We start from the raw sequence: 45,331 nt of genomic DNA, 5'->3' as shown, positions 1-45,331 counted from the left end.
CGCCGATGGTACTGCACGGGCGACTGTGTGGGAGAGTAGGACGCCGCCGGACATTTTCTTAGATGAAAGGCCTCCGCCTTGATGGCGGGGGCCTTTCCTTTTTCAGGGTTCCTTATGCGGGGCTGGTTGGGGTGGTCTGTTCGGCGGCGCCTGGTCCTGGCTCAGGACGCGGCTCGGCTTGACCTACTGGTATTGGGGCAGAGTGCGCTGTCTGGTGGCGTCCGCAGAGCTGGACCGGTGGTTGCCGGGCGCGGTCGCGGCCGGGCCTGCGTTGCTGGCGTCTCCTTCGGCTTTCCGGGGTCGCGGTCTGGCGCGAAGGTGGTGTCAAGGTCCGTCCGCGATGTTTCAGGGGTTGTCGTGTGCTGGGAGGTGGCTTGCCCTCCGCGGCCCGTACGTGGCCGGGACGGGGTTTAGTGACCTGCTGGTGTCGGGCGGAAGGTGTGCTGTTTGGTGGCGTCCGCGAGGCCGGCCTTTTGGGCTCGGTGATGGGGGCGGCTGGGCTGTGTTATCGGTGTCGTTTGCGGGATCTCGGACTGGCGGGGTCCTTGTGAAGGGGCGGTGGCTTTCTCGTAGCGGGGCGCCTGCTGCCGTTTTCGCTGGAGGTGCGGACGCCGGAGCGTGAGGGAAGGGACGTCCGGCGGCGTCGTCTTGGAGGGCGTGTCGTCGCGGTAGGGGGCTCAGATCTCTTCGCCCGCGAGGACGGCGTCCGCGTCGACGATGCGGTATGCGTAGCCCTGTTCGGCGAGGAAGCGTTGCCGGTGCGCGGCGTACTCCTGGTCCAGGGTGTCGCGGGCGACGACCGCGTAGAAGCGGGCCGTCTGGCCGCCGGCCTTGGGGCGCAGCAGGCGGCCGAGGCGCTGGGCCTCCTCCTGGCGCGACCCGAAGGCGCCCGACACCTGGACGGCGACGGAGGCTTCGGGGAGGTCGATGGAGAAGTTGGCGACCTTGGAGACCACCAGGACGCCGATCTCCCCGGAGCGGAAGGCGTCGAAGAGGCGTTCGCGTTCCCGGACCCGCGTCTGGCCCTTGATGACGGGGGCGCCGAGGAGGGCGCCGATCTCGTCGAGCTGGTCGATGTACTGGCCGATGACCAGGGTCTGCTCGCCGCGGTGGCGCTCCACCAGAGCCTCGACGAGCCTGGTCTTGGTCTCGGTGGTGGCGCAGAACCGGTAGCGCTCGTCCGGGTCGGCCGTGGCGTAGGCGAGCCGCTCGGAGTCGGACAGCGTCACCCGCACCTCGACGCAGTCGGCGGGGGCGATCCAACCCTGGTTCTCCATCTCCTTCCAGGGCGCGTCGTACCGCTTGGGGCCGATCAGGGAGAACACGTCGCCCTCGCGGCCGTCCTCGCGCACGAGCGTGGCGGTCAGGCCGAGGCGGCGGCGCGCCTGGAGGTCGGCGGTCATCCGGAAGATCGGCGCGGGGAGCAGGTGGACCTCGTCGTAGACGATCAGGCCCCAGTCGCGGGCGTCGAACAGCTCCAGGTGGGTGTAGGCGCCCTTCCGGCGCGTCGTCATGATCTGGTAGGTGGCGATGGTGACCGGCCGGATCTCCTTCTTGGCGCCGGTGTACTCGCCGATCTCGTCCTCGGTCAGCGAGGTGCGGCGCAGCAGCTCCTGCTTCCACTGGTGCGCCGAGACGGTGTTGGTGACGAGGATCAGCGTGGTCGCCCGGGCGCGGGCCATGGCGGCCGCGCCGACGAGGGTCTTCCCGGCGCCGCAGGGCAGCACGACGACGCCCGACCCGCCGTGCCAGAACGCGTCGGCGGCCTCGCGCTGGTAGGAGCGCAGCGTCCAGCCGTCCTCGACCAGGTCGATGGGGTGGGCCTCGCCGTCGACGTAGCCGGCCAGGTCCTCGGCGGGCCAGCCGAGCTTCAGCAGCGCCTGCTTGAGCGATCCGCGTTCGGACGGGTGGACCACCACGGTGTCGTCGGCGACGCGCTCGCCGAGCATGCCGCGGACCTTCTTGGCGCGCAGCACCTCCTCCAGCACCGCCTGGTCGGAGGTGACGAGCACCAGGCCGTAGGTGGGGTGCTTCTCCAGGCGCAGCCGTCCGTACCGGGCCATCGTGTCGGCCACGTCCACCAGCAGCGCGTGCGGCACCGGGTAGCGGGAGTAGCGCAGGAGGGTGTCGACGACCTGTTCGGCGTCGTGGCCGGCGGCGCGGGCGTTCCAGAGGGCCAGGGGTGTGACCCGGTAGGTGTGGATGTGCTCGGGCGCCCGTTCCAGTTCGGCGAACGGGGCGATGTCGGTGCGGCAGGCGTCGGCGAGGTCGTGGTCGACCTCCAGCAGCAGGGTCTTGTCGGACTGCACGATCAGCGGACCGTCGGACACGGAAAGCAGCCCCCGTCAGGCGTCGGATGTGGGTGGCTCGTTCACAGCCGTCACTGGAGAAGCACGTTACTCCAGGCCCGTGGTGCGGGCAGGGGTCTCCGGGGCGGCCGGGCGTACCTGTGTGCAACGCGCCGGGCCGTCGGCGTCTTCCCGGGCGGGGCGCGCGTTCAGCGGCGTGGTTCAGGGATTGCCGCGCCGAGGCGGTCGTGTGACGACGCGGACGTCAGATGTTGCCGCCGCTGTCGTAGGTCGTCGACGAGGAGTCGCTGTCGAGGATGATCGCGATGACGAGCACCGCGACCGCGATGACCACCGACAGCGTGAAGATCACCCAGCTCCACACCGTCAGCGTGCGGGACGACTCGGGGTCGGTGGAGGAGCGGCTGATGGCCAGCGAGGACGTGATGATGCCGGGGACGGCCAGCACGTTGCAGCAGGACACGACGAGCAGGATGTTGCAGACCAGCGCGGCGATGGCCCCGCCGTTGACGGGGGAGGCGTTGCCGGGCACGCCGGGCGGGCCGTAGCCGTAGGAGGGCTGCTGCGGGGCGCTGTACTGGCCGTACGGGTCCCAGCCGGGCTGTGCGGTACCCGGGTGGGGCGTGTTCTGCCAGCCGCCGTCCTGTTGCCCGTAGGGGTCGCTCCACCCGGACGGCTGCCCTCCGTACCCGCTCACTCGGGGCCCCTTCCGTAGCGATCGGACCGGCCGGTCGCCCTCACCGGCGAGCCGCGGTCCGTCCGGTTTTATTGATTGGTTGGACTGTGCAGGCTATCTGTTGGTTCATCCGTATTCGTAGCCGATGGCGAATATAGGCCGGGGTGCGGGCGGGTGTGCGTGCGGGGTGTGCGCACGGCATGCCCCGCGTGCACTCAGAACGGTTCCGGCGCGGGATCATCGCGAACGCCGCGTCCCGGTGCCCGACGGGCCGCGGCCGTGACGGTAACCGGCGAGGTTCGTGTAGACGGGCATCTGCCGCGGCACCGCGCCGGTGGCTCCTCGCCTCGGACGCCCGGCCATGCCTGCTCGTCGGTGACGATCAACAGAACATCGACCTGGAGCGGTCGACGAGCACCGGCGTCCGGCCGGGCAGCGCCGGGAGGTTCGCCGGCGACGCGTCCAGCGCCCGCTGCAGGGGGCCCGCCCAGCGCGGCGGCGCCGCCCGGCGGGCCGCCAGGAACCGCATCGGCAGCACCCGCGACCGCGCGACCTGCCTGCGATCGCCCAGCCGCTCGGCCACCTGTGCGGCGGCCTCGGAGGATATGCGCCCGATCGAGGTCGCGCAGGTTGCGCAGGAGCGCGAAGTGGCCAGCGACGGGATGATCAGCTCCCAAAACGCCTCCGACAGCGGCCCCTGGATCCACGACGCCGCGGTTGACCGGCTGCGCAGCGCCCGCCCGTACCGGCCGCGCCAGTACGCCGGCCCTTCCTTGAGCCCGTCGGCGCGGCGCAGCGCCACGGCGATCACCGGGCGGTCGCCGCGCGCCCTCGGCGGCCGCGACCACGGCCGCCGAACGCATCCCGGTGTCCCCGCGCAGCCATCCGATCATGCGGGCCGGCCAGTCCAGGCCGCCCAGCGCGCGGAACCGCTCGTCGGCGCCCTCATAGGGGCGGGCGGTGGGCGCGGACCGGGACCGCACGGCGCTCAGCGTGTCGGTACGGGCCTCCTAGCGGCCGCCTGAGAGCGGGGGCGCGCAGGACGCGCACGGGGCGGCGGAAGTAGGCCCCTCCCGAGTTCAAGAACGGCCGGACGGCGTCAGACGCACCTGCGGTGGCGTCCCCAAGGAATCGAACCCCGATCGACCCGAAGTAGGTCCGGCCTGCGCACCGGGAGGGGACAAGCGAAAGAGCGTGCCCGAGAACCCCGGCGGCGGTAGGTAAGCGCTCCATCCGGCTGAGCCACCGCCCGCGGAGTCGGCCGGGCAGGACTCGAACCCGCGACCTCTCCAATATCAGTAAGTAACCGCTGCCTGTGTATCGGGCGCGCACGTCGTCGTGGCGTCGAATCGTCGGCGCCGGCACCGCGGAAACGGCGGCCGCGGCGCCATACGGAGGACGGCTGCGGAATTCGACCGTCGCAGACGGAATTTGCATCGCGCGGTTCGCACCGGTCCTCCTTTCACCGCCGTCGTGACGACGACAACCGTGCCTTATCCGCCGCGCGGACGGCAACCGATTTCGCCGGTGTGCGTTTTCAGGAGTCGATTTCGGAGACGCCGGTGATGCGGTGCAGGGCGAACCGCTGGACGGCGGCGCGGGTGGCGTCGTAGCCGGTCAGATAGCCGCCCTCGACGCGCACCGGCTCCACGATGCGGCTGGACGCCCGGCCCTGCGGGTCCAGGTAGCCGATCCACACCCGGGCGCCGCGCTCGACCGCGTCGCGCAGCATCTCGACGGTCGCGGCGGCGGGGGAGCGGGGCGGCTCGCCGGACGGGGCGGACGCGGCGTGCTCGGCGCCCAGCCGGGCGGCCTCGTCACCGGCCCGCAGCGCGCGCACCGCCGCGGCGATCACGGCCTCGTCGGCGGTCGTGTCGGCGCGCCACCGCGCGGGCTCGGCGGTCGGCGGCGGTTCGGCGCGGTGGGCGTCCGGACGGGTGATGACCACGCCGCCCTCGGGGGTCTCGGCGACCGGCGCCAGCCCCAGCGACCGCAGCCCGTCCAGCAGCTCGCCGCGCGGCAGCCCCGACGCCAGCACGGTCGGCGCCAGGCGCTGCAGCCGCAGCGGGGCGGCGCGCCGGTCGGCGAGGATCTCGTCCAGGACGGCGGGCGAGTCGGTGCGCACGTACGAGGCCATCGCGCCCACCCGCAGCGCGCCGTGCCGCCGCGCCACGTCCTCGATCAGGTACGTCAGCGGTTGCGGCAGCGGGGTCGCCGAGTGCCGGGTGAGCAGGGCGGTCAGGTCGTCGGCGGTGCGGCCCGCGTCCAGCGCCCGGCGGATCGAGTCGGGCGTGAAGCGGTAGACGGTGGCGCCGCCGGTGGACTCCACGTCGGCGGCCAGCGCCAGCTCCCGGGCCAGCTCGGTGACCAGCGGGCCCGGCGCGACGGCCGTCAGGTCGCCCTGGATGAGGATCTCCTCGACCGGGCGCGGCAGGTGCTTGTCCAGGCCAGGCGCGGGGTCGGCGCCGTCGAGCAGGTCGCGGGCGTGCGGGGCGAGCCTGCCGAACCCGGTCAGGCCGAGCACGGCGGCCTCCCGCAGCGTCCAGTCGACCAGCCGGTCGCGCAGCGGGCCCGAGCGGCGCGGCCGCCGCCAGGCCAGGCGGGCCCGGATCGCGTCGGCGTCCGCGGCCAGGTCCGCTCCGGCCTCGGCCAGCTCGCGCAGCACCGCCGTCCGGACGGCCGGGGCGACCGGCCGCACGGCGGCGTCGCCCAGCGCGTTGATCGGCCGGTCGCGGTCGTCGCGTTCGCCGACGAGCCCGGCGACGCGGTCGGACCTCAGCCAGCCGTGCGCCAGGTCCGTCCAGCGTCCGGCGGTGTCCCGCAGCAGCCACACGTCGTAGGCGGGGGTGGGCATCCACTCGCCGCCCACCTCGCCGGTGCGGGTGAGCAGGCCCGCCGCGTACGCCGTCTCGATCAGCAGCGCGGCGTGCCACTCCTCGACGTCCAGCCGCGCCGCGGCGGCCCGCAGGTCGCGCACCGCCAGGCCGCCGCTGCGCAGCGTGGGCGGCGGGTCCAGGCCCCAGCGCTCCAGCAGGTCCTCGACCATGCGGACGGCGGTGAACGCGGCACCGGCGGCGGCGCGCGCCACCGCGTCCTCCGGGCGTTCGCCGGACCGGGCGGGCAGGCCGCCGGTCCGGCCGGTCAGCGGGGGCGGCTGGGCGGTGACGTCCCGGAACAGCCGTCCGCCGCGCAGGTGCAGGGCCACCTCGCGGGGCAGGGTGACGGTGCGGTCGTCCTCGGCGGCCAGCAGGCCGCGCGCCAGCAGGCGCTCGATCGGGGTGGTGGCGGTGCCGACCCGCACCGGGCGGCGGGCGTCGGCGACGCGGCCCACCGGCGGACCCCAGACGAGCTGGGCGAGGGCGGCGCGCGCGTCGGCCCCGGCGTCGGCGATCAGCGGTTCGGGGTCGGCGAGCAGCTCGGCCAGGCGGCGCAGCAGCCGGTCGGCGTCGGGGAACCCGCGCGGCTTGGCGTCCAGGTCGGTGATCAGCCCGACGAGCCGTTCGACGGGGTAGCCGGCGAACACCTCCCGCGCGGGCGGCCCCAGCCCGGCGGGGTGCGGCAGGGCCTGCCGGACGCCCGGTGCGGCGGCCGTCCGCTCCGAGCCCCACACCAGGCCGCGGCCGCGCAGCCGGTCGAGGGCCGCCGCGGCCTCCGCCTCGGTGCCGCCGACCGCGTCCGCCAGCGCCCGCGGCGCCGGATCGGGCAGGACGAGCACGGCCTCCAGCACGGCCAGGGTGAACCGGTCGAGCCGGTCGAGCGCACGGGAGATCGCGGCCGGGGCGATGGCGCGGGCCGCGAGGGCGTCCAGGTCGGCCGGCACCGGAGCGACCAGCTCGGGCCGCGCGGACAGCAGGGCGCGCAGCTCGGCGTCGTCGCGGGCGCGCAGCCAGTCGGCGTAACTCTCCATGCCGTTCCCAACCTAGTCGGCGTGAAGGCGCATGCGGAGAGCGCCGGGCGGGGCGCCGGCGGGCGGGACGGCAGGCGGGGTCAGGACGAGGCGGCGGGGGCCCGCTTCACCAGGCCCATGCCCAGCCGGGCCCAGCTCGCCACGAAGCGCTTCTCGTCGATGCGGGTCGGCGGCTCGTACATCGACTCGTTGGCCAGCCAGTAGTTGACGACCGCGCCGCCCAGCACGGAGGCGATCGCGGGCCAGTCCTCGTCGGCGTCGGCCAGCTCCGGCTGCTCCGACAGCCACTGCGCGATGCCGTCGTAGAGGGGGTTGACGATGCCCTCGCGCATCTCGGCCACCAGGTGCGGGAACTGGTCCAGGTCGCGGAACAGCACCCGGATGAGGTCCTGCTCCTCGCGCATCTTGGCCAGCCCGGCCTGGCAGGTCATCCGCAGCCGGACCTCCAGCGGGCGGTCCTCGTACTGCTTGGCGTGCTCGAGCACCTCGGTGACCTGCTTGCCGGTGCGCTCGATGTGCTCGCGGATGGCGGAGGCCAGCACCTCCTCCTTGGAGCGGAAGTGGCGGTACAGTCCGCCCGCGCCCGGCGACAGCCCGGCCGCCGCCTCGATCTCGGCGACCGAGGTGGCCGCGTATCCGCGGTCGGCGAACAGGCGCAGCGATTCGGCTACGATCCGCTCGCGCGTTGAAGTCGGCTTGGTCACGTGTTCCTCCGCAAGAACAGTACGGCATGTTCGCGCCGATCGCCGCCGTCCCCGGCCCGGCACACCCGGATCGTGACGCGACTCGCACCGCCGCCGGCGGCTAGAGTTCTTGCTACGCCCCTTATCCGGAAAGGGGCGTACGGGAGGGACCAAGCGAATGGCCGTACTGCCGCGGAGGAGGATCCGCGGATCACCGCGCACGCTCATCGGCGGAGCCCTGCGCATCAGCCGGGAGGCTCCGCATCCGCAGCCCCGCGAGGCTGCCCGCACCGAACCCAAGGAGCTCGCCGAGCTCACCGCCTCCCCCGCGCCCCACGAGCCTCCCGAGGCGCCGGGCGCGGGCGTCCAGGGTATGGCACGAACGGTGGCGCGCCGCACGTTTCTGCCCGACGATTTCGTGGTGCCCACGCTGGTCGCCGGTCCGCGCTTCCGCATCCGCCCGATCACCGTGCACGACGTGGTCAAGGACTACGCGGCGGTGCGGGGCAGCCTGGAGCGGCTGCGCGAGCGGTTCGGGCCGGACTGGGGCTGGCCCGCCGAGGAGTTCACCTTCGACCAGGCGCTGATCGACATCGCCTGGCTGCAGAAGGAGGGCCAGCTGCGCCGCTCGTTCAGCTATGCGGTCACCACGCCGGACGAGGAGCGCCAGCTCGGCCGCATCCACATCGCGCCGTCCGACACCCCCGACGCCGACGCCGTCGTGGTGTTCTGGGTGCGCGACGACCAGGACGACCCGTCCCTGGAGCGGGAACTGGAGGAGTTCGTCCGCGAGTGGGTCGTCACCACGTGGCCGTTCAAGACCGTTCGCTTCCCCGGCCGCGACTGACCCGGCCGCAGCGGGCCCGAACACGGGGCCCGGGCGGCGGGCACTGACGACGGGCACTGACCGGGGGCACCGACCGCGGGCCTGACCACCGGCACCGACCACACCCCGTGGACCGCGGCCGGGCCGCGACCGGCCCGGCCGGGATGCACCGCCGGGCGGGCCCGCACCGCGTCAGTCGAGCCGGCGGACCAGCCCGACGACGAACCGTCCGACCAGCAGGTACACCAGGGCCGCCAGGCCGTGGTCGACCGCCACCGCGATCTTGGGGTTCGCGGGCTGGAACACGTCCTTGAACTGCCAGGCCAGGTCGTGCGCCCACCCGGCCACCCGCCGCACCAGCTCGTTGCCGGTGTTGGCCTCGAACGCCACGAACACGATGTGCACGGCCAGCACCAGCACCACCGCCGTGGTGGCGAGGGAGACCGCCCCGGCCAGCACCGAGACGGCCCGCTTGCGGGCGGCCCGGACGGCGTCGCGCGACAGCCGTGCGCGCCGGCCGGGGGTCGCGCCCGCCGGGCCGCCGCCGTGACCGGTCATCGTGGAGCGGGTGTCGTCCGCCATGGCGCCCTCTTTCTCGGGTTGGGGCGGATTGCCGTCCGACGGGGGATCGTTTGGGGGGCGCGCGCTCTTTCGAGACGCGCGTTTTTCCTGCTCAGATGGTTCGTGCCGGGGTCGCCGGGTATATCCGCCGCACAACGCAGCCGGGCCGGGCGACCGGACGGCGGCCGTACACAGGACTCCCGCGCTCCCCTACTCGGATCCCGTCGCATCGCCACTACCAGGGGAGCGCGGGGCTGTGCGGGGCGCGATGCCCGGCCGCGCCGGGACGTCGGCCCGGCGCACGGCCGTCGCTTCAACCCCATGCCATTCCCTTTACCCTGTGTTGCGTGCTGGAGCCAGCTTCGCCGCGATTCGCCGTCGGGTTCGACCTCGACCTGACCCTCGCCGACACCCGGGCCGCGATCGGCGCGGTCTACGCCGAGCTCGCCGCCGAGACCGGTGTGCCGATCGACGTCGAGGCGGTCGTCGCGCGGATCGGCCCGCCGCTGGAGGTGGAGCTGGCGTACTGGTTCCCGCCGTCGGAGGTGCCCGCGATGGCCGACCGCTACCGCGCGCTCTACCCCGACGTGGCGATCCCCGCCACCAGGCTCATGCCCGGCGCGGTCGAGGCGGTCGACGCGGTGCGGGCGCGGGGCGGCCGGGTCGTCGTGGTGTCCGGCAAGAACCAGGCCGACACCGAGCGGACCGTGCGCTTCCTGGGGCTGGAGGTGGACGAGGTGGTCGGCGGCCTGTTCGGCGCGGACAAGGGCGCGGCGCTGCGCCGCCACGGGGCGGGCGCCTACGTCGGCGACCACACCGGCGACGTGGACGCCGCCCGCGCCGCCTCCGCGACGGCGGTGGGCGTGGCCACGGGCGCGTTCGACGCCGCGGCCCTCGCCGCGTACGGCGCCGACGTGGTGCTGCCGGACCTGCTGGCGTTCCCCGGCTGGCTCGACGGCTTCGGCGACGGAGCGGGCACCGGTGCGGGCGACGGGGCGGGCCGGGCCTCCGGGGCGCTCTCCGGCGACGGGGCGGGCGCCTGACTCGTCCCTCTCCCGGCCCTTTCCGGCATGGTTCGGCCGCCGGAAATCCGGATGCCCGGAAGGCGCCGCCGCAGGTAGCTTCAATCCGCGGCCTCGTAAGGGATCCGGGCCCCTCGCACGCGTGTTCACCGGCCCCCGGCGAGGCACTAATCTTGAGGCCAATTCAGGACGAGAGTTGAACGAGGTCTCCCGTGCCCACTGGCAAGGTCAAGTGGTACGACGCCGATAAGGGATTCGGCTTCCTCACCCGCGACGACGGCGGTGAGGTCTTCGTGCACTCCTCCGCGCTCACCGGCGGCATCGCGTCGCTGAAGTCCGGCCAGCGCGTCGAGTTCGGCGTGGTCGAGGGACGGCGGGGGCAGCAGGCGCTGTCGGTGCGCACCCTGGAGACCCTGCCGTCGGTGGAGAAGTCGCTCGCCAAGGCCCGCCGCAAGAAGCCCGATGAGATGGTGGTGATCACCGAGGACCTCATCAAGCTGCTGGACGGCATCTCCAACACCTACCGCCGCGGCAAGCACCCGTCCTCCGCCGAGGCCAAGAAGATCGCCACCGTCCTGCGCGCCGTGGCGGACGACCTGGCGCCCTGACGCCGGGCGGCCGCGGCCCGGCTCCGCAGACCCCAAAGCGCCTGACCGGGGTGCGGGGGCACCTCCCCCGCACCCCGGTCACGTCGCTTCGGGGCGGGCGCCGGGAACGCGTGCGCGGCCGTCCGAACGGGTGCGGCGCCGTCCCGGGCGGCGCAGCAGCAGCGCGGCCAGCGCCGCGGCCAGGGCGCCCGCCACGGCGGCCAGCGCCACGCGGCCATCGGCGACGATCGACATGCCGAGGCCGAGCAGCCCGCCGAGCACCCACACCAGCTGGTGCAGGGTCTCGGTGACCGCGAACGTGGACGAGCGGACGTCCTCGCCGATCTCCTGCTGCACCGTCGCGTCCATCGACAGCTTGCCGAGGGACTGGCCGAGGGCGCCCGCGAACGCCGCCGCCAGCGCCGCCCACAGGCCGAACAGCGCCGCGCACACCGCCGCCACCGCCGTGGCGAACGCCGGCGTGCCCAGCACCAGCAGCCGGGGCGCGCGTGCCTTCGCCCAGGCGCCCAGGGCGGTGCCGGCCAGGCCCCCGGCGCCCGCGCACGCCGCGAGCATGCCGAGCGCGATGTCGCCGGACACCGGGGCGAACCGCTCCTGCCGCAGCAGGAACGCCAGGTAGAGGATGAGGAACCCGGAGAACGCCCGCAGCGCGGCGTTGGCCATGACCGCCTCGGCGACGGCGGGGGGGCAGGCGCGGCGGCGTCCGCCACCGTCTCCGTGGTGCTTCGGCGCCTTCGGGGGCCGCGCCGGGCCGCTGCGGCGCGTCGGCGTCCGGTGCGGCACCGGCGGGGGAGGGCGCCGCGTCCACATGCCCGGGCAGGCGCATCGCGACCAGAACGCCCAGCAGGAACACCGCCGTGGCGACGCGCAGCAGCCAGCCGGCGCCGACCAGCACCGTCAGCCCCGCCGCGATCGGCGCGGCGACCGCCGCGCCCACCAGCCCGGCGAACGACACCCGCGCGTTGGCCGTCACCAGGGCGACGCGCTCGGGCAGCACCTGCGGGGTCGCCGCCGCCCGCAGCACCCCGAACGCCTTGGACAGCACCAGCACGCCGAACGCGGCGGGCAGATAGGTCAGCTCGTCGCCGCTGGTCACCGCCCCGGCCATGCCCCAGCACAGCAGGCCGCGCCCGGCCAGCGTGGCGGCGAGGGCGTAGCGGCGGGCGTGCCGCACCCGGTCCAGCGCCGGGCCCACCAGCGGCGCCACCAGCGCGAACGGCGCCATGGTGACCAGCAGGCACAGCGCCACCCGGCCGCGGGCCTGGTGCACGTCCAGGCCGAAGAACACCGTCCCGGCCAGCGCGACCGCCACCATGGCGTCCCCGGCGGCGTTGACCGCGCCCGCCTCGGTCAGCGCGCCGAGGCCGCTGCGGCCGGCGCCCTGGGCGTGCGTGAGGCGCCGCGTCAGACGGCCCGCGCCGCGGACGCCCCCGCGCGCCGCGCGACCGGCCGCGCCCGCGCGTGCCCGGATGCCCATGCGTCCTGCTCTTTCCCGTGCGGCGTGCTCGCGGAGCCGACCCGATCGACAGTACGTTTCCCTGGTGAGCGCCGTGCTCACCCGCGCGCGTCCGGAACTGCCCGGGCGCCGCCGGTGGTCTCGGTCACGCCAATTCATGCGCGAGAATTGGGGACGTGAGCCCACTCCGTCAGTCGAGTCCCGCGCGTTCCACCGGCGCGCGCTCCACCCGGACGGCACGTTCCAGCGGAACGGCGCGTTCCGGCAGGACGGCGCGCCGTCGCACGCCCGTCGTCGACCCGGCCTGCGCCGAGGCCGTCGACCTCGCCCGGGAGGCCGCGCAGGAAGTGGCCGCGGCGGGGAGCTCGCAGCCGTCCCCGTCGGAGTCCGTCGGCGACCACCTCGGCCTGCGCGCCGAAGGCGACCGGGTGGTCACGCACTATTTCGCGTGCCTGAACCCCGCCTACCGGGGCTGGCACTGGGCCGTCACGGTGACCCGGGCGGCCCGCGCCAAGGTCGTCACGGTCAGCGAGTGCGCGCTGCTGCCCGGGGAGGACGCCCTGCTGGCCCCCGAGTGGGTGCCGTGGCTGGAGCGGCTGCGCCCCGGCGACCTTGGCCCCGGCGACCTGCTGCCCACCGCCGCCGACGACGTCCGGCTGGCGCCCGGCTACACCGACGTGGGCGACTCGGGCGACCAGCAGATGCAGTGGGAGCTGGGGCTGGGCCGCCCCCGCGTGCTGTCGCGCGAGGGCCGCGCCGAGGCCGCCGCCCGCTGGTACGACGGCATCGCCGGGCCCCGCGCGCCCATCGCCGCCTCGGCGCCCGCGCAGTGCTCCACCTGCGGGTTCTACGTGCCGCTGGCCGGCGAGCTGCGGCAGATGTTCGGCGTGTGCGCCAACGAGTACGCCCCCGACGACGGGCGCGTGGTGTCGGCCGACCACGGCTGCGGCGCGCATTCGGAGGCCGTGGTCGTCCCCCCGGCGTCCGAGCACGGCCCGCCGGTGCTGGACGAGGTCGGCTACGACATCGTCAAGATCACCCCCGCCCGCGACTCCGGTGACGCCTCCGCCGATACCCCCTCGGAGGAGGAAGAGGCCCTCGGCCACAGCTGATCGCGCACTGCGGTGACACCGACCGTGAACGACGACCCGTTCGGCACCGGGGAGATCCGCGACCGCGTGCTGCGCGCGTGGGAGCGGTCCCCGGCGCGGTTCCGCGAGGACGCCAACGCCGAGGAGGACTACGCGCTCGGCGGCTACCGCGACCGCGTGGTGGTGGAGCTGGCGCAGAACGCCGCCGACGCCGCCGTGCGGGCCGGGGTGCCGGGCCGCCTGCGGCTGACGCTGCGCGGCGCCGTGCTGACCGCCGCCAACACCGGGGCCCCGCTCGACGCGGCCGGGGTGGAGGCGCTGTCGACGCTGCGCGCGTCCGCCAAACGCGACGACGCGGGCGCCGTCGGCCGGTTCGGCGTGGGGTTCTCGGCCGTCGTGGCGGTGAGCGACCGGCCCGCGATCGCCTCGGCCCGCACAGGGGGCGTGGAGTGGTCGGCCGAACGCGCCCGCGCGCTCGCGGCGCGCATACCGGCCCTGCGGGAGGAGCTGGACCGCCGGGGCGGGCACGTGCCGCTGCTGCGGCTGCCGTTCCCCCTGGACGAGACGCTGGACGAGACGCTGGACGTGCCGGACGGCTTCGACACCGCCGTCCGGCTCCCGCTGCGCGACGACGAGGCCGCGGGCCGGGTGCGCGAGCAGCTCCGCCAGGCCGGGCCCGCGCTGCTGCTGGCCCTGCCCGCGCTGACGTGCGTCGAGATCGACATCGACGGCGACACCCGCACCCTCACCGCCGAACGCGACGAGGCGGCGGGCGCGGTCGTGATCGACGGCACGCGGTGGCACACCGTCGAGGACCACGGCGTGCTGCCGCCCGGACTGCTGGCCGACCGGCCCGCCGAGGAGCGCGCCCGCCCGGTGTGGCAGGTGCGCTGGGCCGTGCCCGACACCGGCGACCTGGCCGGGACGCCCGCCGTCGTGCACGCCCCCACGCCCGGCGACGAGCGGCTCGACCTGCCCGCCCTGCTGATCGCCTCGTTCCCGCTCGCCCCCGACCGCCGCCACGTCGCGCCCGGCCCGCTCACGGACTTCCTGGTGGAACGGGCCGCCGACGCCTACGCCCGGCTCCTGCGCGCCCTGCCCGCCACCACGCGCCTGCTCGACCTGGTGCCCGGCCCCGTGGCGGCCGGGGAGCTGGACGCCCGCATCCGCCGCGCCGTCCTGGCACGCCTGCCCGAGGTGCCGCTGCTGCCCGTCGCGGGCGGTGCGCGGGTGCGGGGCCGGGACGCGGTGGCCGTGGACGGCCCGGCCGCGTTCGTCGAGCTGCTCGGCGGCGGGGACGACCCCGTGGTGCCCGGGCTGCTGCCGCCCGCCTGGCCGGTGCGGCACGCGGCGCTGGGCGCACTGGGCGTGCGGCGGCTGGACCTGGCCGACGTGATCGACGAGCTGGCCGCCCTGGACCGCGAACCGGCCTGGTGGCGCGGCCTGTACGAGACGCTGACCGGGGCGCCCGCCGACGCCCTGGGCGCCCTGCCCGTCCCGCTGGCGGGCGGCGACCGGCTGGTGCGCGGCCCGCGCGGGCTGCTCGTCGCCGCCGACGGCGTCGACCCGGCGCACCTGGGCGCGCTGGGGCTGCGGTTCGTCCACCCCGACGCCGTCCATCCGCTGCTGCCGCGGCTGGGCGCGGTGGAGGCGGGGCCGCGGGCGGTGCTGGCCGACCCCGCCGTGCGCGCCGCCGTGGAGGGGTCCCTGGACGCCGACGAACCCGACGAGATCGCCGAGGCGGTGCTCGGCCTGGTGCGCGCGGCCGGGGTCGAGCCCGGCGAGGAGCCGTGGCTGGCGGAGCTGGCGCTGCCGGGCGCCGACGGCGACCTGTACCCGGCCGGTGAGCTGCTGCTGCCCGACAGCCCGCTGCGCGACCTGGTCGCCGCGGACGCCCCGTTCGGCGTGGCCGACGCCGGCCTGGTGGAGCGGTGGGGCGCCGACGTGCTGGCCGCCGCCGGGGTGCTGGAGGTGTTCGCCGTCGCCCGCGCCGAGGACGTCGAACCCGCCGCGCTCGCCGCCGGCGACGTGACGCTGCACCTGGACGACGAGGACCGCTGGGCCGACGACGTGCTGGCCCGGGTCGGCGACCGGGAGCTGCCGCCGCTGCTGCCGGAGCTGCACGCGGTGCGCGACCTGGAGCTGGTCGACGACTGGGACGCGGCGCTGCGCCTTCTGGCCGGGCGGCCGCGGCTGCGGGCGGCGGTGGTGGAGCCCGCGCACGTCACCCGGCACGACGGCCGCCGGGTGGCGGTGCCGTCGTACACCGCGTGGTGGCTGCGGCGCCATCCGGTGCTGGACGGCCGCCGCCCGACCGAGTTCCGCCTGCCCGGCGAGGACGAGCTGCTGGCCGGGCTGTACGACCCCGCGCCCGCCGGCCTGGACCGCGCGTTCCTGCTCGCCCTCGGCGTCCGCACGTCGCTGGCGGACCTGCTGGCCGAGCCGGACGGCGCGCAGGAGCTGCTGGACCGGATGGGCGACCCGGAGCGCACGGTGCCCCGGCGGCATCTGGGCCGGCTCTGGACGGCCCTCGCCGACTGCGCGTCCGCGGTGGAGCCGCCCGAACGCGTGCGGGCGGTCGTGGACGGCGAGGTGGAGGTGGTGGACGCCGTCGACGCCCTCGTCCTGGACCGCCCGGACCTGCTGCCCCTGCTGCGCGGCCAGCCGCTGGTCATCGCCTCCCACGGCGACGCCGCCGAGCACCTGGCCGAACTGCTGGACCTGCCGCCGGCCAGCGAGGAGATCGAGGGCGTCGTGCGGACGGAGGGGGAGAAGCGGCCCGTGCCCGAGGCCGTCCGCGCGGTGCTGCCGGACGCGCCCGGCACCTATCTCGCGCATGACCGCCTGGTCGTGGACGGGGTGTTCGTGCCGTGGTGGTGCGGGGACGGACAGGCGCACGCCACCGGCCCGTGGGGGCTGGCCCGGGCCCTGGCCTGGCTCGCCGGCCGCTGGGAGGCCCGGCTGTCGGTCGAGGCCGTGCTGCGCGATCCCGACGCGCTGCCGACGCTGCTCGCCGAGAACGACCTGGAGCCCTGAGACCCGCGCGTCCGCCGGACCCGGCGGCGTCAGTCTTCGCCGGAGGCGCGCTCGCGTTGGCGCCGAGCCATCTGGCGGGCGCGGGCCCGGTGCAGCCGCGGGATGTACCAGACGCCGAACAGCCCGGTGGCGATCCCGGCGACGCACACCCACAGCCACCACCGGTGCTCGTCCGGCAGCCCGACGATCAGCAGCACGACCAGCGCGACCGCCCACGCCGCCGTTCCGGCGACCGCGACGCCCACGTCGTTGGTCTCCAGCGGCGGCGGGTCCGGGCGGCGCGGTCGGGTCATGCCGATCAGCCTATCGGCGGCTCGTGCGGCTGCGGCGGGGGCGCGGCGCGCAGGCCGCCGACGACCATCCGGACGAGCAGGTCGTAGCTGGTCTCCAGGTCCTCGGGCAGCCCGAACGCGCCCATCGTCTCCAGGACGGCGAAGCCGTGCACGGCCGACCGCAGGCACCGGGCCGCGTGGATCAGGTCGGGGCCGTCCAGGCCGTAGCCGCGCAGCACGGCCAGCACCACCTCCAGCAGCCGTTCGCCGGCGAGCGCCATGTGCGGGTCGGTGAGCGGCTGCTGGCTCATGGCGGCGTAGCGGGACGGGTGGTCGGCGACGTAGGACCGGTACGCCTGCATCACCGCCCGCACGGCGTCGTCCCTGGAACGGCCCATCGCCGCCCGCTGCAGCCGCTCCGTCAGCTCCTCCATCACCCGCCGCGTCACCAGGTCGCGCAGCTCGGCCAGGTTCCGCACGTGCTTGTAGAGGGACGGCGTCGCCACCCCGGCCGCCTTGGCGACCGCGGCCAGGGTGAGCGCGCCGGGGCCGTGCGCGTCGACGATGCCGATCGCGGCGTCCACGACCGCCTCGGTGGACAGGCCCGCGCGCGGCATCAGGCGCTCATCCCGTCGCCGACGGGCGCCACCTGCCGCAGGAACCGCAGCAGGGCGTCGGTGGTCTCGGCGGGGAACTCCTGGTGGGGGTAGTGGCCCGCCCCCTCGACCATCACGACCTCGGCGGGGCCGCCCAGCTCGGCGGCGACGGTCTCGGCCTCGGCGCGGGGGTCGGGGAAGTCGGGGTCCTTGGTGCCCATGACGATCAGCGCCGGGACGGTCACCTTCGGCAGCACCCCGGCCAGCTCGGGCTTGGTGTCCAGGCCCATCGCGCGGGCGGCGGCCATCCTGCCGCGCTCGCGCATGTTGGCCTTGACCGCCGCCAGGTGCGCGGGGAAGTCGTCGGGACGCGGCCCCTTGAACAGGCTCTTGTAGTACACGCCCCACAGCGCCGGGGTGCTCAGGACCAGCCTGACCAGGGACTTCATCACCGGGTTGAGTGATACGGGCCGCGCGAACGGCCCCACCAGCGCCAGCCCGCGGACCAGGGCCGGCTCGCGCGCCGCCAGCAGCGGCGCGGTGCCGCCGGAGAACGAGTGGCCGACCACGACCGCCGGGCCGCCGCCCAGGTGCCGCAGCAGCGCGGCCAGGTCGTCCGCGCCGTCCCCGACCGCGTACGAGGCGAACCCGGCGGCCGACTCGCCGTGGCCGCGCAGGTCCGTGGTGACGACCCGGTACCCGGCCGCGGCCAGGGCCGGCGCGACGTGGCGGTAGGTGCCGCGCAGGTCGCCCATGCCCGGCGCCAGCACCACCAGGGGGCCCGCGGGGTCGCCGGTGACCTCGTAGCCGATCCGGCCGCCGGGGACGTCGATGAACTCGCTCATGACCACTCCTTAATCTCTATAGCCGTAAAGCTAATGCCATTAGCCTCCGAGTGTCAACCCCCGGCATGGCAGCATGGAAGACGGGACATCAGCGAGCCGATCGGAGGATGAAGTCGCGCCGCCCCGCGTCCTCGCGCGCCCGCGCCCCCCGCGCGTAGCGAAATCGCGCACGCCCCGGCGCCGGCCGCGGTGGCGGGGCGCCCTGCTGGCGGTATGGCGGAATCCGAACCGCCGTCGTATCGTTAGCAAAAGCAATGACTTCTGCGAACGAACATGACCACGTCACCGACCACAAGCCGCACGGTGTCGGTCCAAAGCCTGGCCGAAGACCTGCGCATCTCGATCGCCCGTCTGTCGCGCCGCCTGCGCACGCTGAGGCCCGACGCGGCCGGGGCGGCGGCTCCGCTGTCGCTCACCCAGTTCGCCGCGCTGGCCGCCCTCGAGCGGCACCGCGCGATGACCCCGCGGGAGCTGGCCGACCACGAGAAGGTGCAGCCGCCCTCGATGACCCGCGTGATCGCCTATCTGGAGAGCCGGGGGCTGGTGGAGCGCAGCCCGCATCCGACCGACGGCCGCCAGGTCGTGCTGAGCGTGACCGAGGAGGGCCGCGCCCTGCTGGCCGGGGAGCGGCGCCGCAAGGAGGCCTGGCTGTCCCGGCGGCTGGACGCGCTGACGCCCGAGGAGCGGGAGATCCTGCGGCAGGCCGCCCCGATCCTGGACAAGCTCAGCCAGTCCTAGCCGCCGAGCCGCCCGAGCCCGGCGCCCCCGCCCCGGCCGCCGCGGACTCGGCCGATACGGAGGCGGTCGATCCGGGGCCGGCCGGCGCGGGCGCCGCCGATGTGGAGCGTTCCGACGCCGAGGCCGAACGGGCCACCGGCGGCATGTTCCGTTCGCTGCGCGTCCGCAACTACCGGCTGTTCGCCTCCGGCCAGGTCGTCTCCAACGTCGGCACCTGGATGCAGCGCATCGCCCAGGACTGGCTCGTGCTGGACCTGGCGCACGGCAGCGGCACCGCGCTCGGCATCACCACCGGCCTGCAGTTCCTGCCGATGCTGCTGTTCGGCCTGTGGGGCGGCGTGATCGCCGACCGCTACCCCAAGCGCCGCGTCCTGATGATCACCCAGGCCGCCATGGGGGCGCTCGCCCTCGTGCTGGGCGTGCTCGCCGTCACCGGCACCGCCCGGGTGTGGCAGGTGTACCTGCTGGCGTTCCTGCTCGGCGTGGCCACCGTCGTCGACAACCCCACCCGGCAGTCGTTCGTCATCGAGATGGTCGGCAAGCGGGACCTGCCCAACGCCATCGCGCTGAACAGCGCCTCGTTCAACGGGGCCCGGCTGGTCGGCCCCGCCGTGGCCGGCGTGCTGATCGCGATGCTGGGCACCGGCCCGGTCTTCCTGCTCAACGCCGCCTCGTTCGGCGCCGTGCTGTTCGGCCTGTACGTCATGCGGCAGGACGAGCTGCACACCGCCGAGCCCGTCGCCCGCGGCAAGGGCCAGCTCCGCGAGGGCCTGCGCTACGTGTGGGGCCGCCGCGACCTGACGCTCGTGCTGGTCCTGGTGCTGTTCATCGCCACGTTCGGAATGAACTTCCAGGTCACCGTGGCGCTGGTGTCCCGCGAGGTCTTCCACACCGGGGCCTCCTCGTTCGGCCTGGCGTCCAGCATGCTGGCGCTGGGCGCGCTGACCGGGGCGCTGCTGGCCGCGCGCCGCGCCACCCGCCCCCGGATGCGGCTGCTGATCGGCGCGGCGCTGCTGTTCGGCGTGCTGGAGGTCGCCACCGGGCTGATGCCCGCGTACTGGTCGTTCCTGGTGCTGCTGGTGCCGACCGGCATCGCGCTGATGACCTTCACCACCGCCGCCAACGCCACCATGCAGCTCGGCGTCGCGCCCGAGATGCGCGGCCGGGTCATGGCGCTGTACATGCTGGTGTTCCTGGGTACCAATCCGATCGGCGCCCCGGTGGTCGGCTGGATGGCCGAGCAGTTCGGGCCGCGGATGAGCATCGTCGTCGGCGGGCTGATCGCCGTGGCCTCGGTGCTGGTCGTCGCCGCGCTGGCCGTCCCGCGCGCCGGCCGCCGTCCGGCGGCGGTGCTGGGGGCGCTGCGGGCGCGCCGCGCGGACGCCGCCGGGGACCTGACGCCGCGGACCTGACGCCGCGGACCTGACAGCGGGCCCATAGCGCCGGGGACCTGACGCCGCCGGGGACGCGACGGAGGCGTGACAAGCGGCGTGCCTGCTGAAAGGCTGGACGGGTGGCCTTCCGGACGTGCACATGAGGCTGTTCGTGGCGGTCGTTCCGCCTCCGCCGATCCTGGACGAGCTCGCCGAGTTCCTCGGCCCGTTCCAGGACGACCTGCCCGACCTGCGCTGGCTGCGCCGCGACCAGCAGCACATCACGCTCACCTTCCTCGGCGAGGTGGACGAGCGCGCCTACGAGCGCCTGCTGCCCCGCCTCGAACGCGCCGTCGCCCGCCACCCGCGGCTCACGCTGTCGCTGGCGGGCGCGGGCGCGTTCCCCAACCCGGCGCACGCCCGCGTGCTGTGGACCGGCGTGTACGGCGACCGCCGCGACCTGGCCCGCCTCGCCGCGTCCACGACCGCCGCGGGCCGCCGCGAAGGCACCCTGCCCGACAAGCACCCCGGGTTCCGGCCGCACCTCACCCTGGCGCGCTGCCGCCGTCCCGTCGACGTGCGGTCCCTGCTGGAACCGCTGGCGGCGTTCGCGGGCGGCACCTGGACGGCCGAGAACGTGCACCTGATGCGCAGCCACCTGCCCGGCAGGGGCCGCACGACGGTCGTGTACGAGTCGCTGCACACCTGGCCCCTGCGCTGACCCACAGGCCGGGGCCCGCGGCCCCCAGAGCGCCTGCCGGGCCCCTACAGCTCCGGGGGAGGCGGCGCGGGACGGTCGGCGTCCGGCGGCCCCCACGGCAGCCCGTAGCGCTCGCAGGCGCGCCGCAGCCGCCCCAGGTCGGGAGGGAACGTCACCTGGCGCAGCACCCGGCCGGTCGGCCCCCACACCACCAGCCGCGGCATCCGCTCGGTGGACTCGTCCACGCCCACGCCGCCGATCAGCTCGCGGCGCACCTCCCACTCGACGCGGCCGCGCAGCGTCACCACCGCCACCCCGGCCGCCGACACCCGCAGCTGGGCCCGGTTGCGGTCGTACAGCCAGTAGCCGAGCAGGCCCGCCGGCACCCCCGCGGGCACCGCCCAGGCCGCCATGCCCGGGAAACCGCCCAGATCGGGGCCCAGCCACACCGAGCCCAGCAGCGCCACGAACTCGCACAGCAGCACGCTCATCGCGTACGAGGCGACCCGGGAGCGGCGCGTGGCGTCCAAAAGCTCCCCGGGCGCGGTGGACGGCGCAGGCGGCGCCTCCCGGGCGACGTCCGCCGACCCCGCACCGCCGCCGCCCGGCGTCTCCACCGGCGCCTCACCGCCGGACCCGCCCGCGTGCGACGGCACCGCCGCCTCCTCCGACGGCACCGACGACAGCGTGGACACCGCCGAATGGAACGCCGCGCTCAGATAGGCGTCGTACTCGGCGTCGGTCACCGGCAGCCCCGCCCGCCGCGCCGACTCGCGCAGGTCGGTGCGGGAGATCCGCAGCGCCGACAGCGGCGCGGCGAAGAACTCGTCGCCGTCGGAGTCGTACAGCCGCACCCAGGCGTGCCCGGCGATCGTCAGCAGCTCGATGCCGCCGATGCGGTCCTCGGGCATCCGCAGCACCACGTCGCCGGCGGCGTCCACCCAGCCGAGCCCGCCGTCGGCCACCACCAGCCGCCCGCCCGGCACCTGCGCGAAGACCTCCGGCAGGCCCTCCAGCCCGTAGGCGGGGGAGCGCGGCGTGCGCGGCCCCGGCGTGACCACCCGGTAGCCGTGCTCGTCCAGGCCGTGCGCCAGCTGGAAGGCGTCCAGGCCGCGCGCGGGCAGCCGGGCCAGCAGCCGCATCCGGTGGTCGAACGCCAGCACCGCCAGCGGGACGCGCCGCGGCCGGTCGGTCAGCGGGTCCAGGGCCAGCCCGGGGCCGACGACCAGCGCCGCCACGTCCGAGGCGGCCAGCCGCAGGCCCTCCCTCGAACCGGGACGGGTCCGCACCAGCAGCCCGTCGCGCCGGATCGTCCACTCCACCCGGGCGGTGCGCAGCAGCCGCCGCCACGCCCCGGCGACCCCCGCGACGGCGGCCACCGCCCAGCAGCCCGCCGCCAGCCGCTGTCCGAAGTCGGCCGTCCCCTCCACCGCGATATGCGCGATCATCGTGACGCCCAGCAGGGCCAGCAGCGCGCCCAGCACCGCGGTGCGGCCCCGTCCCGGCACCGGCTCCGGCGACGCCAGCCGCATCCGCCCGCCCGCCCCGCCGGACGCCGGCGGATCCTCGCCGGGCGGCTCGTGCGCGGCGGCCAGCAGCGCCGCCTCCTGGTCGAGCAGCCGCTGCTCGGCGGCGTGATGGCGGGGCAGGCCCAGATCGCCGCCCGCACCGGCCCCGCCGTCGTCCGACAGGCCCGAGACGGCGCCGTCCAGCAGGAACACCGGGATGCCCAGCCGGCGCGCGGTCACGAACACCGCCAGCGGCTCCATGCCCATGGCGTCCAGGCCGCCCACCGTCGTGCGGCCGAACCGGTGCAGGACGGTCAGCCCGCCGTCGTCCACGGTGATGGCCAGGCCCTCGATCCGGGACCGCTCGTACCGGGTCAGGGGCGTGCCGTCGGGGGCCACTCGCTCCAGCCCCGCCGCCGACAGCCGCCAGTACGGCCGGGGACGGCGGCGGCGCAGGGCCGCGACCGCCCCGGCGATCCACGGTGCCGCCGCGCCCGCCCCGAGCAGCGCCGCCCACAGCCACACCGGGCGGATCGGCAGCAGCGCCAGCGCCAGCACCGGAAAGGCCAGCCGTCCCGCGGCGACCGGACGCCACCGGGTCGCGGAGGCGTGCAGGCCGACCAGCTCGTGCTCCACAGTCCGCATCCTCACACGGGCCCCGGCGGGGCCGTCACTCCTTTTCCGAACCCACGTCTACGATCATGAACGCTTCCGCACGATGGCGTAACCGAGGGCCCCGGCGACCGCCAGGGCGGCGACCAGGCCCACGCTCGCGCCGGTCGAGTCGCGGCGCCCGTCCTCGGCGCCGGACCCGCCGCCGCCCGTCCGCGCCGGGGAGGGCGAGGCGGGCAGCATGTTCTCGGGCAGCGGCACCCGGTACACCGGCTGGTCGCCGCCCTCCGACCCGGCCAGCAGCGACCGCCCGTCCGCGGTGAACGTGAGCGACTCGCCCTGCTTCTGGCCGGGCAGGGAGATCGGCCCCAGCGACTTGCCCGGCCGCCCGTCGGACCCCACCGTGTAGGCGCGGGCGCCGAAGTAGGTGCGGATGACGCACAGGCGCCCGTCCGGCGAGAACGCCCCGTCGGTGGCGATGCCCGGGGCGTCGCCGACCCGGCGCAGCGTGTTGAACCCGCTGGTGCGCAGCCGCGCCGGAGCCTCGTAGATCTTCCCGGAGAACAGCTTGCTGGCCACGTACAGCCGGTTGGTGCGCGGATTGATCATCATCGTCTCGGCGTTGCGCGGCCCGTCCTCGTACTTGAGCCGGAACGCGGTGGCGCGCAGCGTCTGCGAGCGCAGCTCGGCGGGCTCGGGGATGCGGTAGACGGTGATGTAGGGCCAGGCGCCGCCCATGTTGTCGCCGATGTCGCCCACGTAGATCGCCGGACGGCCCCGCTCGTCGCGGCCCAGCGCCATGGCCTCCCAGTCGCGGGCCTGCGCGCCCGCCAGCGTCAGGACGGCGCGCGTCCTGCCGTCGGGGCCCAGCGCGAAGATCTCCGCCCGTCCGCCGGAGTCGTTGTGGGTGTAGACGACGCCGGGGTGCCGCTTGCTGGCCGCCAGCCCGCTGGACTCGGTGATGCGCGGGTCCCGGATGGTGAACGCCACCTCGCTGCGGGCCGCGGCCGCTGCCGCGGGCGCCGCCGCGACGGCGCCGACCGCCGTCACCGCCCCGCAGGCGGCGCCGAGCCGGACGACGGTGCGCGCGGGAAGCGCGGGGGCGGCTCGGCGCGGGCGCGGCGACGTCATGATTCTGATCTTCCCCCGTTCCGCACCCGATCGAGCACACGACCCGCCCCGACGACCGGCCCCCTCCGCCGCCGCGGCCCCGCCCGCAGGTCGGCCGCGGCCGGACTCAGCCGAGCACGGCGCCGACGACCACGGCCAGGATCAGCGCGGTCAGCACGGTGGGGAGGAGCCAGCGGGGCGCACGGTTCACGGGTCCGAGCTTATTCGGCCGGACCGCCCGCTCGAACCGCCCGGTGTCCGCCGGCGTCTCAACGGGCATGTGCGGACTGTTCGGGGTGCTGCGCTCGCCCGCCGCCGAGGACCCGGGCGCGGTGTCGGACGCCTTGGTGATCCTGGGCACGCTGGCCGAGGAACGCGGCCGCGGCACCGCCGGGATCGCGCTGTTCACCGGCCGCGCGGTCACCTCGGCGGCCGCGCCCGCGGGCACGCGTGACGCCCGCGGCTGCGACCTGTCCTACGACGGCTGCCGCGTGGTCACCGGCCGCGCCGCCTTCTCGCGGGTCTGGCGGCCCGAGCTGCTGCCGCTGCTGGACGTGGCGCCGCTCGTCCTGGGGTGCACGGGGCGCACCGCGCCCGAACCGCCGGACGGGCGGCGGGACGCCGGTCCGCTGGTCGTCCCGGGAGCGGGCGCGGGAGTCGTCGGCGCCTGCGACGGCGGCGCCCCGGCCGAGCGGGTCCTCCGGCTGCTGGCCGACCTGCCCGGCGGCGCCGCCGCGGCCGCCGAGACGCTGGGCGCCGCGCTGCCCGGACGGGCCGCGCTGGCGTGGGTCGACCGGGCCCGGCCCGACCGCGTCCACCTGGCCCGCGCCGCCCGCAGGCCGCTCGCCGTCGCCGTCGACACCGAGCAGAACCTCTACTGGGCGTCCGACCCGCGCTGGCTGCGGACGGTGCGGCGGCACACCCGGGTGCGGTTCGCCACCGCCGTCATGCTCCGCGAGGGCACCTATCTGCGGGCCGGCCTGGGCGGGCCGGACGGGCGGCCGCACGTGCTCGGCAGCGCCGGGTTCACGCCGGCCGCCCGGGGCGCCGGGGAGTTCGCCGCCACCGCCTGACCGGCGGCGCGGCGGACCCCGCCGGCGGTGCTAGAGGCGCTCGACCACGTAGTCGATGCAGGCCGTCAGGGCCTCCACGTCGGCCGGGTCGATCGCCGGGAACATCCCGATGCGCAGCTGGTTGCGGCCCAGCTTGCGGTAGGGCTCGGTGTCGACGATGCCGTTGGCCCGCAGCGTCTTGGCGACCGCCGCCGCGTCCACCGAGTCGACGAAGTCGATCGTCCCGACGACCTGCGACCGCTGCGCCGGGTCGGCCACGAACGGCGTGGTGTAGGACGTCTTCTCCGCCCAGGTGTACAGCCGCTGCGCCGAGTCGGCGGTGCGGGCGGTGGTCCAGGACAGCCCGCCCTGCTCGTTCATCCACTCGATCTGCTCGGCGAACAGCAGCAGCGTCGCCACGGCCGGGGTGTTGTAGGTCTGGTCCTTGGCGGAGTTGTCGATCGCCGTGGGCAGGCTGAGGAACTCCGGCACGTACCGGCCCGAGCCGGCGATCTCCTCCACCCGGGCGAGGGCGGCCGGGGACATCAGCGCCACCCACAGGCCCCCGTCGGCCGCGAAGCACTTCTGCGGCGCGAAGTAGTACACGTCGGTCTCGGCGACGTCGACGGGCAGGCCCCCGGCGGCGGACGTGGCGTCCACCAGCACCAGCGCCCGGTCGGCGGTGGTGCCGGCGGGGCGCTCGATCGGCATGGCCACGCCGGTGGAGGTCTCGTTGTGGGTGAGGGCGTAGACGTCCACGCCCTCCTCGGCGGCGGCGCGCGGGTGCGTGCCCGGCTCGCTGGAGATCACCGACGGCTCGGCCAGCCACGGCGCCTTCGTCGTGACCTTGGCGAACTTGCTGGAGAACTCGCCGAACGCCAGGTGCTGCGACTTCTCGCGCACCAGGCCGAACGCGGCGGCGTCCCAGAAGGCGGTGGTGCCGCCGTTGCCGAGCACCACCTGGTACCCCTCGGGCAGCGAGAACAGCTCGGCCAGGCCGCTGCGCACCCGGCCGACCAGCGACTTGACCGGCTTCTGCCGGTGCGAGGTGCCCAGGTACCGCGCCCCGGACTCGGCCAGGGCGGCCAGCTGCTCGGGCCGCACCTTGGACGGGCCGCACCCGAACCGCCCGTCGGCGGGCTTGAGGTCTTCGGGAATGACTATGGCTTTGTCAGCGCTCTCGGTCACCCGAAGAAGGCTACTTGACCTGCGGGGTGGAGCAGCGGCGGGGTTCACATGGCGAGACGCGCCGGCGAGCCGGATGTCACCGCGAGCGGCGGACCGCCCAGACGGCCAGGGCGGCCAGCCCGGCCAGGCACAGCGCGGCGATCACGGCGGGCGGGTAGATCCACGGGTCGTCGCGCTCCCGGGCCTCCAGCGCCGTGGTGACCGAGTCGTAGGCCAGGAACGCCAGCAGCAGCGCGACGAGCACGGCGGTGACGCGGCCCGCGAGGGCGTTGGCGCGGCGGCGCCGCAGCTCCCGCTCCCGCTCGTACCGCCGCAGCTCCTCGGCCAGGCGCGCGGCCTCCTCGCGGCGGGCCTGCGCGCGCCGGTCGTCGGCGGACGTGTTCGAGGACGTGCCCGCCGCCGGGCCGATGTCGCCGTCCAGCGGCTCGCCGTCCAGCGGCTCGTCGTCCAGCGGGTCGTGGTCGGTCACCGGCCCATCATGGCAAACCCGGACGGACCGCGCCGGACGTGCAGCCCCGGAGGTGAACGCCCCTGGAAATGGGGAAGCCCCCGGCGACGCTGCCGGGGGCCTCATGCGCTCCAGCGGGGGCGTTGGGGCGGGCCGGGTCAACCGGCGGTGCGCTTGAGGACCTCCGCGGCGCCGGGCACGTCGTTGATGGACCGGCTGCCGGGGCCGACGTACCGGGCGCTCGGCCGGACGAGGCGGCCGGTGCGCTTCTGCTCCAGGATGTGCGCGGCCCACCCGGCGGTGCGGCCGCAGGTGAACATGGCGGGCATCATCGCGGTCGGGACTTCGGCGAAGTCCAGGATGACCGCGGCCCAGAACTCCACGTTGGTCTCGATCGCGCGGTCGGGGCGGCGCTCGCGCAGCTCGGCCAGCGCGGCGTCCTCCAGGGCCTTGGCGGCCTCGTAGCGGGGGGCGCCCAGCTCCTTGGCGGTGCGGCGCAGCACGCGGGCGCGGGGGTCCTCGGCGCGGTAGACGCGGTGGCCGAAGCCCATCAGCCGCTCGCCGGAGTCCAGGATGTCGGTGACGACCTTGCGGGCGTCGCCGACCTGCTCGACCTTCTCGATCATGGGCAGCACGCGGGCGGGGGCCCCGCCGTGCAGCGGCCCGGACATGGCGCCGATCGCGCCGGAGACGCTGGCCGCGACGTCGGCGCCGGTGGAGGCGATGACGCGGGCGGTGAAGGTGGAGGCGTTCATGCCGTGCTCGGCGGCCGAGACCCAGTAGGCGTCGATGGCCCGCACGTGCCGGGGGTCGGGCTCACCGCGCCATTGGATCATGAACCGCTCGGTGATGGTCTGGCCCTCGTCGACGCGGCTCTGCGGGACCATCGGGACGCCCACGCCGCGGGCCGACTGGGCCACGAACGACAGGGCGGTCGCCGACACGCGCGCCAGGTCGGCGCGGGCCTCCTCGTCGCCGATGTCCAGCAGGGGGCGCATGCCGTACGCGGTGGCCAGCATGGGCAGCGCGCTCTGGACGTCGACGCGCACGTCGCCCGAGCGGACCGGCAGGACGTGCGGCTCGGCGGGGGTGAGGCCTGGGTCGAAGCTGTTGTCGACGAGCAGCCCCCAGGCGTCGCCGAAGGAGACGCGGCCGACGAGCTCTTCGATGTCGACGCCGCGGTAGCGGAGGGCGCCGCCCTCCTTGTCCGGTTCCGCGATCTCGGTCTCGAAGGCTACGACCCCTTCAAGCCCGGGTTTGAAGTCGGACATGTCGTCCTGCCTTTCGTCCCCATAGTGATAAGGCGGTGCCGTGCCATTGAACCGTGTCTCCCTTACTGCTGAGTACCCAGGCCCCTGTGAGATGCACAATGCCCTGGTGAGAGGCTCAGACGCTGTGGACGGCCGGATGCCAGAGGCAAGCGGCGCGCAACGCGCCGATATCGCGGGGGTTCCGCGTGTACCGGAGATCGACCTTTCGCGGCTGCGCGCCGCCTACGACACGGGGGAGTTGAGGGAGGAGGCGATGCCCCCCGACCCCTTGGAGCTGTTCGCGGCGTGGCTGGCGGACGCGGTGGACGCCCGGCTGCCCGAACCGAACGCCATGGTGCTGGCCACCGCCTCGGCCGACGGCGACCCCAGCGCCCGCACCGTGCTGCTCAAGGGCTACGGCCCGGAGGGCTTCCGCTTCTTCACCAACCTGACCTCGCGCAAGGGGCGCGACCTGGCCGCCAACCCCCGCGCGACGCTGGTGTTCCCGTGGCACGCGGTGCACCGCCAGGTGATCGTTTCGGGTCCGGTCGAGGAGCTGTCGCGGGAGGAGACCGCCGGCTACTTCCGGACCCGCCCGTACGGGTCGCGCGTCGGGGCGTGGGCGAGCGAGCGGCAGTCCTCGGTGATCTCGGGACGGGACGAGCTGGAGGCCCGGTACGCCGAACTGTCCGCCCGCTGGCCGGATCCGGCCGCCGCGGCCGCGGGGGCGCCCGCCGCCCGCGACGAGCGGACCGCGCGGTCGGAACGCGACCGGGCCGAGGCCGAGGCGGTCCCGCTGCCGGACTTCTGGGGCGGGTTCCGCGTGGTGCCCCTGGCGATCGAGTTCTGGCAGGGGCGGCCCAACCGGCTGCACGACCGGCTCCGCTACCGGCGCTCGTCGCCCGACGCGGCGGCCTGGGAGCTGGAGCGCCTGTCCCCGTAAAGCCCCGTCCGCCCGCGGCCCCGTCCCCGCCGGGGCCTGATCGGCGTACCGGATTGGCGTACCGGGCTCGTCGGTTCGTAGTCTGGACCGGTCATTACCCCGGCTAACTAACTATCCGACGACGAGCGAGACCGTGCAGAACGCCTCCGAACCTCCCGATCACCAGGGCACCGAGCCGCGCCGGCGGGCCCGCGAGCAGACGGCAGAGCAGACGGCGCAAAAGGCGGCCGACCAGGCGGCCGACCAGGCGGAGCAGGCGCCGGGGAAGGCGGGGCGCGCGGGCCGCGGCGGCCGGCTGCGCGGCGTCGCGATCGACACCCGTCCCCTCGCGCATCCCGCCTACCGGCGGCTGTGGCTGGGGCAGGCGGTGTCGTTCGTCGGCTTCCAGGTCACCGCCGTGGCCGTGCCCGTCCAGGTGTACGACGTGACGCGGTCGTCGTTCTGGGTGGGCGTGCTGGGCGTGGTCAACCTCGTCCCGCTGATCGTGTTCGGGCTGTGGGGCGGGGCGGTCGCCGACCACGTGGACCGGCGCCGGCTGCTGTTCGGCTCGTCCTGCGTGATGTGGGTCGCGACGCTGCTGCTGTTCGCCCAGGCCCTGCTCGGCTGGGACGAGCTGTGGCTGATCATGGCGGTGGTGGCCGTCCAGGCGATGGGCTTCGCGGTCGCGTCGCCGACCCGCAACGCGATCATCCCGCGGCTGCTGGACCGTTCCCTCGTCCCGGCCGCCAACACCCTGAACTTCACCGCCAGCCAGGTCGGCATGCTGGCCGGGCCCCTGGTCGCCGGGGTGATCCTGGCCCGCTGGAACTACGCGGCCGCCTACGCCATGGACGCCGTGCTGTTCACCGTGGGCCTGTACGCGGCGCTGCGCCTGCCCCCCATCCCGCCGCTGGGGGAGGTGACGGGCGCGCCCGGCCTGCGCTCGGTCTTCGAGGGGCTGCGCTACCTGGCCACACAGCCCGTCCTGCTGATGTCGTTCGTCGTCGACCTCATCGCCATGGGCGTGGCCATGCCGCGCGCGCTGTTCCCCGAACTGGCCGAGACCCGCTTCGGCGGGGAGGACGCCGTCGGCTGGCTGTACGCCTCGATCGCCATCGGCGCGGTCATCGGCGGCCTGATGTCGGGCTGGATCGGACGGGTGCACCGGCAGGGGGCGGCCCTCGTCGCCGCCATCGCGGCGTGGGGCCTGGCGGTCGCCGCCGCCGGGCTCGCCCACCAGCTGTGGCTGGCCGTGGCGCTGCTGGCCGTGGGCGGGGCCGCCGACCTGGTGTCGGCGGTGTTCCGGCAGACGATGCTCCAGACGTACGCGCCGGACGAGATGCGCGGCCGTCTCCAAGGGGTCTTCACCGTGGTCGTCGCGGGCGGCCCCCGGCTCGGCGACCTGCGCGCGGGGGCGACCGCCGCCGTCGCGGGGGCCACGGTCTCCTGGGTGGGAGGCGGTCTCGTCTGCGCGGTCCTGGTGGTCGTTGCGGGCCTGTGCGTCCCCGCCTTGCTGCGCTACGACACCCGCACCGCCGTGCCCGTGCGCGCGGACGACGTGTCCGGGCCGAAGGAGCCCGCCGCCGACCGCGAATCCTGACCGGGCGGCTCTTTCCAGGACCGCCGCACCCGGCGCCGCCACCGGTTACGCGCGACGCGCACCCCGTCCGACGGGCACCGCGCGGCCGTGCGTTGAGACGGTCCGGGCGCGTTTCTCGCCCAGGGGCCCGGATCCCCTCGTGATCTGGGCCCTTCGGCAGGAAGAAGCGGTGTCAGGGAACAATTCCCGGTCTTCGCGCGTTTTTGCGTATCCGCTCCATGGGATATGCGCAGGCACCATCGCGAGAGGTGCGAAACGCGTAGACTCGAATCCACAAGTCTGGAGGGAGCTGTGACCTCACACGGCCTGATCGATACCACGGAGATGTACCTCCGTACGGTTCTGGAACTCGAAGAGGAAGGAATCGTTCCTCTTCGGGCACGCATCGCCGAGCGGCTCTCGCAGAGCGGTCCGACGGTGAGTCAGACGGTGGCGCGCATGGAGCGCGACGGGCTGCTGAGAGTCGAGGGGGACCGGCACCTCGAACTGACCGAGACCGGCCGCAGCCTGGCGACCCGCGTCATGCGCAAGCACCGGCTCGCCGAGTGCCTGCTGGTCAACGTGATCGGTCTGCCCTGGGAGGACGTCCACATCGAGGCGTGCCGCTGGGAGCACGTGATGTCGGAGGAGGTCGAGCGGCGCCTGGTCGCCCTGCTCGGCAACCCCACCCACTGCCCCCACGGCAACCCCATCCCGGGCCTGGACGAGCTCGGCGGGCACGGCGGCGACAAGGACACCGCCCCGCTGTCGTCGATGAGCGACGCGGCCAGCCCGGACGGCGTCCTGGCCGTCGTCCGCCGCATCAGCGAGCAGGTGCAGGGCGACAGCGAGCTGATGCTTAAACTCAAGCGAATCGGGATACAACCGGGGCGAGAGGTGACTCTTCGGGCGACCGACGACGGGGTGCGGGTGACGTGTGACGACGAGGCCGACAGCAACGCCAGCGAACTGCCGCGGTCCATCGCCGAACACGTGTTCGTCAGCGGCCGCTGAACCCGGTACGGTGCCGCCCCCGACGCGGAACGCGACGCCCGGCACCTCCGGGTTTCGCGCGCCATGCCGGCGCGTCTATACCGAAGATCTCCCCATCGTCACGGCGTTCGGGCGTATCCCGAGTGCCGATTCGTCGTTCAATACCAATGACATACGTGCGGCGGCCGCGCGGCCACGTACGGTGGCCGAGCCGAGCGCGGCGGCCGCTACGGGCCTCCGCGCGGTGCGGCCGCCGGGCGCGGCGGCGCACACGGACACGAGGAGAGCGGGCACGACGGCAGGGCGCATCACCGAACGGCGGGCGGCGGCACCGGGCATGGCCGCACCGCCCGGTCCCGCGCGGGCGGCGGCGTCCGAGGCGTCCCGCACGGCGGCCGGAAGGCGGCGGACGGCCCGATGAAGCGACCGGACGAACCGCCGTTCGAGGCGCAACTGCCGCCCGAGACGGTGCTGAACCAGATGGAGATGGCGGTCATCGTCTGCGACCGCTTCAGCAACGTCATCTACGGCAACGAGTTCGCCCGCCGGCTGTTCGGCTTCGGCGGCGACGACCTGATCGGCCACTCGGTGCTGTCGCTCGGCATCGCCGAGGAGGACCACGAGCAGGCCACCGAGCTGGCCCGGCACGTCCTCAAGGGCGGCGTGTGGGAGGGCACGTTCTGCAACCTGCGCGCCGACGGCACCACCGTCTACACCCGCGCGCACGCCGTGCCGCTGCGCCACCCGTCCGGCGCCGTCGACGGCGTGGTGATCTTCGCCCGGGAGGCGCTGCGCAGCAACCAGCGCGAGCACGAGCGCTACGGCCTGCTGGAGCGGGTGGGCGAGCGGCTGGCCGGGTCGCTGGAGCTGGAGACCACGCTGCGCCGCGTCGCCGAGACCCTGGTGCCGCAGTTCGCCGACCACTGCTTCATCGACCTGTTCGGCGGCGACCGGCTGTACCGGCGGGTGTCCCGGCACGCCGCCGACTGGACCCCGCCGCCCGGCACCTGGGCCGAGGTCGGCGAGCCGGTCTCCTACCCGGCGGGGCACTTCGCCGCCAAGGCCATGAACCGCCGCGACACGGTGCTGGTCGAGGACATGGTCCGGCACCGCTTCTCCGCGCCCGACCCGGCCGGCCGGCACCTGGGCGACGAGCTCGGGCTCACCTCGGTGATCGCCGCGCCGCTGCTGGTGCGCGGCGAGCTGCTGGGCGTGATGAGCGTGGCGCTGTCCAACCTGACCCGGCGGCCCGACCCGCACTACGACGCGTTCGACCGCGACCTGATGGGCGCCATCGCCGGCCGGGTCGCGCTGGCCATCGACAACGCGCTGCTGTTCGAGGAGGAGCGCGAGACCGCGCTGGCCTTCCAGAAGGACCTGCTGCCCGGCGAGCGGCCGCCCCGGCTGGACGGCCTGGAGATCGCCTGGCGGTACGAGCCGGCCCGTCCGCTGGAGTCGCACGGGCACGGCATACAGACCCAGGTCGGCGGCGACTGGTACGACGTGATCCCGCTGTCGGCGGGCCGGGTGGGCCTGGTCATCGGCGACGTGGAGGGCCGCGGCGCGCGCGCCGCCGCCGTGATGGGCCAGCTGCGCGCCGCGCTGCGCGCCTTCGCCCAGGACGACAAGCCGCCCGCCGACATCCTGCGCAAGCTGGACGAGTGGGTGCGCACCATGACCCGGCCGCAGCGGCAGCGGTCCGGCTGGGCCCCGCCCGGCGACGACGAGGTGCGGGCGCCGCTGGTGTCGTGCACCTACTTCGTCTACGACGCCTGGTCGCGGGTGCTGGAGTTCGCCAACGCCGGGCACGACCCGCCGCTGCTGATCACCAACGGCGAGGTCGGCGAGCTGACCTTCCGCAGCCAGGGCGGCATGCTCGGGCTGCGGTCGCCGGGCGTGGGCGGCGAGATCCTGTTCAACGAGGAGTCCGCCGAGCTCAAACCCGGCTCCACCCTGGTCCTCTACACCGACGGGCTGATCGACCGGCGGCCCCGCGCCGACGGCGAGTACTACACCCGGGAGGAGTCGCGCGAGCTGGTCCGCCAGGCGGTGGCCGCGGTCGCGCGGCGGGACGTGGAGACCATCGCCGGCGCGGTGTTCGACGCGGTGCCCGGCGACATCGACGACGACGTGGCGATCGTGGTGATCCGCACCTCGCCGGAGGAGCTGGCCGTCGAGGAGCGCACCTTCCCGGCCGAGCCGATCATGGTGTCGGAGGCGCGGCGGATGGCCGCCGACACCTTCGCCTCCTGGGGCATGCTGGACGAGCAGGCCGAGCTGGCGTGCCTGCTGGTGTCGGAAGTGGTCACCAACGTGGTGCTGCACGCCGCCGCCACCCCGCGGCCGCGCCGCGAGCTGGTGCTCGACGGGCCGCCGCCGGTGCGGTTCAACAGCGCCGCCTCGGCGGCCGACGCGCTGGCCGACGCCCTCGACGACATGGACGAGGACGACTGGTCCCTGCCCGAGGCGGTGTCGGCGGCGTCCGGGCCGCTGGCCGCGCCGGTGCCGGTGCCCGAACCGGCGACCGAGCCGCTGTTCGACTCCGGGCCGTCGCTGGACCTGCCGCTGACCCGCCGCGAACCGGCCACCAAGGAGTTCCGGCTGCGGCTGCGGCGCGGCGCCGACGCGATCTGGGTCGAGGTGTTCGACTCCGACATGCGGCTGCCGCGCATCCGCAGCGCGGGGGAGACCGACGAGGGCGGGCGCGGCCTGTACCTGGTCGACCAGCTCGCCTCCCGCTGGGGGGCCCGGCCCACCGCCGACGGCAAGGCGGTGTGGTTCGAGCTTCCCCTGCGTCCCTGACGGGTCCCGGCACGACCGCGGATGCCGTCGGTGCGCCGTTCAGGCGAGCGCGCTATGCCGGTTCGGCGGCGACGTGGGCCCAGTTCTGGGTGAACCACAGCTCACCGCCGATCACGCGGGGTTTGACACCCGTGCGGGGGCCGCCGTTGACCTCCTCCAGGAGCGCGGCGCGGATCCGGTCGGCGGCGCGCGGGTCGCGGGCCCCGGCCAGCCACGGCTCCGCCGGCCGCTCCACGGTGAACACGTCCAGCCGCCGGACCCAGGCGCCCGCCGAGGTGATCAGTTCGGTGAGCCCGGCGATGGACGGGGTGCCCGGGTGGTCGGGGTCGCGCAGCCGTTCCAGCCGGTCGCGGTCGGGCCCCGCCAGATTCGGGCGCACCAGCTCGGCGACGACCAGCCTGCCGCCCGGGCGGCACACCCGCAGCAGCTCGCGCAGCACCCGCTGCGGATCGCCCAGGTGCAGCAGCGAGAAGCGGGCGGTGACCAGCGTGAACGAACCGCTCCGGTAGGGCAGGGCGGTGGCGTCGGCGCGGACGATGGGCGTGTCGGGATCGTGGCGGCGGACGCCGGCGCGGTACGGCACGGCCTGCAGGGTGGAGACGGGGCCGTCCGGGCCGCCGCCGTGCGCCGGTGCGTCGTGACCGGCCGCGTGGGCCGAGGGCCGGGACCTCGGCTGCGTGTCGCTGGGGAGCAGGTGCTCGCCGGGCATGCGGACCGGGCCGGTGCCGAACGTCACCGTGGGCGTCCGGCCGTTCTGCTCGCGGAGCACCGGAGGCTGCGCGTCCACGGCGGTGACGTGGCGCACCCACGGCCGCAGCACGTCCGGCATCGGCCCGGCGCCGCGCGCCACGTCCAGGCAGACGTCGTCGATCGAGGGTTCGGTGAACTCCAGCAGCCGCCGCAGGTGCGGGGCGACCGTGCCGCCTGGTTGGTGGATGGGCGTCGCCGGTTGCGGCACGTCTGTCTCCCTCGGCTCAAGGTCGGCTCGCCGGGCGACCCCCTCGCGGCGCCGGCCTTTCGGACTCCGGCACGAGGGCTGGGGAGAGGGTCGAGGCCTCTTCCCGTATTGATTCACCGGGAGGGAAGGAAGTTCGCGCCTAGCGGAGGGTCTGGCCGTACAGGGCGAGCACGGCGATCACGAATACGACGATCACCGCCATGCGGGTCGGCACCGTCAGCCGCAGCTTGCCCGCCACCCACCGCACGCAGTATGCGCACAGCAGAGCGGTGACGGCGAGAGCGAGGATCCCTTCCATGGTCACCTTCGTTCCGGGGGACGGACGCTGTCCCTTGAACGATAGACGGGCGGGAAAGCCTCACCCCGTGCTCGAACCGCGTTCGGTGCGGAGATAGCCTCACGGACGTGGCAGATGCGAAGCAAGACCAGAAGCGTGAACGGTTGGACGACCTTCTTCTCCACGTGGCGCGCGTGCGGCTCGCGCTCGGCGTCGCGGGGCTCGCCGCGCCGCGGCTGGCCGCCCGCCTGACCGGCCTGGGCGGCGGCCCCGACGCGGGCCGCGACTACCTTGTGCGCATATTCGCCTCCCGCGAGATCGCCATGGGCGCGGGCTACCTGCTCGCCGACCGGGCGGGCCGCCGGACGCTGGCGCGGTACGGGCTGCTGGTCGACGTGCTCGACACCGCCGCCGCCGTCAAGACGCGGGGCGGCGTGCCGGCCCGGGCCACCGCCGTGGCGGTCGCCGTGGCCGGGGCGTGCGCCGCGATCGGTGCCGCCAAGACCGCCAAGGACCTCCTCGACTGACGTTCCAAGTCCCGATCCGGCGGCCCGCCCGCGTCCGGCCGGCCGCCGGACCGCGCTGCTGGCCGGACCGGCGGACAGGGCCGCCTACCATGGCGAACGCTCCTGGCCGCGGTGTGCCGGGGCACAGGAAGGGGGAGGGAAAGGGAGACCCCGGTCATATGGCGCTGCCGCCGGGGCGATGTAATCTCGTACTGACGACCGAATCTCGCTCGGTTTCGGGACGGAACCGAACCCCACACTCATGGAGGCGCAGTGGCCGAGGCGTACATCGTCGGCGCGGTCCGTACCCCCGTCGGCACCAAGAAGGGCGCCCTGAAGGACGTCCACCCCGCCGACCTGGGAGCGCACGTCCTCCGCGAGCTGGTCGACCGCACCGGCGTCGACCCGTCCGCGGTGGAAGACGTGATCATGGGCTGCGTCATGCAGGTCGGCCCGCAGTCGCTGGACATTGCGCGCACCGCGTGGCTGTCGGCGGGCCTGCCCGAGGGCGTGCCCGGCGTGACCATCGACCGCCAGTGCGGTTCCTCCCAGCAGGCGGTCCACTTCGCCGCGCAGGGCGTGCTGTCGGGCACCCAGGATCTGGTGGTGGCGGCCGGCGTCGAGCAGATGGCCATGGTGCCGATGGGCTCGTCGGTGGCCATCGCGCTGGAGAAGGGCATGCCGTTCCCCTACGGCGAGGGCTGGGGCGAGCGGTACGGGCAGCAGGAGATCTCCCAGTTCCGCGGCGCGCAGCTGATGGCCGAGAAGTGGGGCTTCAGCCGCCGCGACATGGAGGAGTACGCGCTGGAGAGCCACCGGCGCGCGGTGCGGGCCATCGAGGCGGGCTACTTCGACCGGGAGATCGCCCCGATCGCCGGGCTGAGCAAGGACGAGGGCGCCCGCGCCGACACCTCGCTGGAGAAGATGGCCGAGCTCAAGCCGCTGCGCGACGGCTGGGACATCACCGCGGCCGTGGCCTCGCAGATCTCCGTCGGCGCCGCGGCGCTGCTGATCGCCTCGGAGGAGGCGGTGCGGCGGCACAACCTGACGCCGCGCGCCCGCATCCACACCCTGGCGGTGTGCGGCTCGGACCCGGTCTACATGCTGACCGGCCCGATCCCGGCCACCGAGAAGGCGCTGGCGCGGGCCGGGCTGAAGATCGATGACATCGACGTCTTCGAGGTCAACGAGGCGTTCGCCCCGGTCCCGATGGCGTGGGCGCGCGACACCGGCGCGTCGCTGGAGAAGACCAACCCCAACGGCGGCGCGATCGCGCTGGGCCACCCGCTCGGCGCCACCGGCGGCATCCTGATGACCAAGCTGCTGCACGAGCTGGAGCGCACCGGCGGCCGGTACGGCCTGCAGACCATGTGCGAGGGCGGCGGCCAGGCCAACGCCACCATCATCGAGCGGGTCTGATCCGGGCTGAGCGGACCCGGCCCGGTGCGCACCGGGCCCGGTCCGCGGTCGACCGCGTGGCGGGCGGAGCCTTCCGGGCTCCGCCCGCCTTCGTGTATTCCGGGGGTTCTTCCGCAGTCCGCAAGGAGGGGCATGTACGAGACGATCCTGTACGAGACGGCCGACCGCATCGCCCGGATCACGCTCAACCGGCCGCAGGCCCGCAACGCGCTCGACGACCGGATGGTGGACGAGCTGCTCGACGCGTTCGACCGGGCCCGGGACGACCGCGGCGTCCGCGTGATCGTCCTCACCGGGGCCGGGGACCGCGCCTTCTGCGCCGGGGCCGACCTGGGCGGGCTCGGCGCGGCGCAGGACGGCGGCCGCCCGCTCGCCGACCCCGAGGCGATCCGGGCCAGCGCCCCGTACCGGCTGTTCACCGCCTTCCCCCGGCTGGGCAAGCCGATCATCGCCCGGCTGGCCGGGCACGCGGTGGCGGGCGGGCTGGGCCTGGCCGCCGCCTGCGACCTGGTGATCGCCGCCGAGGACGTCACGCTGGCCACTCCCGAGATCAACGTCGGACTGTGGCCCATGATGATCATGGCGATCGTCAACCGGAACGTCGCGCCCAAGCACGCGTTCCGGCTCTACTACACCGGCGAGCGGATCAGCGCCGCCGAGGGCCGCGACATCGGCCTGGTCACCGAGGTGGTGCCGCGCGCCGAGCTGGACGCGCGGGTGGACGCGCTGGCCCGCCGCATCGCCGCCAAGAGCCCCGCGGCCCTGCGCCGGGGACGCGACGCCTTCTTCGCCGTCGAGGGGCGCCCGCTGGAGGAGCAGGTGGCCCATCTGCTCGGCGAGCTGGTCGAGCTGGCGGCCGGCGACGACGCCAAGGAGGGGATCGCCGCCTTCCTGGAGGGCCGCGCCCCGCGCTTCGAGGGACGGTGACGTGTCAAGCGTCCGGCAAGAATGTTTCAAATCCTGGTGAGAGGAAATATACAAGTCGGGTTGGAGGTTTACTCCAAGCGAAGGTCGAAGAACCGACTCTGCGGAGGTGGCGATCATGCTGCTGACCACGATCGACCCGTTCGTGCAGGAGTTCGAGCGCCAGTTCGACCGGCTCACCCGGCAGCTGTGGGGCCAGGCGGCCGAGCAGGGGATCGTGCCGATGGACGGCATCCGCCGCAAGGACGACGTCCTGCTGCGCTTCGACCTGCCCGGCATCGACCCCGACAGCATCGAGGTGACCGTCGACCGCGGCGTGCTGACGGTGACCGCGCGGCGCGAGGAGGAGCACACCGAGGACGACCGGATCTTCGTCCGCGAGCGGGTCATGGGCTCCCTGACCCGGCGGGTCTACCTGTCCGAGCACCTGGACGCCGACAACATCGAGGCCGCCTACAAGGACGGCGTGCTGGCGGTCCGGATCCCGGTGCTGGAGCAGGCCAAGCCGCGCAAGATCGAGATCAGGCGCGCCGGCAAGAAGGCGCTCGGGCGCTGAGGCGCGGCGCCAGGGCGCGGCGCCCGGACGGTACGGCACGGCGCGGCGGGTGCGGTCCCGCCGCGCCGTCGCGCATGCCGGGCGCGCGGACCGGGAATTTCCGGCATGATCGGGCAGGGACCAGGAGCGGACGGATGACATGGCGACGTTGCCGATCGACGATGACCACGCCCCCCTCTACTCGGTGGGCCAGGTGGCCGCGATGCTCGACCTGCGCCAGGCGTTCCTGCGCCGGCTGGACGAGTACCAGGTCGTCCGGCCGCGCCGCACCGAGGGCGGGCAGCGGCGCTACTCGCGGGTCGAGATCACCCGCGTCCAGTACGTCGTGGAGCTGGTCGAGGAGGGCCTGACGCTGCCCGCGATACGGCGCATCCTGGAGCTGGAGGCGCGTGTCCAGGAGCTGGAGCGCCGGCACGAGGCCGACCAGCGCCGCATCCGCGCCCTGGAGGCCCGCCTGCGCGACCGGGACGCCGCCCCCCGCCGCCGCTGACCCGCACCTGCGGCGGTGCGGGCGCGCACAGGTGCGGAGGGCGGGCGGGTCACATGGTGCGCGGGCGGGTCACATGGTGCGCGGGCGGGTCACATGGTGAAGGTGAGGGTGCGCTGGATGCGGGCGGCGGTGGCCTTCATGCGGTGCACCGACGCCTCGATGCGGGGCAGCTTGCTGCTGCGGCACGAGACGGCCAGGGCGCCGACGACCGAGCCGGTGGCGTCGGTGACCGGGACGGCGGCGCAGCCGGTGCCGATGGCGTACTCCTCGTAGTCCAGCGACACCGGCGCCGGGGCGTCCAGCATGCGCAGCAGGCGGCGGGGTTCGGTGATGGTGTGCGGGGTCAGGTCGATCAGCGGATGGCGCGACAGGTAGTCGCGGCGGCGCTCCTCGTCGAGCTGGCGCAGCACGCACTTGCCTATCGCGGTGGCGTGTGCGGCCTCGGTGAACCCGACCCACAGGTCGACGCGCGGGGTGCGCGGGCCGTCGGCGATGTCGATGATGCGGATCTCGTCGTCGACGTGCATGCCGAAGTAGGAGGCGGCGCCGAGTTCGTCGCGCAGGGCGATCAGGGTGGGCCGGATCCGGGCCAGCAGCTGCTGGGTCTTGCTCTGCCCGTGCAGCGCGGTGATGCGGTCGCCGAGCACCCACACGCCGTCCGACAGCCGGGTGGCGTAGCCTTCGTGGGCCAGGGTGCGCAGCAGGTGGTAGGTCGTGGCGAGCGGCAGGCCCGCCTCGCGGGCGAGCTGCTTGGCGGGCGCACCGTTGGGATGGGACGCCACGGCCTCCATCAGGTGCAGTGCGCGCTGCACCGAGGCGATGAGAGTCGGTTTCCGTGTCTCATCCATCACGCACAGCGAACCCCTCTTGCAGTGCAGGGTCAAGTCGTTCGACGACACTGATCTTATTGGATCACCTTTGCGGTCGCTTGGCCGCGCTTTTGATCGTTTTCGATGTCGCGGTATCGGGGGTTTAGTCCGGCCCTTGACCGGCGTTCTCACCCCAGTGCTTATGGGTGTTTCCGGTGCGTCACAGGGGGCATCTCCAGAAACCAGTACACGGAGCTACTCACGGGTACAACCTGGTAGTAACTTCGCGGGTAGCGACGGAGCGCGTCGGAGGAGCCGACATGAGCCAGTCGAGTCACACCACCCGTCCGGCCGGGGGCGCCGCCCCGGGCGCGGTCGACGAGCGCACCGCACGCAGGGTGGCCGAGGAGGCCCGGGAGACCGAATGGCGGCTGCCGAGTTTCGGCAAACAGCTGTTCATGGGAGATTTCCGGCTCGATCTCGTGCATCCCCATCCCCGGCCGGACGAGGAGTCCCGGCGCACCGGCGAGCAGTTCCTGTCCCGGCTGCGCGAATTCTGCGAAACCAAGGTCGATCCACTGGTCATCGAACGGGAGGCGCGCATTCCCGACGAGATCGTCAAGGGACTGCGCGAACTCGGCGCGTTCGGCATGAAGATCCCGCGCCGGTACGGCGGGCTCGGGCTCAGCCAGCTCTACTACGGCCGCGCGCTGATGCTGGTCGGCTCGGTGAGCCCGGCCATCGGCGCGCTGCTGTCGGCGCACCAGTCGATCGGGGTGCCGCAGCCGGTCAAGCTGTTCGGCACCGCCGAGCAGAAGGAGACCTGGCTGCCGCGCTGCGTCAACGAGATCAGCGCCTTCCTGCTCACCGAGCCGGACGTCGGCTCGGACCCGGCCCGGCTGAGCGCCACCGCCGTGCCCGACGGCGACGAGTACGTGCTCAACGGCGTCAAACTGTGGACCACCAACGGCGTCGTCGCCGACCTGCTGGTGGTGATGGCGCGGGTCCCGCGCGGCCCCGGCCACCGCGGCGGCATCTCGGCGTTCGTGGTGGAGGCCGACTCGCCCGGCATCACCGTGGAGAACCGCAACGCGTTCATGGGCCTGCGCGGCATCGAGAACGGCGTCACCCGCTTCCACGACGTGCGCGTCCCGGCCGCCAACCTGATCGGGTCCGAGGGCGCCGGGCTGAAGATCGCGCTGACCACGCTGAACACCGGGCGGCTGTCGCTGCCGGCGCTGTGCGCGGCGGCCGGCAAGTGGTCCACCAAGATCGCCCGCGAGTGGTCGCGCGAGCGGGTGCAGTGGGGCCGCCCGATCGGCGAGCACGAGGCCATCGCGCGCAAGGTGGCGTTCATCTCGGCCACCACCTACGCGATGGAGGCCATGGTGGACCTGGCCTCCCAGCTCGCCGACGACGAGCGCAACGACATCCGGATCGAGGCGGCGCTGGCCAAGCTGTGGGGCTCGGAGATGGCCTGCCGGATCGCCGACGAGCTGATGCAGCTGCGCGGCGGCCGCGGCTATGAGACGGCCGAGTCGCTGGCCGCCCGCGGCGAGCGCGGCGTGCCGGTCGAGCAGTACATGCGCGACCTGCGCATCAACCGGATCTTCGAGGGCTCCACCGAGATCATGCACCTGCTCATCGCCCGGGAGGCGGTGGACGCGCACCTGTCGGTGGCGGGGGACATCATCGACCCCGAGGCGTCCCCCGCGCAGAAGGCCCGCGCGGCGGCGCGCGCCGGCGGCTTCTACGCGCGCTGGCTGCCGACCCTGGTGACGGGGCCGGGGCAGCGTCCGGGCTCGTACGCCCAGTTCGGGCCGCTGGCCAAGCACCTGCGCTACGTCGAACGGACCTCCCGCAAGCTGGCCCGGGCGACGTTCTACGCCGCCGGCCGCTGGCAGGGCGAGCTGGAACGCAGGCAGGGGTTCCTGGGGCGGATGGTCGACATCGGCGCCGAGCTGTTCGCGATGAGCGCCGTGTGCGTCCGCGCCTACTCCGACGCCACGAGCGGTGCGATGTTCGGCCGCAACGGGCACGACCCGGGCCCGTCGGCGCTGCGCCTGGCGGACGCGTTCTGCCGGCAGGCCCGCCTGCGCATCGACGAGCTGTTCCGGGGGCTGTGGCACAACACCGACGTGCTCGACCGCAAGCTCGCCCGGCAGGTGCTGGACGGCGACTTCATCTGGCAGGAGGAAGGCGTGCTCGACCCGTCCATTCCGGGGCCGTGGATCGCGCGCGCCGAGCCGGGGCCCGCCCAGAAGGAGAACGTGCACCGCACCATCGGGTGAGCGTCTCCAGACGCATTCGTCCCCTGCCCTGAGCCTCCGACCGGTGGCCGTCGCGCATCGCCACCATATGAAAACCGCCTGACTGCGATCTGTGCGCTCTGTCGCTATGTTGCGGAGCGCGGCGTGCACCAAGGTAGCCGGGTGACGCCGGATCATGGCCGGTGCGGTAGGGGCGCCGGTGGGGGACGAGTGCGAAAGGCCCATCCCGATGCTCAGTGTTGTCGTGGACGACACGCGGGATCCGGCATGGAACCTCGCTCTGGACGAGGCGCTGGCGCGCGCGGGCGTCCCGTCGCCCATGACGCTCGGCCCCGGGTGGGCGGGGCCGGGGCTGGCGCGTGACGCCGAGGGCGCCGTGCCGAGGGACGTCGTCCGGTCGGTGGTCGAGGCGCCCGTGCTGCGCGTCTGGGAGAACGGCCCCGGCATCGTCGTCGGACGCTTCCAGAACCTGGGCCGCGCGGTCGATCTGGCCGCCTGCGCGCGCGACGGCTTGCGCGTGGTGCGCCGGGCCACCGGCGGCGGCGCCCTCTACACCGGGCCGGGCTGCCTGCTGTTCACGCTGGTGCGGCGGCAGCCTCACGCCGGCGGGCCCGCCGCCCGCCGTGGCGCACGGCCGATCGCGCGGCCCGGCGCCCGCCCGGATGCCCGCCCCGACCTCGACGTGCTCGTGGCCAAAGCCGTCCGGCGGCTCGGACTTCCCGCGAAAGCCCTGCGCGGCGGGGCCGTGCGCACCGCGCGGCTGCGTACCCGGCGCGCGGTGCTCACCCACGTCGCCGTGCGCGTCACGGAGGAAAGCGTGCTCGGCGACCGCTACCTCGCCGAGGGCGAGCGCCCGGGCCGCTCGGGCGGCGGCTCGCTGGCCGGGCACGGCGCCGAGGCGACCCCGGACGCCGTACGGTCGGCGGTGCTGGCCGCCGCCGCCGAGTCCTACGGCGAGGTCTGCACGCGCCGCCCCAACGCCATCGAGCAGGCGTGCCGCGACCATCTCTACGCCGTCCGGTACGGCGACTTCTCGTGGCATCTGACGGGCGCGCCCGCCCGCCGCGGCATCTGCTGGGAACAGATCTGCCGCTGAGCACCCCCGGTGACCTCGCCCTCTACCTCGCCCTCTACCTCGCCTGGTGGCGCGCCGTGGGACGCGTCACGCGAAAACCGACGCGTCTACCGGTCCCGGTGTTGCACGATGGGTAGACTGACGCGACCTTGCGCCCGAGATTCGGTCCGCTCCCGGTCTTGACACGCGGACCGCCGATCCGGCGAACGCCAAGCCGAACGCCAGGCAGCGACGAACGCACTCAGCGAGCGGAAAGTATGCAGTCACCAGGTCACAAGAAGTCCATTTCCGGCACCCTTCTCAAGCTCCTCGGCAGCGGACCGGCCCCCTCGGGGCAGCCCGGCCGCACCGTCCCCACCGCGGGGGACGGCGAGATCGTGCAACCCGCCGCCGGAGAGGGGGCTCTGGAGAACCACCTCGGCGGCGACGAGGCGCGCAACTACCGCAGGTACGAGTACGAGATGGTGGCCCCGCACGTCGGGCGGTCGCTGCTGGAGGTCGGCTCGGGCCTCGGGCACTTCTCCGAGCAGTTCGTCGGCCGCCTCGACTACCTCGTGGTGAGCGACAACGACCCGTACTGCGTGGGCGAGCTGCGCAAGCGCTACGACGGCGACGACCGGGTCGAGGTCATCGACCTGGAGCTGCCCGCCGAGATCGACATCCGGCGGCGCGTCGACACCGTCGTGATGATGAACGTCCTGGAGCACATCAAGGACGACGTGCAGGCCCTCAAGGACCTGGCGGCGGTGACCGAACCGGGCGGCCGCATCGTCATCTGGGTCCCCGGCTACATGCAGCTGTACGGCGACTTCGACCGCAAGGTCGGCCACGTCACCCGGTACACGCCCCAGACGCTGGGCCGCACGGTCCGCGAGGCGGGCCTGGTGCCGCAGGTGCTCAAGCCCATCAACCTGCTGGGCGGCATCGCCTGGTGGCTGGCGGTGCGCCGCGGCGGCGCCGGCTACCCCGACCCGCGGCTGGTCAAGATCTACGACCGGACGGTCATCCCGGTCACCCGGGCCATCGAGCGGGTGGTGCGCCCGCCGTTCGGGCAGACGGTCTTCTGCGTGGCGCGCGTCCCGCGCTGACGCCCGCCCGACCGCGCGACGCCCCGTCGCGCCGGCCGCCCCGCGTCGACCGCCCGCGCCGCCTGCTGAGCCGACGCGGACGCGCCGCCTCCCCCAGGGAGTCAATCCCGTTGGTTTTGGATATGCCAATGGGCACGTTGCGCGATGGCCGCAGCGCGTGCGCGCGTCCAGACTGGGTGGCGGCCGGACGGGTCACGGACCGCCTCTCCGAGCGGAGGAGCGCCGCGTGCTTCCACGGACCGTGACGCGAAGGCCAGCCACCGAAGTTCCCGTGTGGTCCGACGAACCGGTGGCGGGGGTCCGGGAGGGGAGGCCCCCGCCGCCGGCTTCCCAGAGGCCAGGGGCGCCGGGCCCGGGGCTACGCGCGGCGGGTGGCGTAGGCGGGCCGCCCGGCCCCGCTCTCCGCGCCGCCCGTGCCGTTGCGCGCCCCGCCGTCGCCGGAACCCGCGTCGCCGTCCCGGGCGGCGGTGAACAGGCCGAGCCGGTGCGCGGTGGCCGCGGCCTCGCCCCGGCTGGCGACGCCCAGCTTGCCCAGGATGTTGGACACGTGCACGCTGGCGGTCTTGGCCGAGATGAACAGCGCCTCGGCGATCTCGCGGTTGCTGCGGCCCTGCGCGACCAGCCGCAGCACCTCCAGCTCGCGCGGCGTGAGCCCGAACGCCGCCGCGCCGTCCGCGCCCTCCGCCCCGCCGCCGCGCGGCAGCCGGGCGCGCCGGAACAGGTCGTCGATGCGCTCGGCCAGCGGCCGGGCCCGCAGCCGGACGGCCAGGGCGACGGCGCGCCGCAGCCGTTCGGC

General features: G+C 74.6%; 42 protein-coding genes. 22 read left to right on the top strand and 20 right to left on the bottom strand.

Going from position 1 to position 45,331, the window contains the following annotated elements:
* Positions 1-677: 677 nt before the first annotated feature.
* The 5 genes from ABD879_RS16785 to ABD879_RS16765 all read right to left on the bottom strand — a co-directional run bounded on the left by ABD879_RS16785 (position 678) and on the right by ABD879_RS16765 (position 7,596).
* The gene (locus ABD879_RS16785; protein WP_345022356.1) at positions 678-2,330 is read right to left on the bottom strand and encodes a DNA repair helicase XPB; all 1,653 of its coding nucleotides are present in this window, start codon (positions 2,328-2,330) and stop codon (positions 678-680) included.
* A gap of 223 nt (positions 2,331-2,553) precedes the next feature.
* Positions 2,554-3,006: a DUF4190 domain-containing protein gene (locus tag ABD879_RS16780; RefSeq protein ID WP_345022355.1), complete on the bottom strand. Its 453-nt coding sequence runs from the start codon at positions 3,004-3,006 to the stop codon at positions 2,554-2,556.
* A gap of 361 nt (positions 3,007-3,367) precedes the next feature.
* A complete protein-coding gene (locus ABD879_RS16775; protein ID WP_345022354.1) occupies positions 3,368-3,796 on the bottom strand; it encodes a hypothetical protein in 429 nt (142 codons plus the stop codon).
* A gap of 726 nt (positions 3,797-4,522) precedes the next feature.
* Positions 4,523-6,892, bottom strand: coding sequence for a helicase-associated domain-containing protein (locus ABD879_RS16770; RefSeq protein WP_345022353.1), 2,370 nt, complete (start codon positions 6,890-6,892; stop codon positions 4,523-4,525).
* A gap of 80 nt (positions 6,893-6,972) precedes the next feature.
* Positions 6,973-7,596: a TetR/AcrR family transcriptional regulator gene (locus ABD879_RS16765; RefSeq protein WP_345022352.1), complete on the bottom strand. Its 624-nt coding sequence runs from the start codon at positions 7,594-7,596 to the stop codon at positions 6,973-6,975.
* 157 nt (positions 7,597-7,753) lie between these two features.
* Between ABD879_RS16765 and ABD879_RS16760 the strand changes: the two genes are divergently transcribed.
* Positions 7,754-8,422: a hypothetical protein gene (locus ABD879_RS16760; RefSeq protein ID WP_345022351.1), complete on the top strand. Its 669-nt coding sequence runs from the start codon at positions 7,754-7,756 to the stop codon at positions 8,420-8,422.
* Positions 8,423-8,593: 171 nt separating this feature from the next.
* Here ABD879_RS16760 and ABD879_RS16755 read toward each other — a convergent pair whose 3' ends face one another.
* A complete protein-coding gene (locus ABD879_RS16755) occupies positions 8,594-8,983 on the bottom strand; it encodes a hypothetical protein (RefSeq protein WP_345022350.1) in 390 nt (129 codons plus the stop codon).
* A 326-nt stretch (positions 8,984-9,309) separates the two neighbouring features.
* Between ABD879_RS16755 and ABD879_RS16750 the strand changes: the two genes are divergently transcribed.
* Positions 9,310-10,005 (top strand): HAD family hydrolase, encoded by a 696-nt coding sequence (locus ABD879_RS16750; RefSeq protein WP_345022349.1) that lies wholly within the window; start codon positions 9,310-9,312, stop codon positions 10,003-10,005.
* A gap of 191 nt (positions 10,006-10,196) precedes the next feature.
* Positions 10,197-10,592 carry a cold-shock protein gene (locus ABD879_RS16745; RefSeq protein WP_285498169.1) on the top strand — a complete coding sequence of 132 codons (396 nt, stop codon included), beginning with the start codon at positions 10,197-10,199 and terminating at the stop codon, positions 10,590-10,592.
* A gap of 78 nt (positions 10,593-10,670) precedes the next feature.
* Here ABD879_RS16745 and ABD879_RS16740 read toward each other — a convergent pair whose 3' ends face one another.
* A complete protein-coding gene (locus ABD879_RS16740) occupies positions 10,671-11,402 on the bottom strand; it encodes a hypothetical protein (RefSeq protein WP_345022347.1) in 732 nt (243 codons plus the stop codon).
* 47 nt (positions 11,403-11,449) lie between these two features.
* Here ABD879_RS16740 and ABD879_RS16735 point away from each other — a divergent pair, with 47 nt between their 5' ends.
* The 3 genes from ABD879_RS16735 (at position 11,450) to ABD879_RS16725 (ending at position 16,175) form a co-directional block, all read left to right on the top strand.
* Entirely contained in the window at positions 11,450-11,665 is a 216-nt protein-coding gene (locus ABD879_RS16735; RefSeq protein WP_345022346.1) for a hypothetical protein, read from the top strand.
* A gap of 559 nt (positions 11,666-12,224) precedes the next feature.
* The gene (locus ABD879_RS16730; RefSeq protein WP_345022345.1) at positions 12,225-13,160 is read left to right on the top strand and encodes a DUF3027 domain-containing protein; all 936 of its coding nucleotides are present in this window, start codon (positions 12,225-12,227) and stop codon (positions 13,158-13,160) included.
* A gap of 12 nt (positions 13,161-13,172) precedes the next feature.
* Positions 13,173-16,175 carry a sacsin N-terminal ATP-binding-like domain-containing protein gene (locus ABD879_RS16725; protein ID WP_345022344.1) on the top strand — a complete coding sequence of 1,001 codons (3,003 nt, stop codon included), beginning with the start codon at positions 13,173-13,175 and terminating at the stop codon, positions 16,173-16,175.
* Between the two features lie 29 nt (positions 16,176-16,204).
* Here the strand turns inward: ABD879_RS16725 and ABD879_RS16720 are convergent, their stop codons facing one another.
* The 3 genes from ABD879_RS16720 to ABD879_RS16710 are packed head-to-tail and all read right to left on the bottom strand — an operon-like array spanning position 16,205 to position 17,888.
* Positions 16,205-16,468 carry a DUF2530 domain-containing protein gene (locus ABD879_RS16720; RefSeq protein WP_345022343.1) on the bottom strand — a complete coding sequence of 88 codons (264 nt, stop codon included), beginning with the start codon at positions 16,466-16,468 and terminating at the stop codon, positions 16,205-16,207.
* Positions 16,469-16,473: 5 nt separating this feature from the next.
* Positions 16,474-17,064 carry a TetR/AcrR family transcriptional regulator gene (locus ABD879_RS16715; RefSeq protein WP_345022342.1) on the bottom strand — a complete coding sequence of 197 codons (591 nt, stop codon included), beginning with the start codon at positions 17,062-17,064 and terminating at the stop codon, positions 16,474-16,476.
* Positions 17,064-17,888 carry an alpha/beta fold hydrolase gene (locus tag ABD879_RS16710; protein ID WP_345022341.1) on the bottom strand — a complete coding sequence of 275 codons (825 nt, stop codon included), beginning with the start codon at positions 17,886-17,888 and terminating at the stop codon, positions 17,064-17,066. The genes ABD879_RS16715 and ABD879_RS16710 overlap by 1 nt, the downstream gene beginning before the upstream one ends.
* Positions 17,889-18,161: 273 nt before the next feature.
* Here ABD879_RS16710 and ABD879_RS16705 point away from each other — a divergent pair, with 273 nt between their 5' ends.
* The 3 genes from ABD879_RS16705 (at position 18,162) to thpR (ending at position 20,720) form a co-directional block, all read left to right on the top strand.
* Complete coding sequence (locus tag ABD879_RS16705; protein ID WP_345022340.1) at positions 18,162-18,626, top strand: MarR family transcriptional regulator; 465 nt, start codon at positions 18,162-18,164, stop codon at positions 18,624-18,626.
* A gap of 143 nt (positions 18,627-18,769) precedes the next feature.
* A complete protein-coding gene (locus tag ABD879_RS16700; RefSeq protein WP_345022357.1) occupies positions 18,770-20,038 on the top strand; it encodes an MFS transporter in 1,269 nt (422 codons plus the stop codon).
* Positions 20,039-20,159: 121 nt separating this feature from the next.
* Complete coding sequence (thpR, locus tag ABD879_RS16695; RefSeq protein WP_345022339.1) at positions 20,160-20,720, top strand: RNA 2',3'-cyclic phosphodiesterase; 561 nt, start codon at positions 20,160-20,162, stop codon at positions 20,718-20,720.
* Between the two features lie 44 nt (positions 20,721-20,764).
* Here thpR and ABD879_RS16690 read toward each other — a convergent pair whose 3' ends face one another.
* From ABD879_RS16690 to ABD879_RS16680, 3 genes are all read right to left on the bottom strand, one after another.
* On the bottom strand, positions 20,765-22,852 hold the full coding sequence (locus ABD879_RS16690) for a hypothetical protein (RefSeq protein WP_345022338.1): 2,088 nt from the start codon (positions 22,850-22,852) through the stop codon (positions 20,765-20,767).
* Between the two features lie 54 nt (positions 22,853-22,906).
* Complete coding sequence (locus tag ABD879_RS16685) at positions 22,907-23,950, bottom strand: hypothetical protein (protein ID WP_345022337.1); 1,044 nt, start codon at positions 23,948-23,950, stop codon at positions 22,907-22,909.
* A 106-nt stretch (positions 23,951-24,056) separates the two neighbouring features.
* Positions 24,057-24,209 (bottom strand): hypothetical protein, encoded by a 153-nt coding sequence (locus ABD879_RS16680; protein WP_345022336.1) that lies wholly within the window; start codon positions 24,207-24,209, stop codon positions 24,057-24,059.
* On the opposite strand from ABD879_RS16680, the gene ABD879_RS16675 reads away from it, so the two are divergent.
* Positions 24,208-25,002, top strand: coding sequence for a hypothetical protein (locus ABD879_RS16675; protein WP_345022335.1), 795 nt, complete (start codon positions 24,208-24,210; stop codon positions 25,000-25,002). The two genes, ABD879_RS16680 and ABD879_RS16675, sit on opposite strands and share 2 nt — an antisense overlap.
* 30 nt (positions 25,003-25,032) lie before the next feature.
* On the opposite strand, the gene serC is transcribed toward ABD879_RS16675, so the two are convergent.
* The 3 genes from serC to ABD879_RS16660 all read right to left on the bottom strand — a co-directional run bounded on the left by serC (position 25,033) and on the right by ABD879_RS16660 (position 27,888).
* Positions 25,033-26,169, bottom strand: a complete 1,137-nt coding sequence (gene serC / locus ABD879_RS16670; RefSeq protein WP_345022334.1) for a phosphoserine transaminase — start codon at positions 26,167-26,169, stop codon at positions 25,033-25,035.
* Positions 26,170-26,245: 76 nt separating this feature from the next.
* A complete protein-coding gene (locus ABD879_RS16665) occupies positions 26,246-26,638 on the bottom strand; it encodes a hypothetical protein (protein WP_345022333.1) in 393 nt (130 codons plus the stop codon).
* 137 nt (positions 26,639-26,775) lie between these two features.
* Positions 26,776-27,888 (bottom strand): citrate synthase 2, encoded by a 1,113-nt coding sequence (locus tag ABD879_RS16660; protein WP_345022331.1) that lies wholly within the window; start codon positions 27,886-27,888, stop codon positions 26,776-26,778.
* A 136-nt stretch (positions 27,889-28,024) separates the two neighbouring features.
* Here ABD879_RS16660 and ABD879_RS16655 point away from each other — a divergent pair, with 136 nt between their 5' ends.
* The 4 genes from ABD879_RS16655 to ABD879_RS16640 all read left to right on the top strand — a co-directional run bounded on the left by ABD879_RS16655 (position 28,025) and on the right by ABD879_RS16640 (position 34,163).
* Positions 28,025-28,810: a pyridoxal 5'-phosphate synthase gene (locus ABD879_RS16655; RefSeq protein WP_345022329.1), complete on the top strand. Its 786-nt coding sequence runs from the start codon at positions 28,025-28,027 to the stop codon at positions 28,808-28,810.
* Positions 28,811-28,943: 133 nt separating this feature from the next.
* Positions 28,944-30,389, top strand: coding sequence for an MFS transporter (locus ABD879_RS16650; protein WP_345022328.1), 1,446 nt, complete (start codon positions 28,944-28,946; stop codon positions 30,387-30,389).
* 291 nt (positions 30,390-30,680) lie between these two features.
* On the top strand, positions 30,681-31,382 hold the full coding sequence (locus tag ABD879_RS16645; protein WP_345022327.1) for an iron-dependent transcriptional repressor DtxR: 702 nt from the start codon (positions 30,681-30,683) through the stop codon (positions 31,380-31,382).
* Between the two features lie 396 nt (positions 31,383-31,778).
* A complete protein-coding gene (locus ABD879_RS16640; RefSeq protein ID WP_345022326.1) occupies positions 31,779-34,163 on the top strand; it encodes an ATP-binding SpoIIE family protein phosphatase in 2,385 nt (794 codons plus the stop codon).
* Positions 34,164-34,215: 52 nt separating this feature from the next.
* Here the strand turns inward: ABD879_RS16640 and ABD879_RS16635 are convergent, their stop codons facing one another.
* Both ABD879_RS16635 and ABD879_RS16630 read right to left on the bottom strand, forming a co-directional pair.
* Complete coding sequence (locus ABD879_RS16635) at positions 34,216-35,121, bottom strand: class I SAM-dependent methyltransferase (protein WP_345022325.1); 906 nt, start codon at positions 35,119-35,121, stop codon at positions 34,216-34,218.
* A gap of 139 nt (positions 35,122-35,260) precedes the next feature.
* Positions 35,261-35,419, bottom strand: coding sequence for a hypothetical protein (locus ABD879_RS16630; RefSeq protein WP_345022324.1), 159 nt, complete (start codon positions 35,417-35,419; stop codon positions 35,261-35,263).
* A gap of 107 nt (positions 35,420-35,526) precedes the next feature.
* On the opposite strand from ABD879_RS16630, the gene ABD879_RS16625 reads away from it, so the two are divergent.
* The 5 genes from ABD879_RS16625 (at position 35,527) to ABD879_RS16605 (ending at position 39,293) form a co-directional block, all read left to right on the top strand.
* Positions 35,527-35,925 carry a hypothetical protein gene (locus tag ABD879_RS16625; protein ID WP_345022323.1) on the top strand — a complete coding sequence of 133 codons (399 nt, stop codon included), beginning with the start codon at positions 35,527-35,529 and terminating at the stop codon, positions 35,923-35,925.
* A 252-nt stretch (positions 35,926-36,177) separates the two neighbouring features.
* Positions 36,178-37,323 (top strand): acetyl-CoA C-acetyltransferase, encoded by a 1,146-nt coding sequence (locus tag ABD879_RS16620; RefSeq protein ID WP_345022322.1) that lies wholly within the window; start codon positions 36,178-36,180, stop codon positions 37,321-37,323.
* Between the two features lie 132 nt (positions 37,324-37,455).
* The gene (locus ABD879_RS16615) at positions 37,456-38,250 is read left to right on the top strand and encodes an enoyl-CoA hydratase/isomerase family protein (protein ID WP_345022320.1); all 795 of its coding nucleotides are present in this window, start codon (positions 37,456-37,458) and stop codon (positions 38,248-38,250) included.
* A gap of 115 nt (positions 38,251-38,365) precedes the next feature.
* A complete protein-coding gene (locus ABD879_RS16610; protein ID WP_345022319.1) occupies positions 38,366-38,803 on the top strand; it encodes an Hsp20/alpha crystallin family protein in 438 nt (145 codons plus the stop codon).
* Between the two features lie 139 nt (positions 38,804-38,942).
* Positions 38,943-39,293 carry a MerR family transcriptional regulator gene (locus tag ABD879_RS16605; protein WP_345022318.1) on the top strand — a complete coding sequence of 117 codons (351 nt, stop codon included), beginning with the start codon at positions 38,943-38,945 and terminating at the stop codon, positions 39,291-39,293.
* Between the two features lie 89 nt (positions 39,294-39,382).
* On the opposite strand, the gene ABD879_RS16600 is transcribed toward ABD879_RS16605, so the two are convergent.
* Positions 39,383-40,141 carry an IclR family transcriptional regulator gene (locus ABD879_RS16600; RefSeq protein WP_345022317.1) on the bottom strand — a complete coding sequence of 253 codons (759 nt, stop codon included), beginning with the start codon at positions 40,139-40,141 and terminating at the stop codon, positions 39,383-39,385.
* Positions 40,142-40,422: 281 nt separating this feature from the next.
* Here ABD879_RS16600 and ABD879_RS16595 point away from each other — a divergent pair, with 281 nt between their 5' ends.
* From ABD879_RS16595 to ABD879_RS16585, 3 genes are all read left to right on the top strand, one after another.
* Positions 40,423-42,393, top strand: a complete 1,971-nt coding sequence (locus tag ABD879_RS16595; protein ID WP_345022316.1) for an acyl-CoA dehydrogenase family protein — start codon at positions 40,423-40,425, stop codon at positions 42,391-42,393.
* Positions 42,394-42,616: 223 nt separating this feature from the next.
* A complete protein-coding gene (locus ABD879_RS16590) occupies positions 42,617-43,468 on the top strand; it encodes a lipoate--protein ligase family protein (protein WP_345022315.1) in 852 nt (283 codons plus the stop codon).
* 236 nt (positions 43,469-43,704) lie between these two features.
* The gene (locus ABD879_RS16585; protein WP_345022314.1) at positions 43,705-44,535 is read left to right on the top strand and encodes a class I SAM-dependent methyltransferase; all 831 of its coding nucleotides are present in this window, start codon (positions 43,705-43,707) and stop codon (positions 44,533-44,535) included.
* 358 nt (positions 44,536-44,893) lie between these two features.
* Here ABD879_RS16585 and ABD879_RS16580 read toward each other — a convergent pair.
* Positions 44,894-45,331, bottom strand: a 438-nt coding sequence (locus tag ABD879_RS16580) for a helix-turn-helix domain-containing protein (RefSeq protein ID WP_345022313.1), incomplete at its 5' end; no start/stop codon positions are given.

This window comes from Actinomadura keratinilytica, from assembly GCF_039539665.1.
Lineage (GTDB): Bacteria > Actinomycetota > Actinomycetes > Streptosporangiales > Streptosporangiaceae > Spirillospora > Spirillospora keratinilytica.
This window is presented reverse-complemented; position numbering and strand designations above follow the sequence as displayed.

Coding starts and splice junctions, on each gene's coding strand:
- ABD879_RS16770 (WP_345022353.1), bottom strand. CDS start 6,892: ATGGAGAGTTACGCCGACTGGCTGCGCGCCCGCGACGACGCCGAGCTG.
- ABD879_RS16760 (WP_345022351.1), top strand. CDS start 7,754: ATGGCCGTACTGCCGCGGAGGAGGATCCGCGGATCACCGCGCACGCTC.
- ABD879_RS16755 (WP_345022350.1), bottom strand. CDS start 8,983: ATGGCGGACGACACCCGCTCCACGATGACCGGTCACGGCGGCGGCCCG.
- ABD879_RS16740 (WP_345022347.1), bottom strand. CDS start 11,402: ATGTGGACGCGGCGCCCTCCCCCGCCGGTGCCGCACCGGACGCCGACG.
- ABD879_RS16720 (WP_345022343.1), bottom strand. CDS start 16,468: ATGACCCGACCGCGCCGCCCGGACCCGCCGCCGCTGGAGACCAACGAC.
- ABD879_RS16715 (WP_345022342.1), bottom strand. CDS start 17,064: ATGCCGCGCGCGGGCCTGTCCACCGAGGCGGTCGTGGACGCCGCGATC.
- ABD879_RS16710 (WP_345022341.1), bottom strand. CDS start 17,888: ATGAGCGAGTTCATCGACGTCCCCGGCGGCCGGATCGGCTACGAGGTC.
- ABD879_RS16705 (WP_345022340.1), top strand. CDS start 18,162: ATGACCACGTCACCGACCACAAGCCGCACGGTGTCGGTCCAAAGCCTG.
- ABD879_RS16700 (WP_345022357.1), top strand. CDS start 18,770: ATGTTCCGTTCGCTGCGCGTCCGCAACTACCGGCTGTTCGCCTCCGGC.
- thpR (WP_345022339.1), top strand. CDS start 20,160: ATGAGGCTGTTCGTGGCGGTCGTTCCGCCTCCGCCGATCCTGGACGAG.
- ABD879_RS16690 (WP_345022338.1), bottom strand. CDS start 22,852: ATGCGGACTGTGGAGCACGAGCTGGTCGGCCTGCACGCCTCCGCGACC.
- ABD879_RS16685 (WP_345022337.1), bottom strand. CDS start 23,950: ATGACGTCGCCGCGCCCGCGCCGAGCCGCCCCCGCGCTTCCCGCGCGC.
- ABD879_RS16675 (WP_345022335.1), top strand. CDS start 24,208: ATGTGCGGACTGTTCGGGGTGCTGCGCTCGCCCGCCGCCGAGGACCCG.
- ABD879_RS16680 (WP_345022336.1), bottom strand. CDS start 24,209: ATGCCCGTTGAGACGCCGGCGGACACCGGGCGGTTCGAGCGGGCGGTC.
- ABD879_RS16660 (WP_345022331.1), bottom strand. CDS start 27,888: ATGTCCGACTTCAAACCCGGGCTTGAAGGGGTCGTAGCCTTCGAGACC.
- ABD879_RS16655 (WP_345022329.1), top strand. CDS start 28,025: ATGCCAGAGGCAAGCGGCGCGCAACGCGCCGATATCGCGGGGGTTCCG.
- ABD879_RS16640 (WP_345022326.1), top strand. CDS start 31,779: ATGAAGCGACCGGACGAACCGCCGTTCGAGGCGCAACTGCCGCCCGAG.
- ABD879_RS16630 (WP_345022324.1), bottom strand. CDS start 35,419: ATGGAAGGGATCCTCGCTCTCGCCGTCACCGCTCTGCTGTGCGCATAC.
- ABD879_RS16615 (WP_345022320.1), top strand. CDS start 37,456: ATGTACGAGACGATCCTGTACGAGACGGCCGACCGCATCGCCCGGATC.
- ABD879_RS16610 (WP_345022319.1), top strand. CDS start 38,366: ATGCTGCTGACCACGATCGACCCGTTCGTGCAGGAGTTCGAGCGCCAG.
- ABD879_RS16605 (WP_345022318.1), top strand. CDS start 38,943: ATGGCGACGTTGCCGATCGACGATGACCACGCCCCCCTCTACTCGGTG.
- ABD879_RS16600 (WP_345022317.1), bottom strand. CDS start 40,141: ATGGATGAGACACGGAAACCGACTCTCATCGCCTCGGTGCAGCGCGCA.
- ABD879_RS16595 (WP_345022316.1), top strand. CDS start 40,423: ATGAGCCAGTCGAGTCACACCACCCGTCCGGCCGGGGGCGCCGCCCCG.
- ABD879_RS16585 (WP_345022314.1), top strand. CDS start 43,705: ATGCAGTCACCAGGTCACAAGAAGTCCATTTCCGGCACCCTTCTCAAG.